Raw genomic sequence first — 55,221 nt, 5'->3', positions numbered from 1 at the left:
TTTGGGAGTTTAGCTCAGCTGGGAGAGCATCTGCCTTACAAGCAGAGGGTCAGCGGTTCGATCCCGTTAACTCCCATTTTTCAAGCGGGTGTAGTTTAGTGGTAAAACTACAGCCTTCCAAGCTGTTGTCGCGAGTTCGATTCTCGTCACCCGCTTTGAACATTTGTTCATTACCAAGTTTTTAACTTGGGCGCGTAGCTCAGGTGGTTAGAGCGCACGCCTGATAAGCGTGAGGTCGGTGGTTCGAGTCCACTCGTGCCCATTTTTAATATTATGGTCCGTTGGTCAAGGGGTTAAGACACCGCCTTTTCACGGCGGTAACACGGGTTCGAATCCCGTACGGACTATATTATATTGGAGGATTACCCAAGTCCGGCTGAAGGGAACGGTCTTGAAAACCGTCAGGCGTGTAAAAGCGTGCGTGGGTTCGAATCCCACATCCTCCTTAATATTAACGCGGGATGGAGCAGCTCGGTAGCTCGTCGGGCTCATAACCCGAAGGTCGTAGGTTCAAATCCTGCTCCCGCAATATTTGGCTCGGTAGCTCAGTTGGTAGAGCAATGGATTGAAGCTCCATGTGTCGGCGGTTCGATTCCGTCTCGCGCCATAATTTAATATTATTCGGAAGGGTAGCGAAGAGGCTAAACGCGGCGGACTGTAAATCCGCTCCTTCGGGTTCGGGGGTTCGAATCCCTCCCCTTCCATCCTTTACGGGCATAGTTTAAAGGTAGAACTAAGGTCTCCAAAACCTTCAGTGTGGGTTCAATTCCTACTGCCCGTGTATAAGAATATGGCGGGTGTGGTGAAGTGGTTAACACACCAGATTGTGGCTCTGGCATGCGTGGGTTCGATCCCCATCACTCGCCTATTTTATATTATTGGGGTATAGCCAAGCGGTAAGGCAAGGGACTTTGACTCCCTCATGCGTTGGTTCGAATCCAGCTACCCCAGTTATACTTTGCCGGCGTGGCGGAATTGGCAGACGCGCTGGACTCAAAATCCAGTGTCCGCAAGGACGTGCCGGTTCGACCCCGGCCGCCGGTATAGTATTAAAGACAAGGTTTTCGGACCTTGTCTTTTTCTTTTTTTCGTTGAATTTGTAACGTTGAGTTACCTATTAGTTACTAAAATTTGTTTTTATTGTTTTCTGAAAATACTTTGACTATTTTCCTTTACTGTGTTATAATTAACCGGTAAAGTATTTACTGGTTGATAGAAAGGAAGTTCCTATGAAGGTTGCTAATCAGATAGATGAGTTTTTGAATTCTATCTTACTTATTTCTGAGAATCAGCATGAAGTATTGATAGGTTCTTGTACAAGTGGTTTTTCTTTAACCAATACGCAAGAACACATTTTAATGTTATTATCAAAGAATAATTATTCCAATTCTGAGCTTGCTAAATTGCTGAATGTTAGTCAAGCTGCTGTTACTAAGGCTGTTAAACAATTACTTTCTTTTGGGATGTTAGAAGCTCTAAAAGATGAGAAAGATGCTCGAATCGTTTTGTACCGTTTAACAGATTTGGGGCGTCCAGTTGCTGAGGAACATTCTCATCATCATGATCATACTTTGGCTGTTTATAATCAAGTTTTGAGCGAATTTTCTCAAGAAGAACAAAAGGTTATTTCTAAGTTTTTATCTCGCTTATTGGAGGATCTTCGTTAATGCGTTATATTACTGTTAAAGATCTTTCGTTTTATTATGATCGAGAGCCTGTGCTTGAAGGTGTGAATTACTACTTGGATAGTGGGGAGTTTGTGACGCTGACTGGTGAGAATGGTGCCGCCAAATCTACTTTGATCAAGGCAAGTCTTGGCATCTTAAAACCAAAAGTAGGGACGGTTGAAATTGCTAAGGAAAATATAGCTGGTAAAAAATTACGCATTGCCTATCTTCCCCAACAAATTGCAAGCTTTAATGCTGGATTTCCCAGTTCTGTTTATGAGTTTGTGAAATCGGGACGGTATCCTCGTAAGGGTTGGTTTCGTCGGTTAAATCATCACGATGAGGAGCACATTTTAGCTAGTTTATCTGCTGTTGGGATGTTAGAGCATCGTGATAAACCTTTAGGGGCTCTATCCGGTGGCCAGAAACAACGGGCTGTCATTGCACGAATGTTTGCGTCTGATCCAGATATTTTTGTGTTGGATGAACCGACTACTGGGATGGATGCTGGTAGCAAGGATGAGTTTTATGAATTGATGCACCACAGTGCCCATCACCACGGAAAGGCTGTTTTAATGATCACGCATGATCCTGAAGAAGTGAGTCATTTTGCCGATCGCAATATCCATTTGGTGAGAAAACAAAATTCTCCATGGCGTTGCTTTAATGTCCATGAGAAAGATGGAGGTGAGGAGCATGCTTAGTTTATTTCAATATGACTTTATGCAACGGGCCTTGTTAGCGATGGTTGCCATGAGTCTCTTCTCCCCTATCTTAGGTGTATTTTTGATTTTGCGTCGTCAGAGCTTAATGAGTGATACACTGAGCCACGTCTCTCTATCAGGGGTTGCTTTTGGCCTCTTCCTTGGTTTCTCTCCAACTATTTCTACAGTCATTGTGGTCATCATAGCTGCTGTATTTCTAGAGTACTTACGAACAGTCTATAAAGATTTTATGGAAATTGGGACAGCGATTCTCATGTCGACCGGCTTGGCCTTGGCTTTGGTGATCATGAAGGGTGGCGGTAAAAGTTCCATGAGTTTGGACCAGTACCTATTTGGCTCTACCTTGACCATTACGGATGAGCAAGTGCTTGCTTTGTTTATCATTGCAGCCATTGTTTTAGTTTTAACGATTCTCTTTATTCGTCCCATGTATATCCTTACATTTGATGAGGATACAGCTTATGTAGATGGTTTACCCGTGCGTCTCATGTCTATCTTGTTTAATATTGTGACAGGGGTGGCTATTGCCTTGATGATTCCGGCTGCGGGTTCCTTGTTGGTATCTACCATCATGGTCTTGCCAGCTAGTATTGCTTTAAAGCTAGGAAAAACCTTCCGTTCAGTCATGCTTTTGGCAGTGGTCATTGGTTTTGTAGGGATGGTCAGTGGTCTCATTCTTTCTTATTACCCGGATACACCGGTTAGTGCGACCATTACCCTCTTATTTGTATCCTTCTTTTTGCTCTCAAATCTTTTTGTTAAATTTAGAAAATAGGTGATCTTATGAAAAAACTTGCATGGCTGGTATTAGCCTTTTGTAGTCTTCTTTTAGTAGCTTGTAGTGGTGGTCAAAATCAGTCAGGGAAATTGAAAGTCATGACGACTTTCTATCCTGTCTATGAATTTACTAAGCAAGTCGTTGGAGACGAGGGAGATGTGGAGCTCTTGATCGGGTCTGGTTCGGAACCCCATGATTTTGAATTGTCTGCCAAGGGGCGCGCAAAAATCCAAGAGTCAGATGTCTTTGTCTATGAGAACGAGAACATGGAAACTTGGGTGCCTCAGTTGTTGAAATCAATGGATGGCAAGAAAACTAAGGTTGTCAAAGCGACGGAAAATATGCTGCTTTTACCAGGTGGTGAAGAAGAGCATGACCATGAGGGAGGGGAAGAACACCATCATGACTATGATCCCCATGTCTGGCTTTCTCCACAGAGAGCTATTAAAATGGTGGAAACGATTCGTGATCAACTGGTGAAACAGTACCCAGATAAAAAGGCTAGCTTTACCGCTAATGCGGATGCCTATATTGCCAAGTTGAAAAAATTGGATGATAGCTATACGAAGAGCTTGTCTGCAGCGAAACAGAAAAACTTTGTTACTCAACACGCAGCTTTCCGTTATTTGGCCCTGGACTATGGTTTGAATCAAGTCTCTATCTCAGGTTTGTCACCAGATAGTGAACCGTCTGCAACTCGCTTGAGTGAATTGACAGAGTACATCAAGAAGAACGACATCAAGGTTATCTACTTTGAAGAAAATGCTTCTAAATCCTTATCGAAAACCTTGTCTGCTGAAACCGGTGTGGATCTAGCTGTTTTGAATCCATTAGAGAGCTTGACAGATGAGCAGATGAAAGATGGTGAAGACTACATCTCTATCATGGGAGCCAACCTCAAATCTTTGGAGTTAACAACGACTCAAGCCGGAAAAGAAATCGCTCCAGAAGAGGAAGAAGACACCAAAACAGTGGCCAATGGCTATTTTGAGGACAGTGCTATTAAGGACCGAACTCTTTCAGACTATGTAGGTGATTGGCAGTCTGTGTATCCTTATCTAAAAGATGGAACCTTGGATCAAGTCTTTGACTACAAAGCCAAATTAACCAAATCCAAAACAGCTGAAGAGTATAAAGCCTACTACACCACCGGTTATAAAACAGATGTCGACCGGATTGTCATTACAGACAAAACCATGACCTTCTATAAGAATGGCGAAGAGAAGAAGTTCGAATACCGCTATGCTGGGAAGCATACGCTAACCTATACAAAAGGGAATCGTGGAGTGCGGTATCTCTTCGAAGCAACTGATCCGAATGCGGGTGAATTCAAGTATGTTCAATTCAGTGACCACCAAATTGCTCCTAATAAGGCAGCTCACTTCCATATTTTCTTCGGTGGGGAAAGCCAAGAGGCACTTTATAAGGAATTGGAAAATTGGCCTACTTACTACCCAAGTGACTTATCAGGATTCGAAATTGCGCAGGAAATGTTGGCCCACTAATCAAATAGAGAAGGAACCAGTTGGTTCCTTTCAGATTGAAGACAAAGTAATTTTAGAAACTTTCCTTAGGTGAGTACGGACGTCAACGAACTTCGAAGAAGTTCCATGACTTAGTTTTGGATCTAAGGTTCCAAAACTCCCGAGTGCCTGAAACAACTCTGTTTCAGGCACTTTTCTCACAGCGGAAAGTTTTTCATCTTTTTAAATTACTAAAAAAAATAATCATTTTTTGAAAATCATCTAGCTGTTTTATGTAAAACAATAGTTTGTCTGCATTCAAGAAGGAACCAGTTGGTTCCTTTTTTGATAGTAACAGAAACTTGTCAATTTGCTAGAAAAAGGATAAAATAAGGCTTATAGAATAGATTGAATGTAGGGAGATTCATGATGAAAAAGTATCGTTTGCTATTGTTGCTTTCTGCTCTACTGTTTTTCCTTGGAGCCTGTGGTGATAAAAAACAGGAGACAGGATCTGAAAGTAAAGAAAGTACAGTTCGTCAATCGAAGGATAGCTCAGCTACTAGTGAAGCAAAGAAGGCTGAGAGTTCGAGTGATAAGAAAGAAAAAACAAATATGGATATTGAAGCAATCGCTCAAGGGGATTATAGTAGCGTAGCTGGTGTCTGGCAAGATGATAAGGGGAATAAACTCGTCTTTGATCAAAATGGTTTGGTCTCAAACGAATATGAGTCTTATGGTCTTTTCTTGACAGACTATGGGACTGTTTCAGGAGGAGTCTACGGAGGAATCACAGGTGGATTTCTGATGGAATTTATTCCTGCCGGGCTTACGATTGATGACCAAACGGATGAAAATGGAGAAGTCATCTTCCATGATGATTCTGATGCCAGCAAGGATCGTCTCTGGACCGGAACTGGGATGTACAGTTTTACGGAACAAGGTTCTTTCCTTTATAAGGTCGGGGATTAACTAGTATAGGTGTAATGAAAAAGAATGAAGAGTGTCCTACTCTTCATTCTTTTTTAGATTTTAGGGAGCCAAGAAAGGTGGAAGTCTAGCTTCTCCGCTTTCAAGAGCTCTTGGTGGCTCACTCTGTCGATCCTTTTTCCATCAAGAAAAACATCTTGAAGAAAGTGTGCCTGGGCTGTGTGGGCTGTGCTATGGATATGCAGCCATTTTTTCTCTTGAGGGAGGTAAAGGCGCAAGTGTTTGAAGAGGGGAATCCCTAGGTCATAGACTGGCTTGCCTGGACAAGTCGGATAGAGTCCCAAAACCGACCAGATATACCAGGAGGATAGGCTGCCATTATCCTCATCTCCTGGATAAGCTTTGAAGCTTGGCTGGAAGGCTTCCTTGCGAAGGGCTTGAATCAGGATGCTAGTGTATTCCGGGTGTTGGCTATAGCGGAAGAGATAGGGGATGTGAAAACTCGGTTGGTTTGAAATGGCAATTTGTCCAAAAGGAGCTTGGGCCATCTCACTCATTTCATGAATTTCGTAGCCATAGCCCGTCACTTCATAATACGGCGCTTGAGTGGCTAGTCGAGTTAAGTAATGGGTGAAGCCTTTTTCTCCTCCAAAGAGTTGCTTGAGGCCCTCGATGTCGTGAAGGGCGCCTAAGGTTGCCTGAATGGCAGAGCACTCGGCATAGTCGCGTCCCCAACTGATGGGCGAGAAGTCTGGTCTGAAATGGCCCTTCTTATCTTTGGCCCGGATATAACCTGTTTCTGGATCAAAGAGGGTTCGATAGGAAAGACTAGATTGAGCATATTCTTTGGCCAACTCTTCCTTGCCAAGTATCTGGGCAGTTTGGGCGATACAAAAATCGCTATAGGAGAAGTCAATGGTGTGACTCACGCTTTCGTGATAGTCAGTGGATAGATAGCCTAATTCCTTGTATTCTTTAGCTCCTCGTCGACCGTAATGACCATTTGGGTCTTCCTTCCTAGCTGTATCTAGCATGGCTTCAAAAAGCTCCGTGTGGAGGTCGGGAGCTAGGCCTTTTTGAATGGCATCGGCAATGATCCCATCAATGAGGGTTCCAGGCATCATGCCTCTTTCGTCAGGCGCTAGCCATTTAGGGAGGAAACCGGTATCTCGGTAATGGCTGAGGAAGCCTTCAAGAAATTCCTGGTAAATCTCGGGATAGACTAGGCTATAGAGAGGAAAGGTGGTCCGAAAGAGATCCCAGAAGCCCAAACTCGTGAAGTATTTTCCTTCTTGAATGCGGTTGTGGGCGAAATCGCGATGGACTGCTTTCCCCTCAGGGGTTACTTCATAACAAGTCTGAGGAAAGAGCAGACTACGGTAGAGACAGTGATCGAAAAATGTTCGATCCTCTCCGCCCGTATCTAAAATGTCAAATCGGTCCATTAGCTCTTGCCATTTGCGGCTCGCTTTTTCTTTCATCTCTTCAAAGCTAGCTGTAGGAAGGTGAGATTTGGCCAACTCAGGGTTGATAAAGGAAGTGCCTAATCGAGCTTCTAGCCTAGGGCTGTCAAATTCTAGGATCAAATCCTGTCCTAGCCAGTGAGTGCGAGTGATGGCTTGGTCAAATTCAACATGAAGATAGAAAGGAAAGTCTTGTTGGTCGGTATGATTTTGGTCTAGGATGTAGAAATGTAGATTCGTTTCTCCGAATTCTACTTCAGCTAGTCCATTGGGGCAATGAATGGCCAGTGAAAGTGCAGACGGCCCTCTAAAGCGGAGAATAGCCCCGTAGAGGCTGGGTGTCAGCTCTGTGTGGATTTGATAGCGCTCTGAGGTGAGGGCTAAATAATGGGGCTGAAAGACAGCTTCTTGGACCCGGTAACTGCTCTGTCTGAAATAGAGGTCTTCTTGAGTCGGAATGTCTGTCAGTGGGGTGAGGAGACACCAGGAAAAATCTCCAATCCAAGGGCTAGGCTGATGGGTCAAGCGAATACCTTGAAAGATAGGAAGGTTGGGATTGAAAAACCAAGCCCCCTGTTCATGTGTTGTCTGTGGGAGGAAATAATTCATCCCAAAAGGAACTCCTGTGTAAGGGAGGGTGTTGCCGTTGGAATAAGTTGAGTGATTGTCTGTTCCTAAGCGGGTATCAATGTGAGTAATATCGGTCTTCATGCGGGACCTCCTGTGTCATACGAGGGCCTTCAAGCCCTTTTCTTTCTTTATTTTAGCAGAAGCCACTCAAATGGGAAAGTCTTTTTCAAAACTAGAAAAGTTTGTAGAAAAAGGGCTATAATTTGCGTATGTATTTCCCATCTGAAATCTTTTATACTGAATAGGAAAGAATCGATACGTGTGAGGAAAAGGAATGACTTATTCAAAAGAAATCGTCAGAGAATGGCTGGACCAAGTAGCAGAACGTGCCAAGGAGTACCCGGAATGGGTGGATGTCTTTGAGCGTTGCTATACAGACACCTTGGACAATACAGTTGAGATCTTAGAAGACGGCTCAACTTTTGTACTGACAGGAGATATCCCAGCTATGTGGCTTCGTGACTCAACTGCTCAACTGAGACCCTACCTCCATGTGGCTAAAAGAGATCCTCGTTTGCGTCAGACCATTGCAGGTTTGGTCAAGCGCCAGATGATCTTGATTCTCAAGGATCCCTATGCTAACTCTTTCAATATTGAGGAAAACTGGAAAGGTCACCACGAAACAGACCACACCGATTTGAATGGCTGGATTTGGGAACGTAAGTATGAAGTAGACTCGCTTTGCTACCCTTTGCAGTTGGCTTATCTTCTCTGGAAAGAAACAGGAGAAACTAGTCAATTTGATGAGACTTTTGTTACAGCGACCAAGGAAATCCTTCATCTCTGGACAGTGGAGCAAGACCACAATAACTCACCATACCGTTTCGTCCGTGATACCGATCGTAAGGAAGATACCTTGGTAAATGACGGCTTTGGGCCAGATTTTGCTGTGACAGGAATGACCTGGTCAGCTTTCCGTCCAAGCGATGACTGCTGTCAGTATAGCTACTTGATTCCATCCAATATGTTTGCAGTGGTAGTCTTAGGTTATGTCCAAGAAATCTTTGCAGCATTGAATATAGCTGATAGTGAGAGTATCATTGCAGATGCCAAACGCCTCCAAGCGGAGATTCAAGAAGGGATCGAAAACTACGCCTACACTACTAACAGCAAGGGTGAAAAAATTTATGCCTTCGAAGTAGACGGTTTAGGAAATGCTAGCATCATGGATGATCCGAACGTGCCAAGTTTGTTAGCTGCTCCTTATCTTGGCTACTGCGCGATCGACGATGAGGTCTACCAAGCTACTCGTCGGACTATTTTGAGCTCTGAAAATCCTTACTTCTATGAAGGGAAGTACGCAAGCGGACTCGGAAGTTCTCATACCTTCTATCGCTATATCTGGCCGATTGCCCTATCTATCCAAGGTTTAACAGCTACAGATAAAGCTGAGAAGAAATTCTTGCTTGATCAGTTGGTTGCTTGTGATGGTGGCACGGGTGTCATGCACGAAAGCTTCCACGTAGATGATCCGACTCTCTACTCTCGTGAATGGTTCTCATGGGCCAACATGATGTTCTGCGAATTAGTCTTGGATTACCTAGATATTCGCTAATGAGCCTTAGCTCAATAGATTCTTCTAAAGAATCACAAATCTATTTTTAAATTTAAGTTAGAATGAGGTTTTACTCATGGAAAATGTTGTTGTACATATCATCTCTCACAGCCACTGGGATCGTGAGTGGTATCTACCTTTTGAAAGCCACCGCATGCAATTGGTGGAACTGTTTGACAATCTCTTTGATCTTTTTGAAAATGATCCTGAATTCAAGAGCTTCCACTTAGATGGCCAAACGATCGTCCTTGATGACTATTTAGAAATTCGCCCTGAAAACCGTGACAAGGTGCAGCGTTATATCGACGAAGGCAAACTCAAGATTGGACCCTTCTATATCTTGCAGGATGATTACTTGATTTCCAGTGAAGCTAACGTCCGCAATACCTTGATTGGACAAGCGGAATGTGCTAAATGGGGCAAATCTACGCAGATCGGTTACTTCCCAGACACCTTTGGAAATATGGGACAAGCTCCTCAAATCCTTCAAAAATCAGGTATTCACGTAGCAGCCTTTGGTCGCGGTGTCAAACCAATCGGATTTGACAATCAAGTCCTTGAAGATGAGCAATTTACCTCTCAATTTTCTGAGATGTACTGGCAAGGGGCTGATGGTAGCCGTGTGCTGGGCATTCTTTTTGCTAACTGGTACAGTAACGGGAATGAAATTCCAGTGGATAAAGACGAAGCCTTGACTTTCTGGAAACAAAAATTGGCGGATGTCCGTGACTATGCATCGACCAACCAATGGTTGATGATGAACGGCTGTGACCACCAACCCGTTCAACGAAACTTGAGTGAAGCAATTCGCGTCGCTAATGAACTCTTCCCTGACGTGACCTTTATTCACAGTTCCTTTGAGGACTACGTGCAAGCAGTAGAAAGTGCCCTTCCTGAACAATTATCAACCGTCACAGGTGAGTTGACCAGTCAGGAAACGGATGGTTGGTATACTCTTGCCAATACTTCTTCTTCACGCGTTTACCTCAAACAAGCCTTTCAAGAGAACAGCAATTTGCTAGAGCAAGTGGTGGAACCTTTGACCATCATCACTGGTGGACATCACCACAAGGATCAATTGACCTATGCCTGGAAGACGCTCTTACAAAATGCACCTCATGATAGTATCTGTGGTTGTAGTATTGACGAAGTTCACCGTGAAATGGAAGTTCGTTTTGCCAAGGTCAATCAAGTTGGAAACTTTGTCAAGACCAACCTTCTGAATGAATGGAAAGAGAAACTCGCGACTCAGAAAGCTCAGAGTGAGCATCTCTTTACAGTTATTAACACTGGCTTGCATAGCAAGGTGGACACTGTCAGCACGATTGTCGACGTAGCGGTTTGTCCATTTAAGGAATTGCACCCGACAGAGGGCTTCAAGAAGATGGCGGCTTTGACCTTGCCAGATTACCATGTGGAGGATTTAGAGGGGCATCTTGTAGAAGCTGAGATTGAAGACTTGGGAGCAAGCTTTGGCTATACCTTACCTAAGGATAAATTCCGCCAACCCTATATTGCGCGCCAAGTGCGCGTGACGGTTCCGGTTCACCTAGCGCCTCTTTCTTGGACCACCTTCCAGCTCTTGGAAGGAAAAGCTTCCCATCATGACGGCATATACCAAAATGGGGTTCTCGATACGCCGTTTGTAACCCTCAGTATTGATGATGGCTTGACCCTTTATGACAAGACGACCAATGAGGCTTATGAGGACTTCCTTGGCTTCGAAGACCGCGGTGATATTGGAAATGAGTATATTTACTTCCAACCAAAAGGAACCAAGCCAATCTATGCGGAGCTGAAAAGCCATGAGATCTTGGAAAACAATGCTCGTTATGCCAAAATCTTGCTCAAGCATGACTTAACCATCCCAGTCAGTGCAGATGAACAATTGGATGCGGAACAAAGAGGCATTATTGAGTTTATGAACCGAGACGCAGGTCGTTCAGAAGAGGTGACAACCATCCCTCTTGAAACAGTGATGACCGTCTTTGTGGATGATCCGCAAATTCGCTTCAAGACGAGCTTTACCAATACTGCTAAAGACCACCGTATCCGTCTTTTGGTCAAAACTCATAACACCCGTCCAAGCAATGACTCGGAAAGCATCTATGAGGTGGTGACACGGCCAAATAAACCAGCAGCTTCTTGGGAAAATCCTGAAAATCCACAACACCAACAAGCCTTTGTCAGCTTGTATGATGATGTCAAAGGAGTGACAGTAGCTAACAAAGGATTGCACGAATACGAAATCCTTGGAGACGACACCATGGCTGTAACTCTTCTCCGTGCTTCAGGTGAGCTAGGCGACTGGGGCTACTTCCCAACACCGGAAGCTCAGTGCTTGCGAGCTATCGAAGTTGAGTTTGCAGTAGAGTGCCACCAAGCTCAGGATCGTTTTTCAGCTTTCCGTCGTGCCAAAGCCTTCCAGGTGCCATTTACAGCTCTTCAAGTTGCAAAACAAGAGGGTAGCGTTGCAACAACGGGTAGTCTCTTTAACCATCCAGCCCTCAACTTGCCACAAGTCTGCCCAACAGCCTTTAAAGTTGCTGAAAATGAAGAAGGCTACGTCCTTCGTTATTACAACATGAGTCAAGAAAATGTCCGTGTGTCTGAAAAACAACAAACCATTCTTGACTTGTTGGAACGCCCATACCCAGTCCATTCAGGACTATTGGCACCACAGGAAATTCGTACAGAACTCATTCAAAAAGAAGAAATTTAATTTCAAAAAGTAAACATAAAAAGAAAGGAGGAGCGAAAAAAGTAAGAACCAACTGCTGATTCGCTCCTTTTTACAGGTGAAAGCAATGACCATTGCAACGATTGATATCGGAGGGACTGGCATTAAGTTTGCTAGTCTAACTCCTGATGGAAAGATTTTAGATAAGACCAGCACCCCAACTCCAGAAACTTTAGAAGATTTGTTGGCTTGGTTGGACCAACGCTTGTCAGAACAGGACTATCGTGGGATTGCTATGAGTGTTCCAGGAGCGGTCAATCAAGAAACAGGAGTGATCGAGGGAATTAGTGCCATTCCTTACATTCATGGATTTTCATGGTACCAGGCCCTTGCTCATCATCAGCTACCTGTCCATCTAGAAAATGACGCCAACTGTGTTGGACTTAGTGAACTGCTAGCTCATCCGGAGATTGAAAATGCAGCCTGTGTTGTCATTGGCACAGGGATTGGTGGGGCCATGATTATCAATGGGAAACTTCACCGTGGTCGTCATGGCTTGGGTGGAGAGTTTGGTTACATGACAACTATCGAACCAGCAGAAAAACTCAACAACTGGTCACTATTAGCTTCTACAGGAAGCATGGTTCGCTATGTCATAGAAAAATCTGGTCAAACCGATTGGGATGGCCGTAAGGTTTACCAAGAGGCTGCAGCAGGCAATGCCCTTTGCCAGGAAGCCATTGAGCGTATGAATCGTAATCTTGCTCAAGGGCTGCTCAATATCCAGTATCTCATTGATCCAGATGTGATTAGCCTAGGTGGCTCTATCAGCCAAAACCCAGATTTTATCAAAGGTGTGCAAAAAGCGGTAGAGGTCTTTGTGGAAAGATATGAAGAGTATACAATTGCGCCAGTGATCCAAGCTTGTACCTATCAGGCAGATGCCAATCTCTACGGTGCCCTTGTCAACTGGTTACAGGAGGAAAAGCAATGGTAAGTTTTATCGGACTTAGTCCCAAACAAGCCCAATCTATCGAAGCATTAAAAAATCATATTTCTCTACCAGATGTAGAAGTGGCAGTCGCTCAGTCTGACCAAGCTTCTATCTCTATCAAGGGTGAGGGCGGAGAATATCAATTGACTTATCGCAAACCTCACCAACTCTATCGCGCCTTGTCTGTTCTCGCAACAGCATTAGCAGAAGGTGACAAAGTAGAGATTGAAGAGCAAGCGGCTTATGAAGATTTAGCCTACATGGCGGATTGTTCGCGAAATGCGGTTCTAAATGTTGCATCTGCCAAGCAGATGATTGAGGTCTTAGCTCTCATGGGCTACTCAACCTTTGAGCTCTACATGGAAGACACCTATCAGATTGAAGGGCAACCTTACTTTGGCTATTTCCGTGGAGCATATTCAGCTGAAGAGTTACAGGAAATTGAAGCCTACGCCCAGCAGTTTGACATGACCTTTGTACCATGTATCCAGACCTTGGCCCACTTGTCAGCTTTTGTCAAATGGGGGGTCAAAGAAGTCCAGCAACTCCGTGATGTAGAGGACATTCTCCTTATCGGTGAAGAAAAAGTTTACGACCTAATCGACGGCATGTTTGCGACTTTGTCTAAGTTACAAACACGCAAGGTCAATATCGGCATGGACGAAGCCCACTTGGTTGGTTTGGGACGCTATCTCATCTTAAACGGTGTTGTGGACCGTAGCCTCCTCATGTGTCAACATTTGGAGCGCGTGCTGGATATTGCCGATAAGTATGGTTTCCACTGCCAGATGTGGAGCGATATGTTCTTCAAACTCATGTCAGCAGATGGCCAGTACGATCGTGATGTTGAAATTCCAGAAGAAACTCGTGTTTACTTAGATCGTCTAAAAGACCGTGTGACCTTGGTTTACTGGGATTATTATCAGGATAGCGAAGAAAAATATAACCGTAACTTCGGTAATCACCACAAGATTAGCCAGGATATTACCTTTGCAGGCGGTGCTTGGAAGTGGATTGGTTTCACACCACACAACCATTTCAGTCGTCTCATCGCTGTCGAAGCTAACAAAGCCTGCCGTGCCAATCAGATCAAGGAAGTCATTGTGACTGGTTGGGGAGATAATGGTGGCGAAACAGCTCAGTTCTCTATTCTGCCAAGTCTACAAATCTGGGCAGAACTCAGCTATCGAAATGATTTAGAGCGTTTATCTGCTCACTTCAAGACCAATACCGGTTTATCCGTTGAGGACTTTATGCAGCTCGATTTGGCCAACCTCTTGCCCGACTTGCCAGGAAATCTGAGTGGCATCAATCCCAACCGCTATGTCTTATATCAGGATGTCCTTTGTCCAATCCTTGATAAGCACATGGCACCTGAACAGGACAAGCCTCACTTTGCCCAGGCGGCTGAGACTCTGTCTGACATTAAAGAAAAAGCTGGTGCCTATGCTTATCTTTTCGAAACTCAGGCCCAGTTGAATGCTATTTTAAGTGGCAAGGTTGATGTGGGACGACGCATTCGTCAAGCCTATCAAGCAGATGATAAAGACAGCTTGAAACAAATCGCCAGAGAAGAATTGCCAAAACTCAGAAGCCAGATTGAAACCTTCCACAAGCTCTTTAGCCAGCAATGGTTGAAAGAAAACAAGGTCTTTGGCTTGGATACAGTAGATATCCGTATGGGTGGACTCTTGCAACGGATCAAGCGCGCAGAAAGCCGCATTGAAGATTATCTAGCTGGTTCCATCTCACGGATTGATGAGTTGGAAGTAGAGATCTTGCCATTTAATGATTTCTACGGAGATAAGGATTTCGCAGCTACAACAGCCAACCAGTGGCATACCATTGCGACAGCTTCGACCATTTATACGACCTAATCCAAAAGGCTGTCTTTAAAGAAAATGATGTTGAAGGAGGAGAAGGATGTCCTATGAATGGAGACATTTCTTCTCCTTTTTTCTCCATTTTTAAGGCTATGTCATAAATTTGTAGAATTTTTTCTATAATTAGGAGTTTGAAAAAGTTTTCATAGAGTTTTATAATAAAAAATGTAAACGTTACCAAAAAATAAAATGACAAAGGGGGGAGTCAGATGAAAAAGTTTGTTAAGACCTTGAGAGAAAATCTCATTTTCTTCTTAATGGTTTTACCAGGTGCAGCGTGGTTGATTTTATTCTTCTACATACCTGTTTTGGGAAACGTTGTCGCATTTAAAGACTATCATATCACCGGAGAGGGATTTATTGATAGTGTAATGAAGAGTAAGTGGGTAGGATTTGATAACTTCAAATTCCTCTTTAGTTCTAAAGATGCTTATATCATTACAAGAAATACCGTCCTTTACAACCTTGCCTTTATTTTCTTGGGCTTGATTGTATCTGTTGGGATTGCCATTATCTTTAGTGAAATGCGTTCCAAACGGTTGGTTAAAGTGTTTCAAACATCAATGTTGTTCCCCTATTTCTTGTCATGGGTTATCATTAGCTTCTTTACAGATGCCTTCTTAAACGTCGATAAAGGCTTGATTAACCATATCTTGACTTCCCTTGGGATGAAAGGAATCAACTTCTATACAGAGGTTGCCATTTGGCCAGCGCTTCTCCTCTTCTTAGGAATCTGGAAAGGTTTTGGTTATAGCAGTGTTATGTACTATGCAACCATCATGGGAATTGATCCAACCTTCTACGAAGCAGCAACAGTGGATGGGGCATCTAAGTGGCAACGAATTCGCCACATTACCATTCCTCAGTTGGCTTCCTTGATTACGGTCTTGACCATCCTTGCCATCGGAAATATCTTCCGTGCTGACTTTGGATTGTTCTACCAAATCCCACATAACTCAGGTGCTCTTTATAGTGTGACAAACGTAATTGATGTCTATGTCTACAATGGACTTGCTAAATCAGGAGATATTGCGATGGCCGCAGCGGCGGGTCTTTACCAATCAGTTGTCGGATTGATTCTCGTTTTACTTTCTAATATTGTAGCACGTCGGATTGATAAGAATGCAGCGCTCTTCTAGAAAGGAGGATACCATGGCAAAATCAAAAATTAAAAAAGAAAAAGTTGATAATGTTGGGATCCACTCCTTTAGTAAGAAAGCAGACCTCTTCTTTAGTAGCATTGTTGGCTTGGTTGCTCTATCCTGTATCTTGCCCTTTATCTTTGTTGTCATGATTTCCTTGACCGACGAACAAAGTTTGGCGATTCACGGCTTCCAATTTTGGCCTGCTAAGTTTGGTGCAGATGGCTATCTTTTCCTTGTTCAATTTAAGGATAAGATTCTTCAAGCCCTCTTTATTACCTTGTTTGTGACGATTGTAGGGACAGCATGTAATGTCTTCATTACAACGACCTACGCCTACGCAATCTCTCGTAGAACCTTTAAGTACAGAAACTTCTTTACTGTCTTTGCCCTCTTGAGCATGCTCTTTAGTGCAGGGATGGTACCAGGTTACATCGTTACCACTCAGTTGCTTCATTTAGGAGATACGGTTGGAGCCCTCATCATTCCGATGTTATTGAGTCCTTTCAATATTATCTTGATGCGGACCTTCTTCAAACGGACGATCCCAGAAGCTATTCTTGAGTCTGCTCGGATAGACGGAGCCAGTGAAACACGGATCTTCTTCCAGATCTGTTTGCCACTTTCTCTCCCAGGGATTGCGACCATCAGTCTCTTCACAGCCCTCGGCTTCTGGAATGACTGGTTCAACGCCCTCCTCTATATCAAGAGCGAAAATCTCTATCCCCTTCAATACTTGCTGATGCAAATCCAAAATAATATGGATTACATTTCTAAATCAGTCGGTGCATCTAGCCAAATCGCTGGTGCGGTCCAATCCCTTCCTAAGGAAACTGGACGGATGGCCATGGTGGTGGTGGCAACAGTTCCAATCGCTATCCTCTATCCATTCTTCCAACGTTACTTTGTAAAAGGATTGACCATCGGTGGTGTGAAAGAGTAAGCAAACCTTTCTCACCCACCCTTCATAATGTTAATAAAGAAAAATAAAAAAGGAGTTTTTCTCATGAAAAATTGGAAAAAATATGCTTTAGCTTCTGCTAGCGTTCTCGCACTTGGAGCAACTCTTGCTGCTTGTGGTAACTTGACAGGTGATAACCAAAAATCATCTAAGAGTGAAGATGGCAAAACAGTTATCAAAATGTACCAAATCGGTGACAAACCTGATAACTTGGATACCTTGTTAGAAAATGCTAACAAGATCATCGAAGAAAAAGCTGGCGTTAAATTAGACATCCAATACCTTGGTTGGGGTGACTACGACAAGAAGATGAACGTTATCATTTCATCTGGTGAAAGCTACGATATTGCTTTCGCAAACAACTATGTCATCAACGCTCAAAAAGGTGCTTATGCTGACTTGACAGACTTGTACAAGAAAGAAGGAAAAGAGCTTTATGAAGCACTTGACCCAGCTTACATCAAAGGGAATACTGTAAATGGCAAGATCTATGCTGTTCCAGTTGCAGCCAACGTTGCATCTTCACAAAACTTTGCCTTCAACGGACCACTTCTTGAAAAATATGGTATTGATGTTTCAAACGTCACAGACTATGCTTCTCTTGAACCAGTCTTGAAAGCGATCAAAGAAAAAGATCCAAACGTTGTTCCATTTGCAATGAACAAGAGCTACGGTGGACCTTCTGATGACTTCGATTACATTGCAGTAGATGGACTTCCATTCGTTGTCGATTTGCAAGGTGACACAACTAAGATCGTTGACCGTTACACGATTCCACGTTATGTTGAAAACTTGAAGACTCTTCATAAATACTATGAAGCAGGATACATTCCAAAAGACGTAGCTACAAGCGATACTGGCTATGACCTTTCTCAAGATACTTGGTTGGTACGTGAAGAAACAGTAGGACCTGCTGACTACGGTAACAGCTTGCTTACTCGTGTAGCAAACCGTAAGATCGAAATTAAACCATTCACTCAACTTTACAAGAAGAACAACACTACTCAAGTTGCAAACTTTGTCATCTCAAACAACTCTAAGAACAAAGAAAAAGCAATGGAAGTATTGAACCTCTTGAATACAAACCCAGAACTCTTGAACGGTCTTGTTTATGGTCCAGAAGGCAAGAACTGGGAAAAAGTTGAAGGTAAAGAAAACCGTGTGAAAGTTTTGGATGGCTACAACGGAAATACTCACATGTCTGGATGGAACACTGGTAACAACTGGATTCTTTACATCAACGAAAACGTAACGGATGAGCAAATTGCACAATCTAAGAAAGACTTGGAAACTGCAAAAGAATCTCCAGCACTTGGATTCATCTTCAATACTGAAAACGTGAAATCAGAAATCACTGCCCTTACTAACACTTTGAACCAATTCACAAGTGCCATCAATACAGGTACAGTAGATCCTGAAGTTGAAATTCCTAAGATGCTTGAAAAATTGAAATCAGAAGGTGCCTACCAAAAAGTCTTGGATGAAATCCAAAAACAATACGATGAGTACCTTGCTGCTAAGAAATAAGCTAGCATTACTTGCTTAAGTCTATCAAAAGACTTTGAGGTCTTCGCACTTCAAAGTCTTTTCTGTTGATGATTTCGAAATCGAAACCATCAGAGGAAATGTGCTATAATATAGGGTATAATCATCAGTTGTACTAGGGAAACTATACTAACTTGATTGAAGTTCCCCGCTACAGCAAATGAACATGGAGACGAAATATGGGAAGAATGATTGAATTTATTTTTACAAGGGTCTATTTAGCCATGTTGGCAACAGGAATCTTTTGGGCGCTAACCTTTTGTGGAGGTATCCTATTTGGATTTGGGCCGGCTAGTGCAACGATTATGAGTCTATATGCCGAACATGGATCTGATTACAAACAATATGCTTGGTCTGAGGCTTGGGCGCTCTATAAAGAAAATTTCCGTCGAGCCAACCAGGTTTTCTATACATTTTTTTTAATCGAAGCAATTCTTATTTATGGCATGTATCTGATGGTTCAATTGCCCCACTTGTCCCTGTTTCAGATTTTTATCTTATTGGTTAATTTTATTTTCTTATTGGTGGCTCCCCTGACTTTTGCAGTCTATCTTAAGCTTCAAGTCCATTTTGACTTGTCCTACCTTAATAGCTTGAAGTTGAGCTTTATTGGTGCTTTTCTGGATATTCGTGCAGTAACCAAATTTCTCTTGGGAACCTTCCTCCTAGGGGTTGTCACCCATTTCGTTCCGGCTTTGTTTTTCTTTGTTTTACTGGGCTTGTGGCATTTCTTTGTCAATGATATTTTTCAACCCGTCTATGAAACAATTCGCTCTAAAGTGGTTTCTTAATTATGAAAAAAATATGGTTAGCAACACTTTTGAAATTCTATGCCTATATCATGGTGGGGATCATCACGACTTTAGGTGTGACGGTATCTTTGGTCTATTGGCATAATCAGAAAGCAGAGACAGATCGAATCGCTCAGTTGATTTCCTCGCGCTTGACTGCTGAGGTAGAGGATATTTATAAGAGATCTTCTCAATGGGGGAAGAGTCTGGTAGAGAATCCTGCCAAGCTCGAAGGAGTCTACAAGTATTTTTCAATGACGCCTTCTGAATACGAAAGCTGGCGATTGGATAATTTTTTCTCCAATTATATTCAAGTTTCGCTGCACCGTAATGTTGAAATTCTGTATTTGGAACACGATGTTATTGATCAAATTGATTTGGTGTTAAATGACTATACGACTGTGTTTGTCTCCAGTAAAAATAAAAAAGGAGGGCAACAAGTTCCAGCGGATCAATACATAGCTAGTTCACAAGCAATCCCAGTCTCCTTGACGGATGTGACGACTGGCGAAGATATTGGACTAGCCTACATTAAAGTCAATCCAGCGCTTTTGGATTCTGTTGTCGACAATATCCAAGACACCATTCCCGTTGCCGTCCAGATTTATAATCCCTTGGGAAAGATTTTTTACCACAGGGGAGACATCAATCCAGAAGATCATAGTCAGTGGATTGTTCGAGATACTGCTTACGGCTATCAAATCTGGGTTGGAATTCCGACTTCTTACACGGTTCGAACGGCCTTATTTAGTTTTACCTGGATGATTTCGGTCGCCCTAATCCTGTTCTTGGTCTTGTATCTCTTGCTTCAACGCATTTTCCGCAATTACCAAAAGCAAGTTTTGGATTTGGTAGATACCATGGAAGCCATCAGCCAGGGGGATTCTGAGCGACGGATCAATGTGGATACCAAAGAGCAGGAGCTCCTTTTAGTTGCAGAAACGACCAATGCCATGTTAGACAATATGGACAAGTCTATCCGTGATATCTATCAGCTACAACTGAGCCAAAAAGATGCCAATTTGAAGGCCTTGCAAGCGCAGATTAATCCGCATTTTATGTATAATACCATGGAGTTTATTCGCATGTATGCAGTTATGCAGGATCAAGAAGAATTAGCTGATATTATTTACGAATTTAGTAGTCTCCTTCGAAACAATATTTCAGAGGAGAAAGAAACGACCATCGAAAATGAGTTGGAATTTTGTAGAAAATACAGCTATCTCTGTATGGTACGTTATCCAAAATCGATTGCTTATGGCTTTAAAATTGAACCCGGTCTAGAAGAGATGGTCATTCCGAAGTTTACTCTTCAGCCATTAGTGGAAAATTACTTCGTCCATGGGATTGATCACAAGCGCAAGGACAATGTCATTAGTATCAAAGTCCGTCGTGTTGGAGAAGCGGTGGAAATTCGTGTTCAAGACAATGGGAGAGGAATGGAACCGAGCCAACTGCAACGGATCCAACAAATGTTGAGTCATAGGGATCCTCGAGAAGAAGTAGAAGAGAGTAAGGGACGGCAATCCATTGGGATTGTCAATGTCCACGAGCGTTTCCTTCTCTACTTTGGGGATCGTTACCACATTCAAATTACATCAGAAAAAGGAAAAGGTGTCCTCTATACGATTATCATTGAGGATGCTTAAGAGGAAAAAATCGTGTATAAAGTCTTATTGGTTGACGACGAATATATGATTACGGAGGGGCTGAAAAAACTGATTCCCTTTGAAAAATGGGACATGGAAGTTGTATACACAGCAGAGGATGCAGACCAGGCCTTGGCCTATGTTGCGGATTATCCAGTGGATATCGTGATTACGGATGTCAATATGCCAGGAAAAACTGGTCTGGAAATGATTGATCAAATGCAGTCCATTCTTCCCCATGCAGCCTATATCATTATGTCGGGGTACCAAGATTTTGCTTATGTAAAAAAGGCTCTGAATCTCCGGGTAGCAGACTATCTGTTAAAGCCTGTCAATAAGGTGGAGTTAGGGAATATCCTAGAAAAATTATCTCAAACTCTAAAAAAACCAGACCAGGAGACGGCCAATCGCCTCCTTCATGAAGACTGGTCAGAGGAAGAATTCGAACAAGCCATTCGGGGGAGAAAACAACTCTGGATTGGAGTGGATAAGGAAAGGAAAGGCTTTGCCAGTTCGTCTTATCAGGTCTTAGGAAAAAATCTTCAACTCTATCTTTCAGATGAGGATGAGGGAGCTTTCCTACAGCGCCGTTTCCAAGCACCTTACAAAGAACATTTTCAACAATTTAAAGAGCTTGTTGAACGAAGTCTGTTTTATGGGGATCTCCCTTTGGAGGAAGAAGATGGGGTCTTTAATTACTACGAACCCATCTACCGTGTCATCATCCAGGGGAATATCCAACAGATTTTAGAGGAGTTGACTTGGTTGGAAGAAACCGTGAAAAGCCATACTCCAAAAGTGGCGATAGCCAAGCAACTCTTTATTCAGTTCATTATGGATGTCTTTCATTTATTTGAACATCTGCACGGAGATGACCTGACAGAAGTTGTGAAGGCTGTTCATGAGACAACGACTTTCGAGGATCTTGTTACCTGCGTTCGGAATCAATTGGAGACCTTCTTCTCTCAATATCGAATGAACAATAATGTGGCGACCGTCTTAGAAGTGATTGGGCGCGACTATCGGAAGGAACTGTCGCTCAAGGATATCAGCAAAGACCTTTATATCAATCCTGTTTATTTAGGGCAATTGATCAAGCGTGAGACCAATTCCACCTTTGCGGAACTGCTGAATAAACAACGGATCAAAGCAGCTCAACAGTTGCTGTTGTCCACAACGGAAAGTATCGAAGATATTTGCTATGAGGTCGGCTATAGCAATGTCGGTTACTTTTATAAAGTATTCCGCAAGTTGTGTGGCAAGTCCCCTAAAGCCTACCGTCAACAAATCGGCGTAGAGGAAAGTGACTGATCTGAAAACACGAAAAATACCCTCCATTTTTTAATCAATGGAGGGTATTTTTTAGTTGCTTCTTCCGATCAAAATCGTGGCAGAAATCGTGACCTGAGTCAGATCGTTCCAGTCAATTTGAGCTGGATCGACATGAAAGAGGAGAGGCGTCATGCTTAGAAGAGCCTCTCGCAATGCTGGTGTGAGTTCGAAGGTTTCCTGGCAATGGATGGTGTTTTCAATCGTAAAATGATCAGAGAAATGTTGAATAATCTGCTCATTGGAATAATCGGCCTGATCCAGGTGGTCCTTCACCTTCTGACGAATCTCTTGCAGATGGGTGGCTGTTGGGATGACCTTGATAAGGCGACCGTCTGGGGCCAGGACCCGTTTAAATTCCTGATAATTTGCTGGTGAAAAGATATCTAGGAGAAGGTCCATGCTCTGGTCTAAAAGAGGGAGACGGGCTAGATCCCCGACAAACCACTTGACCTTCCATTCCTGGTCGCTTTTGGCAGCCAGTTGGATCGATTCCTTAGATAAATCAAAGGCGTAAAAGGAATGGTCTGGATACCATTCTTGTAAGCTGCGCGAATAGTAGCCTTCTCCGCAACCAATATCTAAAATGTTGGCTGGATGGTCCAGTGGAGACAAACATTCTGACAGGCTAGTGAGGATATGGTCGTAAAAACCGTTCTCTAAAACGAGTTGCCGGTTTTGAAAACTCTCCTTGTCATAGTCCTTAGAAGCCTTCACTTGTGGGGCTAAGTTCACATAGCCAAACTTAGCAAGGTCAAAGGAGTGGCGGTTAGTGCAGACCAAGCTTTGTTGGACCAGGTCGAGGGCTTCTTGACAGATGGGACAGGCAAAAGCAGTGGCTGTTTGAAATCGTTGTAATTTTGGTTTGATCGTCATGATACATCTAGTGTACCAAAAAACCTCTGAAAGTCATAGCTTCAGAGGTCTTCTTTTTAATAAGTCAAAACAAAGTATTTTTTCTTACCGCGACGGATAACGGTCAATTCATTTTCTAATTTATCGCTATCGCTCAAGACATAGTCAAGGTCTTGGATACGGTCACCGTTGACGTAGATAGCTCCATTTTGAACATCTTCGCGGGCTTGGCGTTTGGAGTTGACCACGCCAGAAGATACAAGCAATTCTACGATGTTGAGGTTTTCGTCTGCTTGTACTTGGTAGTTTGGCACACCACGAAGGCCTTGTTTGAGTTCTTTGACAGAAAGGTTTTTGATATTTCCTGCAAAGAGTTGTTCTGTGATGTTGAGGGCTTCTTTGTAGGCTTCTTCACCGTGGACAAGCGTTACGACTTCACGCGCCAAGACTTTTTGAGCCAAGCGTTCATGAGGAGCAGCCTCAAACTGTTTGCGGATCTCTTCGATTTCGTCCAGTGACAAGAAGGTAAAGATTTTCAAGAAGCGAACAGCGTCAGCGTCCATGACATTCATCCAGAATTGGTACATTTCGTATGGAGAAGTCTTTTCAGGGTTGAGCCAAACCGCATTCCCTTCAGATTTACCAAATTTCTTACCAGTCGCATCTGTAATGAGGGGAACAGTGATGACGTGACCAGTCTTGTCAGCCTTTCGACGCAACAATTCGGTACCAGCTGTCATATTTCCCCACTGGTCAGAACCACCGATTTGCAGGGTAACATTGTGTTCTTGGTTCAGAACAAAGAAGTCGTAGCCTTGCATGATTTGGTAGGCAAATTCAGTGTAAGAAATCCCTGTTTCAATCCGCTTCTTCACAGATTCCTTGCTCATCATGTAGTTGACAGTAAAGTATTTTCCGATGTCGCGAAGGAAGTCGATGAAGCTGATGCTGCCAAACCAGTCGTAGTTATTGACCATGACAGCCTTATTTTCCCCATTTTCAAAATCTAAGAAACGAGACAATTGCCCTTGGATAGAAGTGACCCAACCGTCTACAGTCTCCTTAGTTTGTAAACTGCGCTCGGCATCTTTGAAAGAAGGGTCTCCAATGAGTCCGGTCGCACCACCGACAAGCGCATAAGGTTTGTGGCCTGCCAATTGTAAGCGACGACTGGTCAAGATTGCAACAAGGTGCCCAAGGTGCAAGCTATCAGCAGTTGGATCGTAGCCAGTATAATACGATACTTGTCCTTCTTCTAGGGCTTTACGCAAAGCATCTTCGTCAGTCGTTTGGAAAATCAAACCACGTTCTTTTAGCTCATCAAAAATGTGCATCGTTCTCTCCTTTTCTAAGCTACTGGCCGGATCGATGAAAACAGTCCAGTATCTGTATGGTTTCTCTCTATTTTACCATAATGACTTGAAATAGCAATGAATGGACGAAAAAAATCCAATCGGAAGCAGTGTTCTCAACTTTAGGAATTGAAAAGAAAGAGGTCCATTTGGTATAATGGGAAGGACAAGGAGAAATAGAGTGAGTCAAATGAGAGAATTTTTTACAAAGTGCGGGAAGAAAATAAAAGACTTCTTTGCCAAGATGACGGTTGAAGTCAATGAGAAAGAAGACAAGGAGGGCTGGTCACTAGGAGATCTCCTAGCGACGGTTCTACGGACGATGAAACTCCTTTGGGATGTGCTACTGGTGTTTGCTTTGGGTGGTCTCTTGTTTGGTGCAGGGATTGCGATTGGCTATGCAGCCAGCCTCTTTAATGAGACAGAGACGCCGGATCCGACCCAATTGGTTCAACAAGTGCGAAATATTTCGAGCGTTTCAAAGATTTCCTACTCAGATGGAAGCATCATTTCTGATATTGACAGCGACTTGATTCGGATCCCTGTCCAAAAGGATGCGATTTCGGACAATGTCAAAAAGGCTGTCATTGCCACAGAAGATGAGAACTTTAATAGCCATAACGGGGTTGTTCCGAAAGCGGTGATCCGTGCTACCTTGGGTTCAGTTGCTGGAGTAGGGTCCTCTAGTGGTGGTTCAACTCTGACCCAACAGTTGATTAAACAACAAGTTGTGGGAGATGCACCGACCTTCTCACGGAAGGCTGCTGAGATTATCGATGCCCTTGCTCTTGAGCGGGTAATGGATAAGGACGAAATTTTAACGACCTACCTCAATGTCTCTCCATTTGGTCGAAACAACCGGGGACAAAATATCGCGGGAGTGGAAGCTGCAGCTCAAGGGATTTTTGGTGTTTCTGCCAAAGACTTGACTGTTCCACAGGCAGCCTTTATTGCTGGTTTGCCACAGAGCCCAATTGTCTACTCACCTTACGCTTCTGATGGCAGCCTCAAGACTCCGGAAGATCAAGCTTTAGGCTTGGATCGTGCCAAGGATGTCTTGTACAACATGTATCGGACAGGGGCGATCAGCAAGGAAGAGTACGACCAATATAGTCAATATGATTTGAGCAAGGATTTCCTTCCGTCAAATGGCATCGAGAAGACGCCGCACGACTACTTGTATTTCCAAGCTGTTAGTGAAGCGGAAGATGCCATGTATGAGTATCTAATCAAGAGAGACAACGTCTCTAGTCACGACCTAAAAAACAATTCAACCGTTAAATCTTATCAAGAGTTGGCGAAGAAGGAATTGAGAGAGGGTGGCTATACGGTTCAGACCACTATCAATAAAGCTATCTACAATGCCATGCAAGAAGCAGTTGCCAATTATGGCGGTATCTTGGACGATGGAACGGGTACGGTAGAAGTCGGAAATGTCCTTATGGACAACCGAACAGGAGCGATTCTTGGCTTTGTTGGGGGACGGAATTTTGACGGGAATCAGAATAACCACGCTTTTGATACAGAGCGTTCTCCAGGATCTACCATTAAACCCTTGCTGGCTTATGGAATCGCCATTGACCAAGGCTTGATGGGAAGCAATAGCATCGTCTCCAATTACCCAACCAACTTCTCCAGTGGAGAGCCAATTATGCACGTGGATAACCGGGGGACTGGGATGATGGACCTTCGAGAGGCCCTCAATACCTCATGGAATATCCCAGCTTATTGGACCTATCGTACTCTCCGTGAAAAGGGTGTCGATGTCCCAGGCTATATGGAAAAAATGGGCTACGATATCGCTGAGTACGGCATTGAAAGTCTGCCAATGGGAGGCGGGATCGAAGTAAGCGTCGCCCAACATACAAATGGTTATCAAACCATTGCAAATAATGGAAATTACCAAAAACGCTACATGATTGAAAAAATCATGGATCGCAATGGGGAAGTGGTCTACCAACATGAGAGCAAGGCGACCCGCGTCTACTCAGCAGCAACTGCGACTATCATGCAGGACCTGTTAAGAGGTGTCATCAGCTCTGGTGCGACAACGACCTTTAAGAGCCGAATCAGCCAGGTCAATCCAACTCTTGCTAATGCCGATTGGATTGGGAAAACCGGAACCACCAATGAGAATGGAGATATGTGGCTCATGCTGTCTACTCCAAATCTTACCTTAGGTGGCTGGATTGGACATGACAACAATGCTTCCATGGCTCCGCTGACAGGTTACAACAACAACGCAAGCTACATGGCCTATTTAGCCAATGCCATCTACCAGGCGGATCCAGCTGCTTGGGGCGTGCAAGATCGCTTTACCATAGATAGCAGTGTTATTTCATCGACTGTTCTCAAATCGACAGGACAACGACCTGGTCGTGTCAATGTCAATGGTCGTGATATCGATGTGTCGGGTGCGACGGTTACCAGCTATTGGGCTAAAAATGGCGCTCCACAAACGACCTACCGCTTCGCAATTGGTGGATCGGATAGTGATTATGCTAGTGCCTGGGCTGGAATTCTAGGCGGTTCAGCTAATACTTCCAATGGAAATCGCAATAGCAACCGGACAAGCAATTCGAACACGCCAAGTAGTTCGAACACGACAACTAGTTCGAACACGACAGCTAGTTCATCATCTAGTGGACAAAACAGATAAAAATAACGAGTTGCAATACCATAAAATCGTTTTCATGTCTAGAGAAAACCTTGTGTTTTTTATGAAAATACGATATAATAAGGACAAGTAATTTGTCGTGTGCTTTATTTGAAATATTGTCCAAATAGAAGCTTACAGCAGTTAAATCAAACTTTATAAAAGTCGATTTAGCTGCTCTTTTTGTGCCTATTTTTAGAAAAAACGGAGCTTGTCACACAAACTTAATCTTTCTAAAAATTCCAAAAAGGATGAATGATACGGAGGAGATTTCTTCTCACGTGATGTAGATCACACCCCCTTCATAACATCGTTTCGACTGGATCAGAACTATTCTGATGTGGTCAGAAGCGATCTAGAAACCGGATTTTCAGAGAGGGGTTTCCCCTAGCTGGTATCCTAGTATAGAAAAGGAGTTAAAACTTTGGCAGGACATGACGTTCAATACGGGAAACATCGGACCCGTCGTAGTTTTTCAAGAATCAAAGAAGTTCTTGATTTACCAAATTTGATTGAAATCCAAACGGATTCATTTAAAGATTTTCTGGATCATGGTTTGAAAGAAGTTTTCGAAGATGTATTGCCAATTTCGAACTTCACAGACACAATGGAGTTGGAATTCGTCGGCTATGAAATCAGAGAACCAAAGTATACCTTGGAAGAAGCACGTATCCATGATGCGAGCTATTCTGCCCCAATCTTTGTAACCTTCCGCTTGGTCAACAAGGAAACAGGCGAAATCAAAACGCAAGAAGTCTTCTTTGGTGATTTCCCAATCATGACCGAGATGGGAACCTTTATCATCAATGGTGGAGAGCGGATCATCGTATCTCAGCTCGTGCGTTCACCAGGTGTCTACTTCAATGATAAGGTGGACAAGAACGGTAAGGTTGGCTATGGATCAACGGTTATTCCGAACCGTGGAGCTTGGCTAGAGCTTGAAACAGACTCAAAAGATATTGCTTATACTCGTATCGACCGTACGCGTAAGATTCCATTTACGACTTTGGTTCGTGCCCTTGGTTTCTCTGGGGATGACGAGATTTTTGATATCTTTGGGGATAGCGAATTGGTTCGCAACACAGTTGAAAAAGATATCCACAAAAACCCAATGGATTCTCGTACAGATGAAGCCCTCAAAGAAATTTATGAGCGTCTTCGTCCAGGTGAGCCAAAAACAGCGGAAAGCTCACGTAGCTTGTTGGTAGCCCGTTTCTTTGATCCACGTCGTTATGACTTGGCCCCAGTTGGTCGCTACAAGATCAACAAGAAACTCAATATCAAGAACCGTTTGTTGAACCAAACGATCGCAGAACCATTGGTAGATGCTGAAACAGGAGAAATCCTTGTAGAAGCTGGTACCGTGATGACACGCGAAGTCATCGACAGCATCTCAGAACATTTGGACGGTGATTTGAACAAGATTGTCTACACTCCAAATGATTCAGCAGTATTGACAGAACCAGTCGTTCTTCAAAAATTCAAGGTTGTGGCACCAACGGATCCAGACCGCGTTGTCACTATCATCGGCAATGCTAATCCAGATGATAAGGTTCGTACCATCACTCCAGCCGATATCCTCGCTGAGATGAGCTACTTCCTTAACTTGGCTGAAGGTCTTGGCCGCGTGGATGATATCGACCACCTTGGAAACCGTCGTATTCGTGCCGTTGGTGAATTGCTTGCCAACCAAGTGCGTCTTGGACTTTCACGGATGGAACGTAATGTTCGTGAACGTATGTCTGTTCAAGATAACGAAGTATTAACACCTCAACAAATCATTAACATCCGTCCAGTAACTGCAGCAATCAAAGAATTCTTTGGTTCTTCCCAATTGTCCCAGTTCATGGACCAACACAACCCACTTTCTGAGTTGTCCCACAAACGTCGTTTGTCTGCCTTAGGGCCTGGTGGTTTGACACGTGACCGCGCTGGATATGAAGTCCGTGACGTGCACTACACTCACTATGGTCGTATGTGTCCAATCGAAACACCTGAAGGACCAAACATCGGTTTGATCAACAACTTGTCATCCTATGGGCACTTGAACAAGTATGGTTTCATCCAAACGCCATACCGTAAAGTAGACCGTGAAAAAGGTGTGGTCACCAACGAAATCGTTTGGTTGACAGCTGATGAAGAAGATGAGTACATCGTAGCCCAGTCCAACTCTAAGTTGAACGAAAAGGGTGGCTTTGCTGAGCCAATCGTTATGGGACGTCACCGTGGTAACAACCAAGAGTTCCCATCTGATCAAGTCGACTACATGGACGTATCTCCAAAACAGGTAGTTGCCGTTGCGACAGCATGTATTCCTTTCTTGGAAAACGATGACTCCAACCGTGCCCTCATGGGTGCCAACATGCAACGTCAGGCTGTGCCATTGATCGATCCAAAAGCGCCTTACGTGGGTACTGGTATGGAATACCAAGCAGCCCATGACTCAGGAGCTGCAGTCATTGCGCAACATGATGGGAAGGTTACCTATGCCGATGCTGACAAGGTAGAAGTTCGTCGGGAAGATGGATCTCTTGATGTTTACCATATCCAAAAATTCCGTCGTTCAAACTCAGGTACGGCTTACAACCAACGTACCCTTGTAAAAGTTGGCGATGTCGTTGAAAAAGGCGACTTTATCGCAGACGGTCCATCGATGGAAAAAGGGGAAATGGCCCTTGGTCAAAACCCAATCGTTGCCTACATGACATGGGAAGGTTACAACTTCGAGGATGCCGTTATCATGAGCGAACGCTTGGTGAAAGAAGATGTCTACACATCTGTTCACTTGGAAGAATTCGAATCAGAAACGCGCGATACTAAGTTAGGCCCTGAAGAAATCACTCGTGAAATTCCAAACGTTGGGGAAGATGCTCTCAGAAACCTTGACGAAATGGGTATTATCCGTATCGGTGCGGAAGTAAAAGAAGGCGATATCTTAGTTGGTAAGGTGACACCGAAGGGTGAAAAAGACCTTTCTGCTGAAGAACGTCTCCTCCACGCTATCTTTGGAGATAAATCTCGTGAAGTGCGGGATACTTCTCTTCGTGTACCTCACGGTGGAGATGGTGTCGTTCGTGATGTCAAGATCTTTACGCGTGCAAACGGAGATGAATTGCAATCGGGTGTCAACATGTTGGTTCGTGTTTACATCGCACAAAAACGCAAGATCCGCGTCGGAGATAAGATGGCCGGTCGTCACGGAAACAAAGGGGTTGTATCCCGTATTGTTCCTGTTGAAGACATGCCTTACCTTCCAGATGGGACACCGGTTGATATCATGTTGAACCCACTTGGGGTGCCATCACGTATGAATATCGGTCAGGTTATGGAACTTCACCTTGGTATGGCGGCTCGTAACTTGGGTATCCACATCGCAACACCAGTCTTTGACGGAGCAAGCTCAGAAGACCTCTGGGATACCGTTCGTGAAGCTGGTATGGATAGCGATGCCAAGACCATTCTTTACGATGGCCGTACAGGTGAGCCATTTGACAACCGTGTTTCTGTCGGTGTCATGTACATGATCAAGCTTCACCACATGGTTGATGATAAACTCCACGCTCGTTCTGTCGGACCATACTCAATGGTTACCCAACAACCACTCGGAGGTAAAGCTCAGTTTGGTGGACAACGTTTCGGGGAAATGGAAGTTTGGGCCCTTGAGGCTTATGGTGCGTCTAATGTCCTTCAAGAAATCTTGACCTACAAGTCAGACGATGTCAACGGACGTTTGAAAGCTTATGAAGCGATTACCAAAGGAAAACCAATTCCAAAACCAGGTGTGCCAGAGTCCTTCCGAGTACTTGTGAAAGAATTGCAATCACTTGGATTGGATATGCGTGTCCTAGATGAAGATGACAAAGAAGTTGAACTTCGCGATCTTGACGAAGGGGAAGACGACGATGTCATCCACGTAGATGATCTAGAAAAAGCACGTGAAAAAGCAGCCAAGGAAGCTCGCGCAGCTTTTGAAGCTGAAGGGAAAGAAGAATAATTTAATATGTAGTTCAATAGGATGGAAAACCTGAGAAGGTTCTCTATCCCAAGCTTTAGGCTTGAAGGAGTGAAGGAAGTTCCTTCTCTCCTTCGCCAAAAAGCAGAAGAACATACAATCGATAATGAACATAAAGAAAGGTAAGAAATAGTGGTTGATGTAAATCGTTTTAAAAGTATGCAAATCACCCTAGCTTCTCCAAGCAAGGTCCGTTCATGGTCTTATGGAGAGGTCAAGAAACCTGAAACAATCAACTACCGTACATTGAAACCAGAACGTGAAGGTCTCTTTGATGAAGTCATCTTTGGACCGACAAAAGACTGGGAATGTGCGTGTGGAAAATACAAACGGATCCGTTACAAAGGGATCGTTTGTGACCGCTGTGGTGTGGAAGTAACACGTGCCAAGGTTCGTCGTGAACGCATGGGACATATCGAATTGAAAGCACCTGTGTCACACATCTGGTACTTTAAAGGCATCCCTTCTCGTATGGGGTTGACCTTGGACATGAGTCCTCGTGCCCTTGAAGAAGTCATCTACTTCGCAGCTTACGTGGTGATCGATCCAAAAGATACACCGCTTGAGCATAAGTCCATCATGACAGAGCGTGAATACCGTGAACGCTTGCGCGAATACGGACCAGGTTCTTTTGTAGCTAAGATGGGGGCAGAAGCGATCCAAGACCTCTTGAAACAAGTGGATTTGGAAGCTGAAATTGCTGTCTTGAAAGAAGAATTGAAGACTGCAACTGGTCAAAAACGTGTGAAGGCAGTTCGCCGTTTGGATGTCTTAGATGCCTTCTACAAATCTGGCAACAAGCCAGAATGGATGGTTCTCAACATCCTTCCCGTTATTCCACCAGATCTTCGTCCGATGGTCCAATTGGATGGTGGCCGTTTTGCTGCCTCTGACTTGAATGACCTTTACCGTCGTGTGATTAACCGGAACAACCGTTTGGCACGTTTGCTTGAGTTGAATGCCCCTGGTATCATCGTGCAAAACGAAAAACGGATGCTCCAAGAAGCCGTTGATGCTTTGATCGACAACGGTCGTCGTGGTCGTCCGATCACAGGACCAGGTAGCCGTCCACTGAAATCTTTGAGCCATATGCTCAAAGGGAAACAAGGACGCTTCCGTCAAAACTTGCTCGGTAAACGTGTTGACTTCTCAGGACGTTCCGTTATCGCCGTTGGTCCAACTCTTAAGATGTACCAATGTGGTGTGCCACGTGAAATGGCCATCGAGCTCTTTAAACCATTTGTCATGCGTGAAATCGTTGCGCGTGACATCGTGCAAAACGTAAAAGCCGCTAAACGCTTGGTCGAACGTGGAGATGAGCGGATCTGGGATATCTTGGAAGAAGTGATCAAAGAACACCCAGTTCTCTTGAACCGCGCACCGACCCTTCACCGTTTGGGGATCCAAGCCTTTGAACCTGTCTTGATTGACGGGAAAGCTCTTCGCTTGCACCCACTTGTCTGTGAAGCCTACAATGCCGACTTTGACGGGGACCAAATGGCCATCCACGTACCGCTTTCAGAAGAAGCCCAAGCAGAAGCTCGTATCTTGATGCTGGCTGCTGAGCACATCTTGAATCCGAAAGACGGGAAGCCAGTCGTTACCCCATCTCAGGATATGGTTTTGGGGAACTACTACCTCACTATGGAAGAAGCTGGTCGTGAAGGCGAAGGCATGGTCTTCAAAGACCGTGATGAAGCGGTCATGGCTCTTCGCAATGGATATGTTCACTTGCATACCCGTGTCGGAATTGCGACGGATAGCTTGAACAAACCATGGACAGAAGCGCAACAACACAAGATTCTCTTGACAACTGTTGGTAAGATCCTCTTTAACGATATCATGCCTGCAGAACTTCCATATCTTCAAGAGCCAAATAATGCTAACTTGACAGAAGGCGTTCCAGCTAAGTACTTCTTAGAGCCTGGTCAAGATGTCAAAGCAGCGATTGAGAAATTGGAATTAAATGTTCCATTCAAGAAGAAAAACCTTGGAAATATTATCGCGGAAATCTTCAAACGCTTCCGTACAACAGAAACATCTGCTTTCTTGGACCGTTTGAAAGACTTAGGTTACCACCACTCAACCCTTGCTGGTTTGACAGTGGGGATTGCCGATATTCCAGTTGTTGAAGACAAGGCTGAAATCATTGAAGAATCTCACAAACGTGTAGAACAAATCACCAAACAGTTCCGTAAAGGGATGATTACAGATGATGAACGCTACAATGCGGTTACAGCTGAATGGCGTGCAGCCCGTGAGAAATTGGAAAAACGTCTGATTGATAACCAAGATCCGAAGAACCCAATCGTTATGATGATGGATTCTGGAGCCCGTGGTAACATCTCAAACTTCTCACAGCTTGCCGGTATGCGTGGTTTGATGGCCGCTCCAAACGGACGGATCATGGAATTGCCGATCCTTTCAAACTTCCGCGAAGGTTTGTCAGTACTGGAAATGTTCTTCTCTACTCACGGTGCTCGTAAAGGGATGACCGATACGGCCCTTAAGACAGCCGACTCAGGTTACTTGACTCGTCGTTTGGTTGACGTTGCCCAAGACGTAATCATTCGTGAAGATGACTGTGGAACTGACCGTGGACTTCTGATTACCTCTATTACAGATGGTAAAGAAATGATTGAACCATTGGAAGAACGTTTGACAGGTCGTTATACCAAGAAAACTGTTAAACATCCTGAAACAGGAGAAGTCATCGTTGGTCCAGATACCTTGATTACAGAAGATATCGCTCGCGACATCGTCAATGCGGGTGTTGAAGCAGTGACCATCCGCTCTGTCTTTACATGTAACACTCGTCATGGTGTCTGCCGTCACTGTTATGGTATCAACTTGGCGACTGGTGATGCGGTTGAAGTTGGTGAAGCAGTCGGAACCATCGCTGCCCAATCGATCGGGGAACCTGGTACACAGTTGACCATGCGTACCTTCCACACGGGTGGGGTTGCCTCAAATACCGATATCACGCAAGGTCTTCCTCGTGTCCAAGAAATCTTTGAAGCCCGCAATCCGAAAGGGGAAGCGGTTATCACTGAGGTCAAAGGGGAAGTCACAGCCATTGAAGAAGATGCTTCGACACGGACCAAGAAAGTCTTTGTACGTGGTGCGACTGGAGAGGGAGAATACGTTGTCCCTTACACAGCCCGCATGAAAGTCGAAGTGGGAGATCAAGTCTCTCGTGGTGCGGCTCTTACAGAAGGGTCTATCCAACCAAAACGTCTCCTTGCCGTTCGTGATGTCTTATCAGTTGAAACTTACCTCCTTGCGGAAGTACAAAAAGTATACCGTAGCCAAGGGGTAGAAATCGGCGACAAACACATCGAGGTAATGGTGCGTCAAATGATCCGTAAGGTTCGTGTCATGGATCCAGGAGATACAGACCTTCTCATGGGTACTCTCATGGATATCACAGACTTTACAGATGCCAACCGTGATGTGGTTATTTCTGGTGGGGTTCCTGCGACGGCTCGTCCTGTCCTTATGGGAATCACCAAAGCCTCTCTTGAAACCAATAGTTTCTTGTCAGCGGCTTCCTTCCAAGAAACAACTCGTGTCCTCACTGACGCAGCGATTCGTGGTAAGAAAGACCATCTCCTTGGACTTAAGGAAAATGTTATCATCGGTAAGATTATTCCTGCCGGTACAGGTATGGCTCGTTACCGTAACTTGGAACCACAAGCAGTCAATGAAGTCGAAATTATCGAAGAAGTTCCAGTCACAGAAGAAGCAACAGGAATTGTTGAATCACCTGTAGTGGAAGAAAATTAATCCCAAAAGAAGCTTTACTGATCTTCAGTAAGGCTTCTTTTTTATGCCTAAAAATGAATAGAAAGATACTGTTTTCTCCTATAATACCATGTCAAAGATATGCGCAATAATAAATATATATTCAAAAAAATGCATATATTAAGACTGAAAAAGGAAGTTTAGAAAGATTTGATTGTTAAAATAAATATGGTATAAAATCCAGCTATCTCAAGGTTTTTACGGGTTTTAAACTAATTAATATTACACATAAATTACAGATTATTAAAATTCGATTAAATGTATTACGAAAGCATTGAGATAGTTTGACTTATGAAGCAATTGAAGGTAGAATGGATGGTAAATATGTTGTTGATTTTGTTAATAAAATCACAAGGTAAAAAGGTGAGATGATGAAAAAGATTAAAGTGATGGTTGTTTTTGGAACGCGCCCAGAAGCTATTAAAATGGCTCCCCTGGTTCTAGAGCTCCAAAAGCAAAGTGAGACCATTGAAACGATCACAGTGGTAACTGCACAGCATCGTCAAATGCTGGATCAAGTGCTAGAGACCTTCCGCATTCAACCGGATTACGATCTAGATATTATGGGGAAAAACCAATCTCTTCTAGATATCACGGCTAGAATCCTTGAAAAATATGACCCAGTCGTGAAAGAAGTGCAACCGGATATGATTTTGGTACATGGGGACACAACGACGACTTTTGCGGCTAGTCTTGTTGCCTTCTATAACCAAGTCCGTATCGGTCACGTAGAGGCGGGGCTCAGAACCTTCGATAAGTATTCGCCTTTCCCTGAGGAGATGAACCGTCAAATGACGGATAACTTGGCGGATCTTTATTTTGCCCCAACCAGTGAAAGCAAGGCCAATCTTCTTATGGAACATCATCCAGAGTCGTCTATTTTCATTACAGGGAATACGGCGATTGATGCCCTGCGATTAACAGTACAAGAGGATTATCACCACCAGGTTCTTGATCAGTTGGATCCGCAGAAGAAGTTGGTCTTAGTGACCATGCACCGTCGGGAAAACCAAGGCCAACCGATGCGAGCTGTGTTTGGTGCCTTGAGAGAAATGGTGGATGCCCATCCGGAATTGGAAGTCGTTTATCCAGTCCACCTTAGTCCAGCTGTTCAAGAGGCGGCTAAGGACATCTTAGGAGAACACGACCGCATTCATTTGATTGCGCCTTTGGACGTCTTTGACTTTCATAACCTCGCTTCGAGAAGTTACTTTATTATGTCTGATTCGGGAGGAGTTCAGGAGGAGGCCCCTTCTTTAGGCAAGCCTGTCTTAGTCCTTCGGGATACGACCGAACGTCCAGAAGGTGTCAAAGCTGGAACCTTAAAATTGGTCGGAACCGATCCTGAGCGTGTCAAGGAAGAAATGACGGCTTTGTTGACGGACCCAGATCTGTATCAAAAAATGGCTTCGGCTCGAAATCCATATGGAGACGGGAAGGCATCTGAGCGGATTGTTCAAGCTATTCAGCACTATTATGGCCTCGTTGACTCGGTATCTGAATTTATGGAGGGAGAGATTTAGGAATGAAAAAAAGGAATCATTTAGGAAACTGGATGCTTATTTTAGTCGGCTTTGTATTGGCCGTCCTGATATACTGTCTATTCTTTGCACGGGAAATTATTATTGAGGAAGCTCTCTTTCTCGTGTTAGCCTTGTTTGCCTCTCTTGTCTTATCCAATTTGCTTCTGACCTGGACGATTTTAATTTCATTCGGTTTAGGAATTGTCTTTCTGGTAGCAGGAGTCGTGTATATCCCTGCAAACCAGGCACTGTTATTACTTTTCTCTTTCCCTATTTTGATTGGGATTCTATCAAAAATTCGCTACTACTTATTTAAAGAAGTTGCCAAGGTTCAAAACCAAGAAGAGGATGCTGAAGTTGCCTACCGTGGCTTGCTGGAACACTCAGGTGTTCAACAGGAACAGAAATTACAAGCCCTCTTGATCCATTGGTCTCATGAGGAACTCTTCTATCAAATTCATCCTCGTGAGTACAATCGGACGCTGAACCAAATTCATTATCTGATTGGCCACCATTTGATACAAGATGAGAGACTTTATTATGTTTCAGATGGCAATTTCCTAGTACTTACGAATAGTCAGCAACGAAATTTGCAAGAATATTATCAGTTGTATTTAAAAAATCAATTGGAATCTCTGGTCTTTAAGGGAGAAGACGGTAATCAAGCTATTCAATTCCAAAAAGGATACTTGGTAGTGGATTCGACCAATCGGACGAAATTCCATAGCTACCAGGAAGCTATTAGTAACTTGAAACGTCAACTTGAAACGGATATTATTGTGGAATATTAGGGGGAACCGATGACTCTTACAAATCTATTTTTTGGGCTAGCCCTCGGGATTAGTCTATTCTTTGCGGTGTGCTTCTGTGCATTATTCATTGCCTACTTGGTCATCTACCATCGGGTAAACAAAAACTTTAAGGCGGTGGACCATGATTAGTCAAATTTTAATGATTTTTACCTTGATTTCTATCTGGTTATCTCTAGCCTGGGGCTTGGTAATCTTGATTTCAGCGGTTCAATTCTGGTTGAAACACAGTGATTTTCGAGTGGATACGAGCCCGCTTCTCTATTATCCTAAAGTAACCATTGTGGTACCTGCCCACAATGAAGATGTGGTCATTGCTCAAACTGCTAAGGCGATTTTGGATATGAATTACCCTCATGATCGTGTGGAGTTGCTTCTCTTTGCAGATAACTGCTCGGATCGTACCTATGAGGAGTGTTTGGCTGTCAAGGCCCTTCCGGAATACGCTGGCCGGGACGTGACCATTATTGACCGTACCGGTACAGGTGGGAAAGCTGGAGTATTGAATGATGCCTTGAAGATGGCGACAGGAGATTATATCTGTGTCTATGATGCGGATGCCATGCCTGAGAAAAATGCTCTTTATTTCTTGGTTAAGGAAGTTCTTAAAGATCCAGAACGCCATGTGGCTTCATTTGGACGCAATAAGACGAGAAATGCCAACCAGAACTTCTTGACGCGTTGTATCAACCAAGAAATCGTCGTGACCCAACGGGTTCATCACGTCGGGATGTGGAATCTCTTCAAAATCGGACGGATTCCAGGTACCAACTTTATTATCCAAACAGAATTTGTCAAAAGTATCGGTGGTTGGAAGAATGGTGCCTTGACGGAAGATACGGATATTTCCTTCAAGATCATGCAAAGCGGAAAACTGATCGCTTTGGCTTACAACTCGGAAGCCTTCCAACAAGAGCCAGAGACTCTAAAAACCTACTACATGCAACGGAAACGTTGGGCAAAAGGGAACTACGAGGTTGTACTTTCCAACTTTAAACACTTATTCGGAAAAGGGAACTGGCGGGTAAAACTAGAGGTCTTCAACTATTCATGTATTTTCTTCTGGTTTAATGCAGCGATTGTCTTGTCAGACTTGATTTTCTTTGCCAATGTCCTTGCTATGTTTATCCATCTCTTTGCTCCGGGCGTACAGATTCCCTTTGCTTTTGACTCCGAAAATATCTACATTGCCCAATTGATGCTCTTTAACTGGGTGCTGATGATTGGATTGTATTTGTTGCAAATCAACATTGCCATGGCTTCTCAGTTTGGTCAGGCGACGGTGAAACAGATTTGGTTGGCCCTAGCAGCCTACTTTAGCTATTCCCAACTCTTCATCATTGTTTCGATTGATTCGATTTCATCCATCATCATGGATAAATTGCTTCACCGTGAAGGAACCAAGTGGGTGAAAACGAAACGGTTTGCTGGTTAGGAGGACTTATGAGAACAAAAAAAATGAAATATTTATGGTTTGTGGTCATCCTGGCAGTCTTTTGTTTGACCCTCTTCTTGGCTCGGACAAGAAGCAAGGTGGAGATGCGGAACCGCCTTTATCGTCAATGGACGGAACACTACCTCGTGACGGATGGAAAACAGTCCTATGTTCGTACGACTAACAGTGACCAAGAAACGGTTGTCTTATCAGAAGCGCAAGGTTATGGCATGCTGATCACAGTAGAGGCTGCCAAGAAAGACCTAGCCAATCAAGAGGATTTTGACCGTCTGTATCGGTATTATCAAAACAATCGCTTAGACGATACCCAATTGATGGCTTGGAAACAAATCATCAAAAAAGGGGAGCTTTCATCTGAGCATCAAAATGCGACGGATGGTGATCTATATATAGCCTATGCCTTGATGGAGGCCGCAAAACAGTGGCCTGAAAAAGGTAAAGGCTATCAACAGCAAGCCAAGGCTATCTTGGACGACCTTCTCAAGTACAACTACAATGAGACAACGGGTGTCTTGACAGTTGGGAATTGGGCCAGTCAAGATTCTGAATTCTATCACTTGATGAGAACCTCTGATACTCTTCCGTCCTTTTTCCAATCCTTTTATGAGTTGACTGGAAATGAACAATGGTTAAGTATTAAAGAGAAGATGTTGGCCCAGCTTGACGCCATCAGTTCGCAAACTAAAACAGGCCTTCTGCCAGACTTTATGTGGGTAGATGAACAAGGGGCGCGTGTAGCGGATCCAGATACCATCGAATCCAAGTACGATGGTGCTTATTCTTACAATGCTTGTCGTCTGCCATACAACTTGGCTCAAAGCCAGGACAAGACCAGTCAAAAATTGGCTAAGAAGATGCTGGACTTCTTTATGAAGCAACGGAATATCTATGCCGGCTATGATCTGAAAGGCAATGCCCTTCATCAGTACCAAGCAGCTAGCTTCATTGCTCCGGTATCTTATGCGGCTGAAAATGGAGATGGCTATCTCAAATTGGTGCAGCAGAACAAGTTTATCTTTATGCAAGATCTATCAACAGAAAATTATTACGATGCAACCATGACGACCATGATTGCCCTTCAATTGTTCTAATGGATCATCATTTGAAAAGCTGAGAACTTAGGCTTCTCAGTTCAGATTGAAGATAAAGTCTTCTGAAAAACTTCCCTTAGGTGAGTACGGACGTCAGCGAACTTCTACGAAGTTCCATGACTTAGTTTTGAGTCTAAGGTCTCAAAACTCCCGAGTGCTAGAAACACTAGTGTTTCTAGCACTTTTCTCACTGTGGGAAGTTTTTAATCTTCTTAAATGGCTAAAAAAATAAAAGTCACTTTTTTGAAATTCATCTAGCCGTTTTATGTAAAACAATAGTTTGTTGACATTCAAAACTAAGAACTTTAGGTTCTCAGTTTTTTCTTGTCAAAAAATAGCCTGTCTCTCCTCCATAAGGGGAGATTTTGAAAGAAAACAGTGAAAATGTTCGGAAAATTTACCGCATCTCTCTTTCATAAGCAGAATTCTTTTGTTATCAAAGGATTTTATATATAATATTGGATACAAAGGACGGAGAGAAATATGTATCAAGTAATTGAAATGTATGGGGATTACGAACCCTGGTGGTTTTTAGAAGATTGGGAGAAGGACATTGTCACTAGTCAGAGTTTTGATGACTATTATGAAGCCCTAAAATACTACAAACGCCAATGGTTACTTTTAAGAGAGCAATCTCCATTATTTAAAAGTAGAAGTGATTTAATGACGATTTTTTGGGATCCTGAGGATCAGCGCTGGTGTGAAGAGTGTGCGGAATACGTGCAACAATATCATTCAGTCGCCTTGTTAGAAAACGATCAGAAGATACCGAGAAGCAAGCGCCGTCCAGGCTACGAAAAAGAGAATGCCCACACGGCTCATCGCTCTTGTAAGCTAGACTACGAGAGCAATAATCTATAGGAAGAGAAATTCAATATGCAGTTGAGTTTCTTTTTTTGCTCTTTTTTCTAAATCCAGCGCTAGTTGGCCAATTAATTGCGAATTATATAGTGAAAGGAGGAAATATGGTTCAAGAAATTGCACAATCCATAATTCGAATGGCATCGAATGCCGAAGCTCAGGATATTTATTTTGTTCCTCGAGCGTCAGACTATCAGCTCTTTCTAAGGGTTGGGGATGAGCGACGCTTTGTCGAGACCTATTCGCAAGAACAAATGGTAGCGGTCATCAGCCATTTTAAGTTTATGGCAGGGATGAATGTGGGGGAAAGACGCCGGAGTCAATTGGGCTCCTGTGACTATTCTCTAGGGGATAAGGTACTGTCCTTACGCTTGTCTACTGTGGGGGACTATAGGGGATACGAGAGTTTGGTCATTCGCCTACTCCACAATGAGGACCGGGAGCTCCGTTTCTGGTTCGACCAACTTCAAGAGCTAGAAGAGAAGGTGAGTAAGCGGGGGCTCTACTTATTTGCGGGTCCAGTCGGATCGGGGAAGACGACACTGATGCATGCCCTGGCCAAGAAAAAATTTTCGGGGCAACAAGTCATGTCGATTGAAGATCCGGTAGAAATTAAGCAAGAAGAGATGCTGCAACTGCAGCTCAATGAAGCGATTGGCATGACCTATGATAGCTTGATTAAACTGTCTCTGCGTCATCGCCCTGATCTCCTCCTCATCGGAGAAATTCGAGACACGGAGACAGCTCGTGCAGTTATTCGGGCTAGTCTGACAGGTGTGACGGTTTTTTCCACCATCCATGCCAAGAGCATTCCTGGGGTCTACGAACGCCTATTGGAGTTGGGGGTGAGTGAGGAGGAGTTACGGATTGTCCTTCAAGGGATATGTTACCAGCGTTTGATAAAGGGAGGAGGTGTCACTGACTTTGCCATCCAAGATTACCAAAACCACTCCAGTCAACTGTGGAACCAGCAAATGGATGCCCTTTATGAAGCGGGACATATTGAGCTGGATCAGGCGCAAGCCGAAAAAATTATCGATTGCTAAGCAAGAACATGTCATTGAACTCTTTCACAATCTCTACAGCAGTGGCTTTCATCTATCAGAGGTCATCGACTTTCTTCGGCGCAGTCAATTGGTAGAGGCAGATTTTGTCGAGAGGATGCAGGTCGGACTTGCCAACGGGAAGCCCCTGTCAGCCATTCTCTCTGATCTAGGTTTCTCCGATCAGGTAACGACTCAATTGGCACTGGCGGAGCAGCATGGAAATGTTACCTTAAGTTTGGAAAAAATCCGTAGCTACTTGGAAAATCTGACCCAGGTTCGAAAGAAACTAGTTGAGGTGGCGACCTATCCCGTGCTCTTGTTGGGATTTTTGATCTTGATTATGCTGGGGCTGAAAAATTATCTCTTGCCTCAGTTGGAGAATCAAAATGGGGCGACACGACTGATCAGTGTCTTTCCCCAGTATGTTTTGTTAGGGAGTGTGTTGCTGACGATTGGAGTTTTGATGCTCCTTTTCCTAGGCCGTCGTGCCAAACGGCTGGCCCTGGTTTCATGTTTGGCTAGATTTCCTTTTCTTCGCCCCTTCTTACAGGATTATCTGACCGCTTTTTATGCTCGAGAATGGGGAAGTATGATTGCCCAAGGGTTGGAGCTGAATCAAATTTTTCCTGTGATGCAGGGGCAACGTTCCCGTCTCTTTCGAGAGATTGGACAGGATTTAGAACGGGCATTGGCTCGTGGCAGGTCTTTTTCTGACCATATTCAGACCTATCCTTTCTTTAAACGAGAGCTGGCCCTCATGATTGAATATGGGGAAGCCAAATCTAAGCTCGGTAGTGAGCTGGAAATCTATGCAGACAAGACCTGGGCAGGCTTTTTCCATCGTTTGAACAAGGCCATGAATGTCGTTCAACCACTGGTCTTTGTCTTTGTTGCTCTTATGATTGTTTTGCTCTATGCAGCCATGTTGCTGCCAATTTATGAAAATTTGGAGGTTCCTTTATGAAATCATTGCGTACACTCAAGGTGAAAGCTTTTACTCTGATTGAAATGTTAGTTGTTTTGCTCATTATCAGCGTTCTTCTCTTGCTCTTTGTTCCGAACTTGACCAAGCAGAAAGATTCGGTAACAGATACAGGAAATCGAGCAGTCGTCAAAGTCGTGGAGAGCCAGGCTGAGCTCTATGAACTCAATCATCAGAATGAAAAAGCTAGTCTTTCTAAGCTAGTCGCAGAAGGACAAATCACTCAAAAACAAGCAGAAGCCTACCGTGCTCACTATGTGAAGAATGCAGGTGATCACCGTGCGGTTGCAGATTAAAGCTTTCACCCTTCTGGAGAGCTTACTAACTCTAGGTATCGTCAGTCTTCTATGTTGGTTGCTAGCTGGGTCAGTCCATCAAGCCTTTGGGCAGGTAGAAGAAACATTGTTTTTCTCGGAATTTGAACGGGTCTATCAGGAGACACAAAAGATGAGTATTGCAAAAGAGGAGAGAGCTCTCCTTTCCATCGACCACGGTGGGGTTCATAGTCCCTATCAAGGATTACCGCTTCCAAAAGGGGTGGAAGTGGTCAGAGAGAAGCAACTGACCTTTGATCCAGCAGGAGGCAATTCAAGCCTGACCAAGATTCAATTTCAGACAGAGAAAGAGGTGGTGACCTATCAGTTGGCGATTGGGAATGGAAAAATTAAAAAAACGACGACTCCCCGCTAGTCTCTTGTTAGAAGGACTGATTGCCCTAGCGATGTTTGGTGCCCTCACGACCCTTGTGCTGGGAGAGCTAGGGGACTCGCGACAGCAGCGCTTAGAAGAGTTGAGACAAGGAGAAGTCTTGCGAGTCGCAAAAATGGCGATCCAGACCAGGCAGGATCAATTGAGCATCAATCAGGTCAGTGTCCAGGTGGAGAGGTCTGCCAAGTCCTTAAAGGTCTATCATGAAGGAAAGGTTGTGATTGCTGTTGAAAAGAACTAAACTGCCAGCCTTTACTTTACTGGAGGCCTTGGTTGCCCTGCTCGTCATTAGCGGTGGTTTATTGGTGTTTCAAGGATTGACAAGCCTCTTGCGTCAAGAACTCCAGTACCAAAGTCACATCAAGCAAGAGGAATGGTTGCTCTTTCAGGACCAGCTGGACATTGAATTGTCTCGTAGTCAATTTGAAGAGGTCAGAGACAACAAACTCTATCTTGTTCAGGATCAAAAACCCATAGCCATTGGACTGGCTAAGGGGGGAGATATCCGAAAGACAGATGCGACTGGCCGTGGCTATCAACCGATGATAGATGGAGTTGAATCCGCCTGGATTGAAAAAAGAGGAGATCTGGTGTCTATTCAACTGCACTTTGAAGAAGGGTTAGAAAGGGAGGTGGTCTACCGTGTGGTGGAAAAGGATAAAAAAGAAGCAGATTGAGGCCGGGATCCTTCTTTATGCCCTTTTTATGTCGGCGGTTTTTAGTCTCTTGCTTCAGTTTTACCTGAACAGACAAGTGGCAGAGAGACGGATCCTCCTTGCTAGTCAGCACCGGATCCAGGCTTATGCGCAAGCTCAATTGGCGATTGATACTTGGGATCGGGAAGAAAAAACCATAACCTTCTCAACTGGTCGAGTCGATTTGGAAGAAAAATCGGGCTTTGCCAACGTAACGAGTCACTTACAAGATGGGGAAAGCTACCATTTCACCTTTGCTCTACCTCCTCGGGAAAAGAAAAAAACCGACAAGAAGGAAAAGGAGAAGCAGGCTCCAGATTCAGCCACAGACCACCCGACCACGACTGAGGAAGAGAAGCCTCAGGCCTTCGAAAAGCATAGCGAAAACTCTTAAAATTTGATATGATTAAGAGATGGAGGAAAGCATGAATTTCGAAAAAATTGAGAAAGCCTACGGCTACCTATTAGAGAATACCCAAACTATCCAAAATGATTTGCAGACCAACTTTTATGATGCTCTAGTGGAGCAGAATGCCATCTATCTGGATGGGCAAACAGAGTTGACTCTAGTGAAGGAAAACAACCAGCGCCTGAAGGACTTGAACTTAAACAAGGAAGAGTGGCGTCGTTCCTTCCAGTATCTTTTGATGAAGGCTGCCCAAACAGAGCCCCTACAGGCCAATCACCAATTTACGCCAGATGGGATTGGATTTCTTCTGGTCTTCCTAGTGGATCAATTGGCGAGTTCCGATCAAGTAGATGTGCTAGAAATGGGGAGTGGAACAGGGAACTTGGCCCAAACCTTGATGAACAACTGTCAGCGTTCCTTAGATTATTTGGGCTTGGAAATTGATGATCTCTTGATTGACCTTGCGGCTAGTATGGCAGAAGTGATGAAGGCGGATGTGAATTTTGCCCAAGGTGATGCCATTCGTCCACAAGTTTTGAAAGAGAGCGGTGTGATTATCAGCGATTTACCTGTCGGTTATTATCCAGATGATGCCATTGCGAGTCGTTACCAGGTCGCTTCCCCTCAGGGCCACACCTATGCCCATCATTTATTGATTGAACAATCGCTAAAATACTTAAAACCAGGTGGCGTCGCTATTTTTCTAGCTCCGAATGATCTCTTGACGAGTGAGCAGAGTCCTCTGCTGAAAAAATGGATGCAGGATCATGCTCAGGTCTTGGCCATGGTGACCTTGCCAGAGAACCTCTTTCGATCAGCCAATCTAGCAAAAACCATCTTTGTTTTCCGCAAGCAAGAAGAAGCGGTGGTCCAACCATTTGTCTATCCTTTGACTGATTTGCAAGACCAGGAAGACCTCATGAAATTCCGTGAAAGTTTTCAAAACTGGAATAAAGAAAGTGAAATTTAAACAAAATTTTGCTATAATAGGAGTGAAAACGCTTAAAGAGGTAAAAAAATGACGAAAACAATTGCAATTAATGCAGGTAGTTCAAGTTTGAAATGGCAATTATACCAAATGCCAGAAGAAACAGTTTTGGCAAAAGGGCTCATCGAGAGAATTGGACTTAAAGATTCCATTTCGACAGTAAAATTCGATGGTCGAGCAGAAAAACAGGTTTTAGATATTGAGAACCACACACAAGCAGTTAAAATCCTTCTCGATGATTTGATTCGTTTTAATATTATTGCTTCCTACGATGAAATCACTGGAGTAGGGCACCGTGTCGTTGCAGGTGGTGAGTACTTCAAAGAGTCTGCTCTTGTAGATGAAGAAGTCATTCAAAAGGTTGAGGAACTTTCTTTGTTGGCTCCATTGCACAACCCTGCCAACGCTGCTGGGATCCGTGCCTTTAAAGAATTGTTACCAGATATTACCAGTGTTGTTGTATTTGATACCTCTTTCCATACAACAATGCCTGAAAAAGCTTATCGTTACCCTCTTCCAACTAAGTACTATACAGAAAACAAGGTTCGTAAATATGGAGCCCATGGAACCAGTCATGAGTATGTAGCCCACGAAGCGGCCAAGCTTCTTGGAAAACCAATCGAAGAGTTGAAATTGATCACCTGCCACATTGGGAATGGTGCTTCTATTACAGCGGTAGATAAAGGGATTTCTGTAGATACTTCTATGGGCTTCACGCCACTTGGTGGAATCATGATGGGAACACGTACAGGGGATATTGACCCTGCCATTATTCCTTACTTGATGGAGCACACAGAAGATTTCAAAAATCCAGAAGATATCAGTCGTATCTTGAACCGTGAATCTGGTCTTCTAGGGGTGTCTGAGCTTTCTAGCGATATGCGTGATATTCACGAAGCTATGCGCAGTGGGAATGACAAAGCACTCTTGGCCAACGATATTTTTGTCGACCGTATTAAGAAATACATCGGTCAATACTTTGCTGTCTTGAACGGAGCAGATGCCATTGTCTTTACAGCTGGTATCGGGGAAAATTCTAAAACGATCCGTGAACAAGTCATTGATGGGATGACTTGGTTTGGCTGTGCTGTGGATCCAGAAAAGAATGTCTTTGGTGCAGAAGGAGATATTTCAACAGCGGATGCTAAGGTGAGAGTCTTGGTCATCCCAACGGACGAAGAATTAGTCATTGCCCGTGATGTTGAACGCTTTAAAAACAAGGGATAAGACTTTTATTCTAAAAAAACAAGAAAGAAGAGGCTGATTCGAAACGCCTCTTTTTTCTGTTGTGTGACTTCTGCTTGGGCTTGCCCCAGTAGCTCATCTATGCTATACTAGAAAAATAGTTTGATAATCGAGGTAAAATAATGGAAAATTGGATGGAGAAAAAATGGGTTTCAAATGGTCTATGGTTACTAATTGGAATACCGTTATTTATAGCGACTCAACTACCTATGGTCGCTTTGATCTTGGGGATTGAAAATGCTTGGTCAAATTGGACGATTAATAGTTTGGTCCTTGGGGTTACCATGCTCCTCGTCTATTTGCTTTGGTGGTTTATGAAATGGAGCCCACTTGATCCACTAGATTTTTCACGGATTAGAGGCAGAGATATTGGGCGAAATTTCCTTTATTTTCTCCTGTTGCTGGCTAATAATGCTCTTGGGGTTAATCTTCTTCGGCAGTTAGGAGAGGCGACGACAGCTAACCAAGAGACCATCCAAGGGGTGGCTTCCTTGGCCCCTCAACTGGCAATGGGTTTGCTCATTGTCGTAGTGGCGCCTTTAGGAGAAGAAATTATCTGTCGGGCTGTGATTCCCCGCTTAATCTTTAAGGGGCACGAAAAAATTGGTTATTTGGTTGGGGCTCTTGTTTTTGCCTATTTACACACACCAAGTAATCTTGGTTCCTGGGTCATCTATGGAGGTATGTCTCTCATCTTGACTTGGGTTGCCTACCGCTACAAACGAGTAGAATATTCGATTTTATTGCACTTTACTATGAATGCCTTTGCCTTTCTGATAACTATTCTGGTTTCTTTTCTTCCCGCTTAAAATATGGTAGAATGATAGGACCAATGGGTTTTATTCAGAAGCTTTGGTAAGCTACCAAAGAAGCATCTAGGCGCAGATAGAGACAAACTCGGAGGTTGGAAAGATTCTAACCTCTTTTCTATGCTTGGTTGGCATTTCTGTAGAAAGATGAAGGAAGATATGTCAAAGAGTGAATGGAGACAACTAGGCAAGGATCGGACACTTCTATGTGGTATCCTCAATGTCACCCCCGACTCCTTTTCAGATGGGGGACGTTACCAAACGGTAGAAGGAGCTCTCGAGCAAGCTCGAAAGTTAATAGCAGAAGGGGCAAGCATACTGGATATTGGTGGGGAGTCCACACGTCCAGGGAGCCATTTCGTTGAGATCCAAGAAGAAATCCAACGGGTCGTGCCAGTCATTGAAGCGATTCGAGCAGAGAGTGATATCTTGATTTCGGTTGATACTTGGAAGTCAGAGGTCGCTCGTGCAGCCCTAGAAGCTGGCGCAGACTTGGTCAATGATATTACAGGCTTGCTAGGAGATCCGCAAATGGCAGGAGTGATTGCAGAAGCTCAGGCTGGAGCCATTCTTATGTTTAATCCGGTAATAGCTCGTCCTCATCATCCAAGTTCTGTGATTTTTCCGACTTTTGGTTTTGAACCAGCCTTTTCATCGGAAGAGTTAGCGCAGTTTGAAGGTCTCTCTATCAAAGACTGCATGTGGACCTTCTTTGCCAAGAGCCTTGAGAGGGCAGAGGAAGCAGGATTGAGTCAGGAGCAACTTTTCTTAGATCCTGGGATCGGTTTTGGCTTGACCAAGCGGGAAAACCTCCAACTCTTGCAGGACTTAAAAACCATCCATGCCAAGGGCTATCCGATCTTTTTAGGTGTCTCTCGGAAGCGCTTTGTGGTCAATATTCTGGAAGAAGAGGGATTTGAGACCAACCCTGAGACGAAAGAAGGATTCTACAATCGGGATTTGGCCTCCAGTCATTTGACGAGTGTGGCTGCCAGCCAAGGGGTAGAAATTGTGCGTGTGCATGATATCTCCCTCCATAAGATGGCGGTAGCTATCGGTAGTGCGATCTACCAAGCCGATCAAGCGCAGGACCTTCATTTGAAACAATATCGCTAAAGAAAAGAGGAGAGATATGACAGTAGATCTCAGTTGGCTAGCCACTTATCGTTCTTCCGAGCCCCATTTTGGCTTGGAGCGGATGGAAGCCTTGCTAGCCTTGAGGGGGAACCCTCACCTCGCCTGTCCTGTAATCCATCTAGCAGGGACCAATGGAAAAGGATCGACTCTAGCCCATTTACGTTCTTTGTTAGAGGCAAAAGGGTTGCGGGTTGGTGTTTTCTCCTCCCCCTATCTAGTTTCCTTTCATGAGCAAATCAGTATCAATGGGCTTCCTATCTCAGATCAGGATTTAGGGACTTATCTATCCCTCTATCAGGACTTGCTTGCAAAAAACAATTCTGATCAGACCTTACTGGGCTTAACTGAGTTCGAGTTGATGACCCTCCTAGCTTTTGATTATTTTGCAGCAGAAAAGCCAGATGTGGTCATTCTGGAAGTAGGGATGGGGGGCCGTCTCGATAGTACCAATGTTTGTCAGCCTATGTTGACAGCCATCACGACGATTGGCCTGGACCATGTAGCTCTCTTAGGGCCGGATGTAGCCTCCATTGCGCGTGAGAAGGCAGGAATCATCAAGGAAAAGATTCCGGTCTTGCTAGGCCGGATGGAACTGGAAGCTCAAGAAGTCATTGTGCAGCGGGCGAACCGCTTATCAGCACCAGTAGAGCTATTAGGTCGGGATTTTTTAGTTATCTACCAAGCATCTTTGGCTGATGGAGAAGTCTTTGGCTATCGGAGCCAGTATCGGGAAGAAGTGCAACTAAAGACAGGGCTCTTGGGACTTCATCAAGTCGACAATGCTGGGCTGGCCTTGGCTCTCTGCGATACTTTCTGTCAAGAAAAAGGTCTCTCCTTCTTAAGTCAAGATGAAATCCTTCAAGCTTGGGAAGGGGTCCAGTGGCCAGGGCGCCTAGAAGTCATTTCTAGTAAGCCTCTCATCATTCTAGATGGCGCCCATAATCCGCATGCAGTGGCTCCTCTTGTAATCACCATGAAAGAACGGTATGGACAGTTGGACAAACAAGTCTTATTTACCTGTATCCAGACCAAGGCGATTGAGGAGATGCTGGAACTGTGGAGCGGATTGGAAAAGAGTCAATTAACCCTGACGACCTTTGAGGATTCACGCGCCTATTCTGTGAGAGACATGCAGGAAATAGCCCATCTAAAAGGCCTGCCTTATCAAGAGTGGAAGTTATTTTTAACCCATTATCTAGAAAAAGAATCGCAACAATCTGATCTCCTCTTAGTGACGGGATCCTTGTACTTTTTGGCTCAGGTGAGAGCCTTTCTAATCGAAAAAATCAGTAGGAGATGACATGGATACAAAGAAAATTCAAGAAGCCGTGAAGATGATTATCGACGCAGTCGGTGAAGACGGAAGCCGTGAGGGCTTGCAAGAAACTCCAGAACGCATTGCCAAGATGTACCAAGAGATTTTTGCAGGTCTCAACCAAACTGCGGAAGTCCACCTATCAAAATCTTTTGAGATTGTGGACAACAATATGGTGGTGGAAAAGGATATCTTCTTCCACTCTATGTGTGAACACCATTTCTTGCCCTTCTATGGTAAGGTTCACATTGCCTATATCCCAAATGGGCGCGTAGCGGGCCTCTCTAAGTTGGCTCGGACAGTGGAAGTGTATGCCAAAAAGCCTCAAATCCAGGAGCGCTTGACGGTGGAAATCGCGGATGCCTTGATGGAGTATCTGGGAGCGCAGGGAGCCCTTGTTTGGGTGGAAGCAGAGCACATGTGTATGAACATGCGTGGGGTGCGCAAACCAGGGACAGCTACTGTGACGACAGCAGCGCGTGGCTTGTTAGAGACAGATAAAGACTTGAAAAATGAAGCCTATAAACTAATGGGACACTAATCCCTAGATAAACTGAGGTGACTATGGTGGATCAATTACGGATCAAAGATTTGGAAATTTATGCCTATCATGGTGTGTTTTCCGCTGAAAAGGAATTGGGGCAGCGTTTTGTCCTAGATGTCTGTGTCGATTATGAGATGACAAAGTCTGCTCGGACGGGCGATTTGACGGCTTCAATCCATTATGGAATCTTAGCAGAGCAACTGACAGATTGGGTTCAAGCTGAGAAAATCGATTTGATTGAGACAGTGGCTTTTCAGCTAGTGGAGAAGATTTTTGCGACCTATGACTTTGTCAAAAAGGTTCGACTCGAGTTGAAAAAACCTTGGGCGCCAGTTCCTCTACCTTTGGATACTTGTTCGGTCACGATTGAACGAGAAAAAAGAAGAGTCTTTATTGGTCTGGGAACCAATATGGGCGATAAGGGACAACAGTTGGAGACGGCTGTATCTAGACTAGAAGAAAAGGGACTTACGATTCTCCAAACCTCTTCTCAGATTGAGACAGCACCTTGGGGAGGGGTCAAGCAAGATAGCTTTCTCAACCAAGTCGTAGAGGTCGAAACTTGGTTTACGCCCCAAGATTTGATTGAGACCTTGCTAGGAATCGAGCTAGAAATGGGCCGGGTCCGTGAGATCAAATGGGGACCACGGGTCATCGATTTGGATCTCCTTTATATGGAGGATTTGATCCTCTATAGTCCAGATTTGATTCTCCCTCATCCGTATGTGGCAGAACGGGCATTTGTCCTAGAATCCTTGAATGAAATTGCTCCTTACTTTGTGGATCCTGTCCAAAGAAAACAGATCCGACAACTATGGGAGGCTGTGAAAGAAACAAAAGGTAGTTGATCCAATGGTCGACTACTTTTTTTACCTTGACAGGTTAATTGAGCAGGAGTATACTATGCATAAATAGTTTAGGAGCAGGAGGGCGTCATGAAATCTTATCTTGTAAAATGGTTGATCGCGATTGTCTTGGCTGTTTTTTTCCTTTGGTTGAGTTTGGAAACGGACTTACTACCAAAAGAAGTGTATCCCCTTCTTCTTGTCCTGATGCTGGTTGTGGGTCTCTATCTTTTTAAGGAGAGGTAATTTTCCATCCACTTAAACTATGAAAAATCCCCTGGGTGCCAACGGTTCAGGCACTCAGGGGATTTTTTCTATATGGAGCTAGGACCAATGGTCTAGCCTTGCTTTTCTTTATTTGCGGTACAAGCGATCGTATTGGTAAACTGGATCCATAGTCACATGGATGCCCAGTTTGCGAAGAACATTCTTATCTTCGTCTGTCAACATGACTGTTGAATGGGCTTCGCTCCCTTTCAAACGACCCAATTCTTGCATGGCAAGATTTGCCTCTGGATGGTTCATGGCTGTAATGGCGAGGGCGATGAGGATTTCATTTGAGTGGAGGCGAGGGTTGCGACTGCCCAAGTGGTTGATCTTCAAGCCTTGGATTGGTTTCACATATTCTGGCTCAATCAACTTGGTTTCTTTATCAATATGGGCCAATTTCTTGATGGCGTTGATGAGAACAGCTGCCGTTGGACCAAATAAGTCAGAAGTCTTACCTGTCACGGTTTCTCCGTTCGGCAATTCCAGTGCCAAGGCAGGTTCACCGGTTTCTTCCTCTTTTTGACGGGCAAGGACGGTGACTTGGCGGTCTTTTGGTGAAATGCCTAAGTCATTCATCAAGAGTTCAATTTTCTTAATAGCTCCGTTTCCGACACGCTCTGCCTTCACATCTAGAATGGTTTGGTAGTAACGGCGGATAATTTCTTGCTTAGAGGCTTCAATCGCTGCGTCATTGTCCACGATGGCAAAGCCGACCATGTTCACACCCATATCTGTTGGGGAAGCGTAAGGAGATTCTCCAAGGATGCGTTCCAACATCCGCTTCAAGACAGGGAAGATTTCGATATCCCGGTTGTAGTTGACCGTTGTTTCGCCATAGGTTTGGAGGTGGAATGGGTCAATCATATTGACATCGTCAAGGTCTGCAGTAGCAGCTTCATAGGCCAAATTCACTGGGTGATGCAAAGGCAGGTTCCAAACTGGGAAGGTTTCAAATTTAGCATAACCAGATTTGATGCCATTTAATTGGTCATGGTACATGTTGGACATACAAGTCGCCAATTTACCAGAACCAGGACCAGGAGCTGTCACGACAACGAGATTACGGCTAGTTTGAATGTAGTCGTTTTTCCCCATTCCCTCAGGAGAGATGATGTGGTCCATATCCGTTGGGTAGCCCTTGATTGGGTAGTGGAGATAAGAGGCGATGCCATTTTTTTCCAACTGCTTGCGGAAAAGGTCTGCAGCTGGTTGACCAGCATACTGAGTGATGACGACAGAGCCAACATAGATGCCCAATTCGTTGAATTTATCGATCAAGCGGAAGACCTCTTGGTCGTAAGAGATTCCTAGGTCACCACGCGCTTTTGAATGCTCAATGTTATTGGCATTAATAGCAATCACAATCTCCACTTGGTCACGAAGTTCTTGGAGAAGCTTAATTTTGTTATCTGGTTCATAACCAGGAAGGACACGAGCTGCGTGGAAATCTTCCAACATTTTTCCTCCAAACTCTAGGTAGAGCTTGCCATCAAATTGGTTGATGCGCTCGAGGATGTGATCGCGCTGCAAATTCAAATACTTTTCGGAACTAAAAGCTTGTTTCTTCATTTAAACCTCCAATAAAGAAGCGAGGGTGATCTTTAGCGGTGCTCCGCCTTTCACATAGGGAAAGGGGAGTGCAAAAGAACACCCGTTGCAATATTCATTCAGTATTATATCAAAAAAACCCCAAAATGGGGGTTTAAAAGAATTATTTTGGAAAAATATTAATAATTCTTAATTAAATCAACGGTTGAACGATCCAATTTTTTGACCAAGGCTTGAAGGAAGGCTTGGGCTTGAAGGAAGTCATCCATAGCGTAAAGGGTCTGGTGGGAGTGGATGTAGCGTGCGCAGACACCGATGGTAGTAGATGGTACTCCACCACTTCGTAAGTGGGCTACTCCAGCATCTGTTCCGCCTTTTCCACAGTAGTATTGGTACTTGATGCCGGCCTCTTCAGCAGTGGTGAGGAGGAAGTCCTTCATATTTGGCAACATGAGATGACCTGGGTCAAAGAAACGAAGTAGGGTTCCTTCTCCGATAGCTCCTTGGCCTCCGTAGACATCTGCAGCGGGAGAACAGTCAACAGCTAGGAAGATTTCTGGATCAAACTTGGTCACAGAAGTCCCAGCACCGCGCAGTCCGACTTCTTCTTGGACAGTCGCTCCGACATAGAGTTCGTTTGCTAGGGCTTGTCCAGAGAGGGCTTGTGCCAATTCGCTGACCATCAAGACCCCATAACGGTTATCCCAAGCTTTGGAGATGATGTTTTTCTGATTGGCTGTTAAGATTGCAGTGCTTTCAGGGACCAAGGTGTCACCTGGACGGATCCCAAAGCTCTCAGCTTCTTCTTTGTTGGCAAAGCCACCATCAAAGACAATATCCCCGATTGCGGGAAGGGCAGGACCGTTTGTGCCCCGTGTCAAATGCGGAGGAACAGATCCAGAAATGACAGGGTAGGAATGGCCATCGCGGGTCAAAAGGGTGAAACGTTGGCTGCTGACCACCATAGGGTTCCAACCACCGATTTCAACCACGCGGAAGGTGCCGTCTGCCTTGATCTCACTGACCATAAAGCCAACTTCATCCATATGGCCTGCGACCATGATGCGAGGAGCATCAGCCGCTTCTGAGTGGCGTACCCCAAAAATACTTCCCAAGCCGTCTGTGACCACTTCATCCACATGTGGAGTGATCTGTTTGCGTAGATAATCGCGAACAGGCGCTTCGTGGCCAGAGATGGCAGGAAGTTCTGTTACTTCTTTGATTTTAGAAAATAAATCAGTCATAAGTTACCTTCTTTCTGATTGTTATTTTATCACTTTTTTAGTCGAGATGGTAGTGGCAGTTGACGGGAATGGAAGTAGATCGTCATGATGGGGAGAACTGTTCTCCTTCGTTGTCCCAGCTTGTATTTTGTGTTACAATATGAGGTATGAAAGCTAAAAAAATCATTTTATCCAGCCTTGCAGCAGCTAGTGCAAGTGCTCTTGCCCTTGGGGCCTATAAAATTGCCAAAGATCAAAAACGTCTGCGGACGCAAGAAGAGTTAGTCGCAGAAGTCCGTGAGCAAATGGAAAATATGGGGAAGATTGCGACCCTTTATGTGGAGCTCTATGAATCAAGCGAAGAGCGTCTGGTAGGAGGGATCATTTTTGAAGATGAGCGCCACTATCGCTTTGTCTATGAAGAGGGCCTCCTTCACTATGAAGAGGAAAAACTATGATCATTCCACAGTCTTTAGAGGAGTTAGCTAGCTACGTCGAGCAAGAAGGAAAGAAGGTTTTCTTCTTTTCAGCGGATTGGTGTGGCGATTGTCGGTATATCCAGCCCTTTTTGCCAGAGATTGAAGCGGAAAACCCTGAATTTACCTTCATTTTGGTCGACAGAGACCAGTATCTAGATCTGGCTAAGCTTTGGGATATTTATGGTATTCCAAGTTTGGTGGTCCTAGATGGGGATCGGGAACTGGGGCGTTTCGTCAATCGTGATCGCAAAACCAAGGCTCAGATTTCAGAATTTTTAGCAGGATTGAAGTAGGAGAAAGAGAAAGAATGATTGTAACCTATAATAAAGAACAAGTCGGCGATGTCTTAATGATTACCTTGAAAAACAGTGGGG

At 44.1% G+C, this 55,221-nt stretch carries 47 protein-coding genes and 12 tRNA genes (1 of these 59 cut by a window edge); 54 read left to right on the top strand and 5 right to left on the bottom strand.

From position 1 onward, the window contains the following. Positions 1–3: 3 nt before the first annotated feature. The 17 genes from I2C87_RS07525 to I2C87_RS07445 all read left to right on the top strand — a co-directional run bounded on the left by I2C87_RS07525 (position 4) and on the right by I2C87_RS07445 (position 5,605). Positions 4–76: transfer RNA gene (locus I2C87_RS07525), tRNA-Val, on the top strand. Positions 77–84: 8 nt separating this feature from the next. Beyond that, positions 85–155: transfer RNA gene (locus tag I2C87_RS07520), tRNA-Gly, on the top strand. 33 nt (positions 156–188) lie between these two features. Then, positions 189–262: transfer RNA gene (locus I2C87_RS07515), tRNA-Ile, on the top strand. 13 nt (positions 263–275) lie between these two features. Continuing rightward, a tRNA-Glu gene (locus I2C87_RS07510) sits at positions 276–347 on the top strand. 9 nt (positions 348–356) lie between these two features. Continuing rightward, positions 357–446, top strand: a tRNA-Ser gene (locus I2C87_RS07505). A gap of 9 nt (positions 447–455) precedes the next feature. Continuing rightward, positions 456–529, top strand: a tRNA-Met gene (locus I2C87_RS07500). A gap of 5 nt (positions 530–534) precedes the next feature. Further along, positions 535–607, top strand: a tRNA-Phe gene (locus I2C87_RS07495). A gap of 16 nt (positions 608–623) precedes the next feature. Further along, positions 624–704 (top strand) — tRNA-Tyr (locus I2C87_RS07490). Positions 705–710: 6 nt separating this feature from the next. Beyond that, positions 711–781 (top strand) — tRNA-Trp (locus tag I2C87_RS07485). A 12-nt stretch (positions 782–793) separates the two neighbouring features. Beyond that, a tRNA-His gene (locus I2C87_RS07480) sits at positions 794–866 on the top strand. Between the two features lie 13 nt (positions 867–879). After that, positions 880–951: transfer RNA gene (locus tag I2C87_RS07475), tRNA-Gln, on the top strand. 9 nt (positions 952–960) lie between these two features. After that, positions 961–1,044: transfer RNA gene (locus I2C87_RS07470), tRNA-Leu, on the top strand. A gap of 185 nt (positions 1,045–1,229) precedes the next feature. Further along, a complete protein-coding gene (locus I2C87_RS07465; RefSeq protein WP_195214452.1) occupies positions 1,230–1,667 on the top strand; it encodes a zinc-dependent MarR family transcriptional regulator in 438 nt (145 codons plus the stop codon). Continuing rightward, positions 1,667–2,371 carry a metal ABC transporter ATP-binding protein gene (locus I2C87_RS07460; RefSeq protein ID WP_195324385.1) on the top strand — a complete coding sequence of 235 codons (705 nt, stop codon included), beginning with the start codon at positions 1,667–1,669 and terminating at the stop codon, positions 2,369–2,371. The genes I2C87_RS07465 and I2C87_RS07460 overlap by 1 nt, the downstream gene beginning before the upstream one ends. Continuing rightward, a complete protein-coding gene (locus I2C87_RS07455) occupies positions 2,364–3,167 on the top strand; it encodes a metal ABC transporter permease (RefSeq protein WP_125374845.1) in 804 nt (267 codons plus the stop codon). The genes I2C87_RS07460 and I2C87_RS07455 overlap by 8 nt, the downstream gene beginning before the upstream one ends. Before the next feature lie 8 nt (positions 3,168–3,175). Then, positions 3,176–4,675: a zinc ABC transporter substrate-binding protein AdcA gene (locus I2C87_RS07450; RefSeq protein WP_154854107.1), complete on the top strand. Its 1,500-nt coding sequence runs from the start codon at positions 3,176–3,178 to the stop codon at positions 4,673–4,675. Between the two features lie 384 nt (positions 4,676–5,059). After that, complete coding sequence (locus I2C87_RS07445) at positions 5,060–5,605, top strand: DUF6287 domain-containing protein (RefSeq protein WP_195324383.1); 546 nt, start codon at positions 5,060–5,062, stop codon at positions 5,603–5,605. 53 nt (positions 5,606–5,658) lie between these two features. Here I2C87_RS07445 and I2C87_RS07440 read toward each other — a convergent pair whose 3' ends face one another. Beyond that, positions 5,659–7,737 (bottom strand): GH92 family glycosyl hydrolase, encoded by a 2,079-nt coding sequence (locus I2C87_RS07440; protein WP_195324382.1) that lies wholly within the window; start codon positions 7,735–7,737, stop codon positions 5,659–5,661. Between the two features lie 193 nt (positions 7,738–7,930). On the opposite strand from I2C87_RS07440, the gene I2C87_RS07435 reads away from it, so the two are divergent. From I2C87_RS07435 to I2C87_RS07390, 10 genes are all read left to right on the top strand, one after another. Beyond that, on the top strand, positions 7,931–9,211 hold the full coding sequence (locus tag I2C87_RS07435) for a glycoside hydrolase family 125 protein (protein WP_195324371.1): 1,281 nt from the start codon (positions 7,931–7,933) through the stop codon (positions 9,209–9,211). 76 nt (positions 9,212–9,287) lie between these two features. After that, a complete protein-coding gene (locus I2C87_RS07430; RefSeq protein WP_195324369.1) occupies positions 9,288–11,933 on the top strand; it encodes an alpha-mannosidase in 2,646 nt (881 codons plus the stop codon). An 85-nt stretch (positions 11,934–12,018) separates the two neighbouring features. Continuing rightward, entirely contained in the window at positions 12,019–12,888 is an 870-nt protein-coding gene (locus I2C87_RS07425; protein ID WP_195324367.1) for an ROK family protein, read from the top strand. After that, positions 12,882–14,762: a beta-N-acetylhexosaminidase gene (locus tag I2C87_RS07420; protein ID WP_195324358.1), complete on the top strand. Its 1,881-nt coding sequence runs from the start codon at positions 12,882–12,884 to the stop codon at positions 14,760–14,762. Before I2C87_RS07425 ends, I2C87_RS07420 begins: the two co-directional genes overlap by 7 nt. A 215-nt stretch (positions 14,763–14,977) precedes the next feature. Further along, positions 14,978–15,907 (top strand): ABC transporter permease, encoded by a 930-nt coding sequence (locus I2C87_RS07415; protein ID WP_023022063.1) that lies wholly within the window; start codon positions 14,978–14,980, stop codon positions 15,905–15,907. A 13-nt stretch (positions 15,908–15,920) separates the two neighbouring features. After that, positions 15,921–16,853 carry a carbohydrate ABC transporter permease gene (locus I2C87_RS07410; RefSeq protein WP_006597196.1) on the top strand — a complete coding sequence of 311 codons (933 nt, stop codon included), beginning with the start codon at positions 15,921–15,923 and terminating at the stop codon, positions 16,851–16,853. A 63-nt stretch (positions 16,854–16,916) separates the two neighbouring features. Then, positions 16,917–18,398, top strand: a complete 1,482-nt coding sequence (locus I2C87_RS07405) for an ABC transporter substrate-binding protein (protein WP_126403652.1) — start codon at positions 16,917–16,919, stop codon at positions 18,396–18,398. A 197-nt stretch (positions 18,399–18,595) separates the two neighbouring features. Further along, the gene (locus I2C87_RS07400; RefSeq protein WP_195324356.1) at positions 18,596–19,207 is read left to right on the top strand and encodes a YesL family protein; all 612 of its coding nucleotides are present in this window, start codon (positions 18,596–18,598) and stop codon (positions 19,205–19,207) included. A gap of 2 nt (positions 19,208–19,209) precedes the next feature. Continuing rightward, positions 19,210–20,856: a sensor histidine kinase gene (locus I2C87_RS07395; RefSeq protein ID WP_195324354.1), complete on the top strand. Its 1,647-nt coding sequence runs from the start codon at positions 19,210–19,212 to the stop codon at positions 20,854–20,856. 12 nt (positions 20,857–20,868) lie between these two features. After that, a complete protein-coding gene (locus I2C87_RS07390; RefSeq protein ID WP_195324352.1) occupies positions 20,869–22,167 on the top strand; it encodes a response regulator transcription factor in 1,299 nt (432 codons plus the stop codon). Between the two features lie 51 nt (positions 22,168–22,218). Here the strand turns inward: I2C87_RS07390 and I2C87_RS07385 are convergent, their stop codons facing one another. Both I2C87_RS07385 and tyrS read right to left on the bottom strand, forming a co-directional pair. Further along, positions 22,219–23,061 carry a methyltransferase domain-containing protein gene (locus I2C87_RS07385; protein ID WP_195324351.1) on the bottom strand — a complete coding sequence of 281 codons (843 nt, stop codon included), beginning with the start codon at positions 23,059–23,061 and terminating at the stop codon, positions 22,219–22,221. Between the two features lie 56 nt (positions 23,062–23,117). Beyond that, on the bottom strand, positions 23,118–24,374 hold the full coding sequence (gene tyrS / locus I2C87_RS07380; RefSeq protein ID WP_195324350.1) for a tyrosine--tRNA ligase: 1,257 nt from the start codon (positions 24,372–24,374) through the stop codon (positions 23,118–23,120). 262 nt (positions 24,375–24,636) lie between these two features. Here tyrS and pbp1b point away from each other — a divergent pair, with 262 nt between their 5' ends. From pbp1b to I2C87_RS07260, 24 genes are all read left to right on the top strand, one after another. Continuing rightward, positions 24,637–27,051, top strand: a complete 2,415-nt coding sequence (gene pbp1b / locus I2C87_RS07375) for a penicillin-binding protein PBP1B (protein WP_416385303.1) — start codon at positions 24,637–24,639, stop codon at positions 27,049–27,051. Between the two features lie 421 nt (positions 27,052–27,472). Next, positions 27,473–31,042: a DNA-directed RNA polymerase subunit beta gene (gene rpoB / locus I2C87_RS07370; protein ID WP_195324346.1), complete on the top strand. Its 3,570-nt coding sequence runs from the start codon at positions 27,473–27,475 to the stop codon at positions 31,040–31,042. 150 nt (positions 31,043–31,192) lie between these two features. Continuing rightward, positions 31,193–34,846, top strand: coding sequence for a DNA-directed RNA polymerase subunit beta' (gene rpoC, locus I2C87_RS07365; RefSeq protein ID WP_048717465.1), 3,654 nt, complete (start codon positions 31,193–31,195; stop codon positions 34,844–34,846). Positions 34,847–35,235: 389 nt separating this feature from the next. Next, entirely contained in the window at positions 35,236–36,387 is a 1,152-nt protein-coding gene (gene wecB / locus I2C87_RS07360; RefSeq protein WP_195324343.1) for a non-hydrolyzing UDP-N-acetylglucosamine 2-epimerase, read from the top strand. 2 nt (positions 36,388–36,389) lie between these two features. Beyond that, positions 36,390–37,178 carry a hypothetical protein gene (locus I2C87_RS07355; protein ID WP_048717462.1) on the top strand — a complete coding sequence of 263 codons (789 nt, stop codon included), beginning with the start codon at positions 36,390–36,392 and terminating at the stop codon, positions 37,176–37,178. A 9-nt stretch (positions 37,179–37,187) separates the two neighbouring features. Beyond that, on the top strand, positions 37,188–37,328 hold the full coding sequence (locus I2C87_RS07350) for a hypothetical protein (protein WP_006595142.1): 141 nt from the start codon (positions 37,188–37,190) through the stop codon (positions 37,326–37,328). After that, positions 37,321–38,631, top strand: a complete 1,311-nt coding sequence (locus I2C87_RS07345) for a glycosyltransferase family 2 protein (protein ID WP_023027557.1) — start codon at positions 37,321–37,323, stop codon at positions 38,629–38,631. The genes I2C87_RS07350 and I2C87_RS07345 overlap by 8 nt, the downstream gene beginning before the upstream one ends. An 8-nt stretch (positions 38,632–38,639) precedes the next feature. Then, a complete protein-coding gene (locus I2C87_RS07340; protein ID WP_195324341.1) occupies positions 38,640–39,743 on the top strand; it encodes a glycosyl hydrolase family 8 in 1,104 nt (367 codons plus the stop codon). A gap of 483 nt (positions 39,744–40,226) precedes the next feature. Beyond that, positions 40,227–40,604 (top strand): DUF1033 family protein, encoded by a 378-nt coding sequence (locus tag I2C87_RS07335; protein WP_006595139.1) that lies wholly within the window; start codon positions 40,227–40,229, stop codon positions 40,602–40,604. A gap of 104 nt (positions 40,605–40,708) precedes the next feature. Beyond that, the gene (comGA, locus tag I2C87_RS07330) at positions 40,709–41,650 is read left to right on the top strand and encodes a competence type IV pilus ATPase ComGA (RefSeq protein WP_195324340.1); all 942 of its coding nucleotides are present in this window, start codon (positions 40,709–40,711) and stop codon (positions 41,648–41,650) included. Beyond that, a complete protein-coding gene (gene comGB, locus I2C87_RS07325) occupies positions 41,592–42,614 on the top strand; it encodes a competence type IV pilus assembly protein ComGB (protein ID WP_048717459.1) in 1,023 nt (340 codons plus the stop codon). Before comGA ends, comGB begins: the two co-directional genes overlap by 59 nt. After that, positions 42,611–42,928 (top strand): competence type IV pilus major pilin ComGC, encoded by a 318-nt coding sequence (gene comGC / locus I2C87_RS07320; protein WP_023022076.1) that lies wholly within the window; start codon positions 42,611–42,613, stop codon positions 42,926–42,928. The genes comGB and comGC overlap by 4 nt, the downstream gene beginning before the upstream one ends. Continuing rightward, complete coding sequence (gene comGD, locus I2C87_RS07315; RefSeq protein WP_267472001.1) at positions 42,897–43,322, top strand: competence type IV pilus minor pilin ComGD; 426 nt, start codon at positions 42,897–42,899, stop codon at positions 43,320–43,322. The genes comGC and comGD overlap by 32 nt, the downstream gene beginning before the upstream one ends. After that, positions 43,288–43,581, top strand: coding sequence for a competence type IV pilus minor pilin ComGE (gene comGE, locus I2C87_RS07310; protein WP_154859089.1), 294 nt, complete (start codon positions 43,288–43,290; stop codon positions 43,579–43,581). Before comGD ends, comGE begins: the two co-directional genes overlap by 35 nt. Then, a complete protein-coding gene (gene comGF / locus I2C87_RS07305; protein WP_195214353.1) occupies positions 43,565–44,017 on the top strand; it encodes a competence type IV pilus minor pilin ComGF in 453 nt (150 codons plus the stop codon). Before comGE ends, comGF begins: the two co-directional genes overlap by 17 nt. Further along, complete coding sequence (comGG, locus tag I2C87_RS07300; protein WP_154859087.1) at positions 43,983–44,429, top strand: competence type IV pilus minor pilin ComGG; 447 nt, start codon at positions 43,983–43,985, stop codon at positions 44,427–44,429. The genes comGF and comGG overlap by 35 nt, the downstream gene beginning before the upstream one ends. A 31-nt stretch (positions 44,430–44,460) precedes the next feature. After that, positions 44,461–45,414 (top strand): class I SAM-dependent methyltransferase, encoded by a 954-nt coding sequence (locus I2C87_RS07295; protein WP_195214333.1) that lies wholly within the window; start codon positions 44,461–44,463, stop codon positions 45,412–45,414. A 48-nt stretch (positions 45,415–45,462) separates the two neighbouring features. After that, positions 45,463–46,659 (top strand): acetate kinase, encoded by a 1,197-nt coding sequence (locus I2C87_RS07290; RefSeq protein WP_195324339.1) that lies wholly within the window; start codon positions 45,463–45,465, stop codon positions 46,657–46,659. A gap of 152 nt (positions 46,660–46,811) precedes the next feature. Further along, positions 46,812–47,486 carry a CPBP family intramembrane glutamic endopeptidase gene (locus I2C87_RS07285; protein WP_229046296.1) on the top strand — a complete coding sequence of 225 codons (675 nt, stop codon included), beginning with the start codon at positions 46,812–46,814 and terminating at the stop codon, positions 47,484–47,486. Between the two features lie 159 nt (positions 47,487–47,645). Continuing rightward, positions 47,646–48,602: a dihydropteroate synthase gene (folP, locus tag I2C87_RS07280; protein ID WP_229046293.1), complete on the top strand. Its 957-nt coding sequence runs from the start codon at positions 47,646–47,648 to the stop codon at positions 48,600–48,602. A 16-nt stretch (positions 48,603–48,618) separates the two neighbouring features. Beyond that, positions 48,619–49,923, top strand: coding sequence for a bifunctional folylpolyglutamate synthase/dihydrofolate synthase (locus tag I2C87_RS07275; protein WP_195324337.1), 1,305 nt, complete (start codon positions 48,619–48,621; stop codon positions 49,921–49,923). 1 nt (position 49,924) lies between these two features. Beyond that, positions 49,925–50,479, top strand: coding sequence for a GTP cyclohydrolase I FolE (gene folE, locus I2C87_RS07270; protein ID WP_006595126.1), 555 nt, complete (start codon positions 49,925–49,927; stop codon positions 50,477–50,479). 26 nt (positions 50,480–50,505) lie between these two features. Beyond that, positions 50,506–51,330 carry a 2-amino-4-hydroxy-6-hydroxymethyldihydropteridine diphosphokinase gene (gene folK / locus I2C87_RS07265; protein WP_195324395.1) on the top strand — a complete coding sequence of 275 codons (825 nt, stop codon included), beginning with the start codon at positions 50,506–50,508 and terminating at the stop codon, positions 51,328–51,330. 87 nt (positions 51,331–51,417) lie between these two features. Further along, positions 51,418–51,573, top strand: coding sequence for a hypothetical protein (locus tag I2C87_RS07260; protein ID WP_195324336.1), 156 nt, complete (start codon positions 51,418–51,420; stop codon positions 51,571–51,573). A gap of 108 nt (positions 51,574–51,681) precedes the next feature. Here the strand turns inward: I2C87_RS07260 and I2C87_RS07255 are convergent, their stop codons facing one another. After that, positions 51,682–53,166, bottom strand: a complete 1,485-nt coding sequence (locus tag I2C87_RS07255; RefSeq protein WP_006595123.1) for a DUF1846 domain-containing protein — start codon at positions 53,164–53,166, stop codon at positions 51,682–51,684. Between the two features lie 158 nt (positions 53,167–53,324). Continuing rightward, the gene (pepA, locus tag I2C87_RS07250) at positions 53,325–54,389 is read right to left on the bottom strand and encodes a glutamyl aminopeptidase (RefSeq protein ID WP_061454686.1); all 1,065 of its coding nucleotides are present in this window, start codon (positions 54,387–54,389) and stop codon (positions 53,325–53,327) included. Positions 54,390–54,535: 146 nt separating this feature from the next. Here pepA and I2C87_RS07245 point away from each other — a divergent pair, with 146 nt between their 5' ends. The 3 genes in view from I2C87_RS07245 to ytpR are tightly spaced (at most 14 nt apart) and all read left to right on the top strand, a layout consistent with a single transcriptional unit that may run on beyond the window. Further along, entirely contained in the window at positions 54,536–54,826 is a 291-nt protein-coding gene (locus I2C87_RS07245; protein ID WP_048717528.1) for a DUF4651 domain-containing protein, read from the top strand. After that, the gene (locus I2C87_RS07240) at positions 54,823–55,140 is read left to right on the top strand and encodes a thioredoxin family protein (RefSeq protein WP_061564655.1); all 318 of its coding nucleotides are present in this window, start codon (positions 54,823–54,825) and stop codon (positions 55,138–55,140) included. The genes I2C87_RS07245 and I2C87_RS07240 overlap by 4 nt, the downstream gene beginning before the upstream one ends. A gap of 14 nt (positions 55,141–55,154) precedes the next feature. After that, positions 55,155–55,221, top strand: partial view of a YtpR family tRNA-binding protein gene (gene ytpR, locus I2C87_RS07235; RefSeq protein ID WP_154854053.1) — the 5' end (the start) only. 560 nt of this gene lie beyond the right edge of the window; the window shows 67 of its 627 coding nt (coding positions 1–67); it begins with the start codon at positions 55,155–55,157; its stop codon lies beyond the right edge, outside the window.

The sequence above is a fragment of the Streptococcus sp. 1001283B150225_161107_H12 genome (genome assembly GCF_015552665.1).
GTDB lineage: Bacteria > Bacillota > Bacilli > Lactobacillales > Streptococcaceae > Streptococcus.
The sequence above is the reverse complement of the archived record's forward strand: the minus strand, read 5'-3'. Positions and strand labels throughout refer to the sequence as shown.

Bases quoted from the DNA above. Each gene is read 5' to 3' on its own strand.
- I2C87_RS07465 (WP_195214452.1), top strand. From the start codon at position 1,230: ATGAAGGTTGCTAATCAGATAGATGAGTTTTTGAATTCTATCTTACTT.
- I2C87_RS07460 (WP_195324385.1), top strand. From the start codon at position 1,667: ATGCGTTATATTACTGTTAAAGATCTTTCGTTTTATTATGATCGAGAG.
- I2C87_RS07455 (WP_125374845.1), top strand. From the start codon at position 2,364: ATGCTTAGTTTATTTCAATATGACTTTATGCAACGGGCCTTGTTAGCG.
- I2C87_RS07450 (WP_154854107.1), top strand. From the start codon at position 3,176: ATGAAAAAACTTGCATGGCTGGTATTAGCCTTTTGTAGTCTTCTTTTA.
- I2C87_RS07445 (WP_195324383.1), top strand. From the start codon at position 5,060: ATGATGAAAAAGTATCGTTTGCTATTGTTGCTTTCTGCTCTACTGTTT.
- I2C87_RS07440 (WP_195324382.1), bottom strand. From the start codon at position 7,737: ATGAAGACCGATATTACTCACATTGATACCCGCTTAGGAACAGACAAT.
- I2C87_RS07435 (WP_195324371.1), top strand. From the start codon at position 7,931: ATGACTTATTCAAAAGAAATCGTCAGAGAATGGCTGGACCAAGTAGCA.
- I2C87_RS07430 (WP_195324369.1), top strand. From the start codon at position 9,288: ATGGAAAATGTTGTTGTACATATCATCTCTCACAGCCACTGGGATCGT.
- I2C87_RS07425 (WP_195324367.1), top strand. From the start codon at position 12,019: ATGACCATTGCAACGATTGATATCGGAGGGACTGGCATTAAGTTTGCT.
- I2C87_RS07420 (WP_195324358.1), top strand. From the start codon at position 12,882: ATGGTAAGTTTTATCGGACTTAGTCCCAAACAAGCCCAATCTATCGAA.
- I2C87_RS07415 (WP_023022063.1), top strand. From the start codon at position 14,978: ATGAAAAAGTTTGTTAAGACCTTGAGAGAAAATCTCATTTTCTTCTTA.
- I2C87_RS07410 (WP_006597196.1), top strand. From the start codon at position 15,921: ATGGCAAAATCAAAAATTAAAAAAGAAAAAGTTGATAATGTTGGGATC.
- I2C87_RS07405 (WP_126403652.1), top strand. From the start codon at position 16,917: ATGAAAAATTGGAAAAAATATGCTTTAGCTTCTGCTAGCGTTCTCGCA.
- I2C87_RS07400 (WP_195324356.1), top strand. From the start codon at position 18,596: ATGGGAAGAATGATTGAATTTATTTTTACAAGGGTCTATTTAGCCATG.
- I2C87_RS07395 (WP_195324354.1), top strand. From the start codon at position 19,210: ATGAAAAAAATATGGTTAGCAACACTTTTGAAATTCTATGCCTATATC.
- I2C87_RS07385 (WP_195324351.1), bottom strand. From the start codon at position 23,061: ATGACGATCAAACCAAAATTACAACGATTTCAAACAGCCACTGCTTTT.
- tyrS (WP_195324350.1), bottom strand. From the start codon at position 24,374: ATGCACATTTTTGATGAGCTAAAAGAACGTGGTTTGATTTTCCAAACG.
- pbp1b (WP_416385303.1), top strand. From the start codon at position 24,637: ATGACGGTTGAAGTCAATGAGAAAGAAGACAAGGAGGGCTGGTCACTA.
- wecB (WP_195324343.1), top strand. From the start codon at position 35,236: ATGAAAAAGATTAAAGTGATGGTTGTTTTTGGAACGCGCCCAGAAGCT.
- I2C87_RS07355 (WP_048717462.1), top strand. From the start codon at position 36,390: ATGAAAAAAAGGAATCATTTAGGAAACTGGATGCTTATTTTAGTCGGC.
- I2C87_RS07350 (WP_006595142.1), top strand. From the start codon at position 37,188: ATGACTCTTACAAATCTATTTTTTGGGCTAGCCCTCGGGATTAGTCTA.
- I2C87_RS07345 (WP_023027557.1), top strand. From the start codon at position 37,321: ATGATTAGTCAAATTTTAATGATTTTTACCTTGATTTCTATCTGGTTA.
- I2C87_RS07340 (WP_195324341.1), top strand. From the start codon at position 38,640: ATGAGAACAAAAAAAATGAAATATTTATGGTTTGTGGTCATCCTGGCA.
- I2C87_RS07335 (WP_006595139.1), top strand. From the start codon at position 40,227: ATGTATCAAGTAATTGAAATGTATGGGGATTACGAACCCTGGTGGTTT.
- comGA (WP_195324340.1), top strand. From the start codon at position 40,709: ATGGTTCAAGAAATTGCACAATCCATAATTCGAATGGCATCGAATGCC.
- comGB (WP_048717459.1), top strand. From the start codon at position 41,592: ATGAAGCGGGACATATTGAGCTGGATCAGGCGCAAGCCGAAAAAATTA.
- comGC (WP_023022076.1), top strand. From the start codon at position 42,611: ATGAAATCATTGCGTACACTCAAGGTGAAAGCTTTTACTCTGATTGAA.
- comGD (WP_267472001.1), top strand. From the start codon at position 42,897: ATGCAGGTGATCACCGTGCGGTTGCAGATTAAAGCTTTCACCCTTCTG.
- comGE (WP_154859089.1), top strand. From the start codon at position 43,288: ATGGAAAAATTAAAAAAACGACGACTCCCCGCTAGTCTCTTGTTAGAA.
- I2C87_RS07295 (WP_195214333.1), top strand. From the start codon at position 44,461: ATGAATTTCGAAAAAATTGAGAAAGCCTACGGCTACCTATTAGAGAAT.
- I2C87_RS07290 (WP_195324339.1), top strand. From the start codon at position 45,463: ATGACGAAAACAATTGCAATTAATGCAGGTAGTTCAAGTTTGAAATGG.
- I2C87_RS07285 (WP_229046296.1), top strand. From the start codon at position 46,812: ATGGAGAAAAAATGGGTTTCAAATGGTCTATGGTTACTAATTGGAATA.
- folP (WP_229046293.1), top strand. From the start codon at position 47,646: ATGTCAAAGAGTGAATGGAGACAACTAGGCAAGGATCGGACACTTCTA.
- I2C87_RS07275 (WP_195324337.1), top strand. From the start codon at position 48,619: ATGACAGTAGATCTCAGTTGGCTAGCCACTTATCGTTCTTCCGAGCCC.
- folE (WP_006595126.1), top strand. From the start codon at position 49,925: ATGGATACAAAGAAAATTCAAGAAGCCGTGAAGATGATTATCGACGCA.
- I2C87_RS07260 (WP_195324336.1), top strand. From the start codon at position 51,418: ATGAAATCTTATCTTGTAAAATGGTTGATCGCGATTGTCTTGGCTGTT.
- I2C87_RS07255 (WP_006595123.1), bottom strand. From the start codon at position 53,166: ATGAAGAAACAAGCTTTTAGTTCCGAAAAGTATTTGAATTTGCAGCGC.
- pepA (WP_061454686.1), bottom strand. From the start codon at position 54,389: ATGACTGATTTATTTTCTAAAATCAAAGAAGTAACAGAACTTCCTGCC.
- I2C87_RS07245 (WP_048717528.1), top strand. From the start codon at position 54,536: ATGAAAGCTAAAAAAATCATTTTATCCAGCCTTGCAGCAGCTAGTGCA.
- I2C87_RS07240 (WP_061564655.1), top strand. From the start codon at position 54,823: ATGATCATTCCACAGTCTTTAGAGGAGTTAGCTAGCTACGTCGAGCAA.